This window comes from Photobacterium sp. 2_MG-2023 (assembly GCF_030547675.1).
GTDB lineage: Bacteria > Pseudomonadota > Gammaproteobacteria > Enterobacterales > Vibrionaceae > Photobacterium > Photobacterium arenosum.
The window spans coordinates 1-57,671 of sequence record NZ_JAUOQQ010000019.1 but is presented as its reverse complement, the minus strand read 5'-3'; the positions used below and the strand labels follow the sequence as shown (position 1 = coordinate 57,671).

The following is a 57,671-nucleotide window of genomic DNA, read 5'->3' as shown; positions in this document are numbered from 1 at the left end:
AATTTGTAGCTTAGTTACAGCCTGGGATTATGCATCTACGGGCTTATGGGCTTGCATCGGGAAAGTGTGGCTGGGTGAGCGTCAGGGGTGGACAGGGGAAGGGCCATCAAAAAGGGCTATGCGTGCGCATAACCCTGTAAAATCAGCGTCATCTGAACTGATGATCAGTTCATGCCGTATTTTTTCAGTTTCTTACGCAGGGTACCGCGGTTGATGCCCATCATAGTTGCCGCGCGGGTCTGGTTGCCGCGGGTGTACTGCATGATGGTGTCCAGCAGGGGTTGCTCGACTTCAGCCAGTACAAGCTCGTACAGATCATCGACGTCCTGACCGTTCAGCTGGGCGAGATAGTTCTTAAGCGAGGCTTTGACGGAGTCACGCAGTGGTTTCTGAGTGATTTGGTCTTGAGAAGTGACAGTAGTCACTGTAAGTGCTTCGGAAGTCAGATTTTGTTCGAACATATTCTGTAAGCTCTTCTGGTATTTATGCAACGTTGTCGAAGTAGCCTTGCAGCGCATCGATTTGCTCTTGAGCATTTTCGAGTGCGTTGAAGGTCCGGCGGAAATCACCCGCAGAAGCCTGTTCTTTGAGGTACCACGACACGTGTTTACGTGCGATGCGTAACCCCTGGTACTCCCCATAGAAAGCGTGGAGTGCCTGTACATGCTCCAGCAAGATACTGCTGACTTCTTCAAAAGAAGGCGCTGGCAGGTGTTCACCGGTTGTTAAATAATGCTGGATTTCCCGAAAAATCCACGGCCGTCCCTGCGCTGGGCGACCAATCATCAAGGCATCGGCCCCGGTATAATCCAGGACGAAGCGTGCTTTTTCCGGTGAGTCGATATCACCGTTCGCAATCACAGGAATCGACACCGCCTGTTTCACTGCCTTGATGTAATCGTATTCCGCTTCCCCTTTGTACATACAGGCCTTGGTTCTGCCGTGCAGGGCCAGTGCCTGAATGCCACAGTGTTCAGCGAGCTGTGCGATCTCGACACAGTTTCGGTTCTCTGTATCCCAGCCGGTCCGTGTTTTCAGCGTCACAGGGACGTTCACGGCGCTTACCACGGCCTTGAGGATATCCTCGACAAGATCCGGGTATTGCAGCAGGGCAGAGCCAGCCAGGCGCTTGTTCACTTTCTTGGCCGGGCAACCCATGTTGATATCAATGATCTGGGCACCGTGCTCCACACTGAAGCGGGCGGCGTCGGCCATCTGGCGGGGATCTGCCCCGGCAATCTGTACCGAACGAAGTCCAGACTCACCTTCATGCACCATGCGGTTGAGCGACTTGGCCGTTTTCCAAACGTCTGGGTTGGCAGACATCATTTCGCTGACCGCCATACCTGCGCCGTGGCGCAGGCACAACTCACGAAACGGACGATCGGTCACACCTGCCATTGGCGCGACAATTAACGGGTTGTCTAATTGATATGGACCGATCTTCAATGTCTGTTCCTGACTATGCCAGTAAGGGCGCGCATTTTACGCATTTTTTGCTGTGCTGAAAAGGCCAATATTTGAGCATCCTGATTTTGGATTGCAAAAGGTCATGGAATTCAGTGTATTGCTCACAAAATGCACAATGGATAAATTTGTCAGGATTAGGCTTTTTGACCTGAAATCCGGCACCATTCTTCACGGGCGGCGATAGGATCCAGTGCCAGTTCGTCGCTGTAATGGCTGGCCACATCTTCCGCCTGAGATTCCAGTACCCCGGAAATCGCCAGCAGGCCATTGTCCCTGACCAGGCTCTTGATAACCGGTGACAGCTCACGCAGCGGGCCGGCCAGAATGTTGGCAACTACCACATCGGCTTGCAGATTTTCCGGCTGATCTTTTGGCAGATACAAGTCCAGGTTGTCAGACACACCATTGCGTTCAGCGTTGTCACGCGAGGCCAGAATTGCCTGCGGATCGATATCAATCCCGATCACTTTGGCGGCGCCCAGCTTGAGTGCAGCGATAGCCAGAATGCCGGAGCCGCAGCCGAAATCGATCACGGTTTTGCCAGTCAGATTCTGGCCGTCCAGCCATTCCAGGCACAGAGAGGTGGTTGGGTGCGTCCCGGTGCCGAATGCCAGGCCCGGATCGAGCAGCACGTTGACGGCTCCCGGCTCAGGCGCTTCACGCCAGCTCGGGCAGATCCACAGACGCTGACCGAATTTCATCGGGTGGAAGTTATCCATCCACTCGCGCTCCCAGTCTTTGTCTTCCAGCTGCTCAACCTTGTAGGCAAAATCGTCAGCCAGCAACGGACTGTTTTTCAGCAGCGAGAGCACCATGTCCATGTCACTTTCCGCATCGTACAGGCCAATGACGTCGGTATCGCCCCACAGGCGGGTTTCGCCCGGCAGCGGTTCGAAAACAGGGGTGTCCTGTGCGTCGAGAAAAGTGACCGACAGAGCGCCGGTTTCATCCATCAGCAAGTCGCCAATGGCTTCTGCATTGGCCGCAGTGGCATTCAGTTTCAGTTGAATCCAAGGCATGAGTAAATTCGCTATCAAAGAGACTTTGGCATAAGGCCGCGGAGTTTAGCACGAAAAGTAGTCAGCTCGCATTAGCTTCCTAGCGCGCACGGCAGAGGATACTGACGGTAGAGTAAAAAATAGCACCCCATGGTGCTATTTTGTCAGTTTGCAGTGAATTCCGCCTTTGCGTTCTGGCAATGTGCCCGGTTGGGCCAGAGGTAGCTGGCGGCGATAAAGCTGATCAGCCCGACCAGCAGGGTTGGAACAATCGCATGCACACCATGCATATCCGGTTTGAAAAGCGATAGTGTGATGTAACATCCCAGCCCGCTCAGCATGGAGGCAAATGCCCCGGCGGCCGAGGCTTTTTGCCAGTACAACCCCAGCACCAGTGGCCAGAGAAAGACGGCCTGCATCCCGCCAAAGGCCAGCAGGTTAAGCCAGATAATCATATCCGGCGGGTGGGTTGCCGCGATAAAAACCAGCACCGAGAAAATGCCGGTCACCCACAGCGATAACTTTGGCAACCGACTTTCGATATCAGGCTGTTCCGTTGCTTTGGGGTTGATGTAATTCAGGTACAAATCTTTCAATAGTGTCGCGGAAGCCTGAATCAGCTGGGAATCAATGGTCGACATAATGGCCGCCATCGGGCCGGCGAGAAAAATGCCAGCCACGACAGGTGGCAGTACGCCCATCATCAAAGTCGGCATGATCTGATCCGGCGTGGCAATATCCGGGAAAATCGCCCGCCCCAGTGCGCCAGCCAGGTGCATCCCCAGCATCAGAAAAGCGACCATGGCGGTACTGATCACCATGCCGCGATGCAGGGATTGACTGTCTTTGTAGGACATACAACGCACGGCGGCATGGGGCAGACCAATGACGCCGAAGCAGACCAATATCCAGAAGCTGAGCATAAAGGGCTGTGACATAAAGTTGTCTGGACCGTACGGCGAAATCAGCGCCGGATCGATTTGGTGCAGCGTGGTGACCAGCTCACCTAGGCTACCGCCTGCGTGAATAATGCCAGCCAGCAGGGCCAGCGTGCCGATGATCATCATGATGCCTTGTAAGGTGTCGGTCATGACCACGGCCCGGAATCCGCCAATCGTGGTGTACAGCCCGACGGTGGCGGCAAAAATCATCAGCCCCTGAGAGTAAGACAGACCGGTGACGGTTTGCAGCAACCGGGCCCCGCCGACAAACTGCACCACCATGGTACCGAAAAACGCCAGCAGCAGTGCCAGGGAAGCAAAGACTACCACGCCCCGGTGCTGATAGCGGGCATAGAGCATGTCATTGAGGGTCAGCGCGTTATGTTTGCGGGCTTCAATCGCAAATTTTTTCCCCAGTACCCCGAGTGTCAGCCAGGCGGCCGGGAGCTGGATCATCGCCAGCAATACCCAGCCCAACCCCATCTTGTAAGCCGCACCGGGGCCGCCAATGAAGGAACTGGCACTGGCATAGGTGGCCGCCAGCGTCATCGCCAGCACGAAGCCGCCCATACTGCGGTTACCCAGCAGATACTCGTTTAAAAACCCGCTGCCTTGCTGAGCGCGGCGCCGGGTAAACAGGGCCAGGGCAAACACGGCTGCCAGATACAGCACGAGCGGGATCAGTAATTGATTAGGCATCGTCATCCTCCGCATCCGCTGACAGCGGCATATCCTGATAAATACATTTCACCATCAGGGCGCACAGCAGCGTAAAGAGTACCGGGCCGACGATACAGGCGAGCAGAAACCAAAGCGGTAATCCCCAGTAAAGCGCAGGAAGGCTGCTCTGTATGGGGTCAGGGGCAAAGAAATAGGCAGAGCAGTACCACCACAGAAAATAGGCGACAGCCAGTCCCAGCGCCCATCTGGCTTCTCTGTGCGCCTGACGGTATCGGGTGGAAAGTGTCTTCATACTGAATTTCCGGTCAGTCAGTGTAAAACGTCGAACGACGTCGAAATCTGTTCGAAATCGTTCCGAAAAAGAAGAAAAAGAAAGGTATTTTGACAAATGACATTCGTATGCACCAGCGGCAGACCATTGATTCGGAAAATAAAAAGGCTGCCTTGCGGCAGCCTTGGTTCAGTTCTGAAAGCGAGGTGTCTGTTATTGCAGACCCAGCTTCTTCTCCAGATAGTGGATGTTAGCGCCACCGTGCTGGAAGTTCTCGTCTGCCATGATGTCTTTCTGCAGCGGAACGTTGGTCTTGATGCCGTCGATGATCATCTCGTTGAGGGCGTTACGCATGCGCGAAATCGCCACGTCACGGTTTTCACCGTAGGCAATCAGTTTGCCGATCATTGAATCGTAGTGCGGCGGAACCGTGTAGCCGCTGTAGATGTGGGATTCCCAACGGATACCCATACCACCTGGCGCATGGAAACGCTCGATCTTGCCCGGAGAAGGCAGGAAACGCACCGGATCTTCAGCATTGATACGGCACTCAATCGCGTGACCACGCAGGTGAATGTCGCTCTGGCTGAATGACAGCGGCTGACCGGCAGCGATACGCAGCTGCTCTTTGATCAGATCAACGCCAGTGACCATTTCGGTAACTGGGTGTTCAACCTGGATACGGGTGTTCATTTCAATGAAATAGAACTCGCCGTTTTCATACAGGAACTCGAACGTACCGGCACCGCGGTAGTTGATTTCGATACAGGCACGGGTACAGCGCTCACCGATGTACTTACGCATTTCTTCGGTGATGCCCGGTGCCGGTGCTTCTTCAACCACTTTCTGGTGACGGCGCTGCATGGAGCAGTCACGCTCGCCCAGATGGATAGCACCGCCCTGACCGTCAGCCAGCACCTGTACTTCGATGTGGCGCGGGTTTTCCAGGAATTTTTCCATGTACACCATATCGTTGCTGAACGCCGCTTTGGCTTCTGCACGTGTCATGGCGATCGACTGGATCAGATCCGCTTCTTTGCGTACCACACGCATACCACGGCCACCACCGCCACCGGAGGCTTTGATGATTACCGGATAACCGATACGCTTGGCGATAGACTTGTTTTTGGCTTCATCATCGCCCAGCGGGCCGTCAGAACCCGGCACACAAGGCACGCCCGCTTTTTTCATGGCGTTGATGGCTGACACTTTGTCACCCATCAGACGGATAGTGTCCGCTTTAGGGCCCACGAAGATGAAACCTGAACGTTCAACCTGCTCGGCAAAATCCGCATTTTCAGACAGGAAGCCGTAACCCGGGTGGATGGCGACTGCCCCGGTCACTTCTGCCGCACTGATGATGCGGGGAATGTTAAGGTAGCTGTCTGTGCCTCGTGCCGGACCGATACAGATAGACTCATCTGCCAGAAGAACGTGTTTCAGATCGCGGTCAGCTGTGGAGTGCACAGCGACCGTTTTGATCCCCAGCTCTTTACAGGCACGCAGGATACGAAGGGCGATTTCGCCGCGGTTTGCTATGACTACTTTATCTAACATATGCGCCTCAGTTACTCGATGATAACCAGAGGTTGATCGAATTCAATCGGATCACCGTTTTCGGCCAGGATAGCCACAACGGTACCGGCTTTATCGGCTTCGATCTGGTTCATCATCTTCATGGCTTCAACGATGCACAGGGTATCGCCAACGTTTACGCTTTGACCGACTTCCACAAAGGATTTTGCTTCCGGGCTAGGCGCGCGGTAGAAAGTACCGACCATAGGAGACAGTACCTGGTGACCGGCAGGCGCAGCAGGAGCAGCTGGTGCCGCCGCTTCAGCAGGTGCGGCAACCGGTGCCGCAGGAGCGGCTGGTGCAGGCGCTGCGTACATTTGCGCAGGTGCAGCAACCGGTGCTGCTGTGGTACGGCTGATGCGTACCGATTCTTCGCCTTCAGAGATTTCCAGCTCGGAGATGCCTGATTCTTCTACCAGTTCGATAAGTTTCTTGATCTTGCGAATATCCATGTATCTTTACTCTTAATGTTGTTCATTGAGCGTTCTGAAGGCGGCGGACAGCTGCCTCCAGGGCGAATTCATAACCATCCGGGCCCAGGCCGCAGATCACTCCGACTGCCTTGTCAGACAGGTAGGAATGGTGGCGGAAGGGCTCGCGGGCATGCACGTTTGACAAATGTATTTCAATAAACGGGATAGCCACGCCCAACAGCGCATCGCGAATGGCGACGCTGGTATGGGTGTAGGCTGCCGGGTTGATGAGGATAAAATCCACGTTACCGTGCGCCTGGTGGATGGCCTCAATCAGTTCGTGTTCTGCATTGGACTGTAGGTGATCCAGTGTCACGCCCAGACTGGCGGCTTTGGCACTCAGGTTTGCTACAATCTGATCCAGTGTCTGCTGGCCATAGTGTCCCGGCTCGCGCAGGCCCAGCAAATTCAGATTGGGTCCATTAAGCAGTAAAATGCGGTAATTAGTCGACATATTCTGTTATCTATACCTGTTCTTGCTAATTCAAGCGACAAAGCACAAAAAAACTGTGACTTTGCTTCCTTTCATGCAAACCATCACGGCTGAAAACCTGTTAGTTGCTCAATTATAGAGAATTCAGCGCAATTCGCAGCAAAATACTGGTCTAATCACCACTTTTTTGACCTTACAACTGTACGCAATTGGCGTAAGCAGCCGCCTACAGCCCCCATTTTTCAGTAAGATAGCGGATCGATTAACCTCACTTACAAGATAAGCGGCCAATCACCTTGAATCTTAATCAGTTTTGCTGAAATTCACCGCACAATGCAGCAGGTTCAAACAATGATGCTGTGGCGGTGAATAAGACAAATCAGACAATGGGAGGTGGCCGGGAGTTCCTGCAATACGGATCTGCTGTGTATTCGCGGGCACTGGAGCCAGTTGGGAGGACAAAGAAGAAAGCCGCCTGGCGGCGGCTTGGATTGAATGTAGGTTTTGTCGGTTAGACGACTTTTTCTTTTTCGGCGATCAGTTTGTCGACCACACTGGGATCGGCCAGGGTGGAGGTATCCCCCAGCGAGCCGGTATCACCGGTGGCAATCTTACGCAGAATCCGGCGCATGATCTTGCCTGAACGGGTTTTCGGCAGAGCGTCAGTCCAGTGCAGGAAGTCCGGTGTGGCTATCGGGCCGATTTCCTTACGTACCCAGTCTTTGACTTCTTTATGCAGTTCAGCCGTTGGTATCACGCCGTCGTTCAGGGTGATATAGGCATAGATCGCCTGGCCTTTGATGTCGTGCGGTACGCCGACGATAGCGGCTTCTGCAATCTTATCGAAGGCCACCAGCGCCGATTCAATTTCCGCTGTCCCCATGCGGTGACCTGAAATGTTCAGTACGTCATCGACACGGCCGGTGATCCAGTAGTAACCGTCTTCATCGCGGCGGGCACCGTCACCGGTAAAATACATGCCTTTAAAGGTCGAGAAGTAAGTCTGTTCGAAGCGCTCATGGTCACCCCACAGTGTACGCATCTGACCCGGCCAGCTGTCCAGCATCACCAGGTTGCCTTCAGTTGCACCAGGGAGAATGTTGCCCATGTTATCGACCAGAGCCGGCTGAACGCCAAAGAACGGACGGGTGGCCGAGCCGGGTTTCAGCGCGGTCGCGCCAGGCAGCGGGGTGATCAGGATGCCGCCGGTTTCGGTTTGCCACCAGGTATCGACAATAGGGCAGCGGCTGTCACCGATAGTGCGGTGATACCATTCCCAGGCTTCCGGATTAATCGGCTCGCCGACAGAACCCATGATACGCAGTGATGAACGCTGGGTACCGGCAATGGCCTCATCGCCTTTGGCCATCAGGGCGCGAATGGCGGTCGGGGCGGTATACAGAATGTTGACCTGATGCTTGTCGACCACTTCACTCATGCGGGCGGTGGACGGATAATTAGGAACGCCTTCAAACAGCAGAGTGGTGGCACCGTTTGCCAGTGGCCCGTACACCAGGTAGCTGTGGCCCGTGATCCAGCCTACATCGGCGGTACACCAGTACACTTCACCTTCCTGATAGTCGAAGACGTATTTAAAGGTCATGGTCGCGTATACCAGATAGCCGCCTGTGGTGTGCAGTACGCCTTTCGGCTTACCGGTCGAACCCGAGGTATAGAGGATAAACAGCGGATCTTCGGCGTTCATAGGTTCCGGGTCGCAATGATCCGGCACGGCTGCGGTTGCGTCATGCCACCAGACGTCACGTTGATGGTCCCACTCTACCGGATTGCCGGTACGCTGGAACACCACCACTTTCTCGATGCTGGTGACCTCAGGATGTTTCAGGGCATCGTCGACGTTTTTCTTCAGTGGTACAGCACGGCCGCCGCGGACACCTTCATCGGCAGTTACAACGACTTTGGCTTTTGAATCTATGATACGGCCTGCGAGTGCTTCCGGTGAGAAGCCACCGAATACGATAGTGTGTACCGCACCGACACGGGTACAGGCCAGCATGGCCACCGCGGCTTCAGCAACCATAGGCATGTAAAGGCAAACCACGTCGCCTTTTTTGACCCCTTGTGCTTTGAGGGCGTTGGCGAACTGGCAGACCTGCTGGTGCAGTTGGTTATAAGTCAGGGTAGCGTCATCGGCCGGGTCGTCGCCTTCCCAGATGATGGCAGGCTGATCGCCGCGGGTTGCCAGGTGACGGTCGAGACAGTTGGCGGAGACGTTCAGTGTGCCGTCTTCAAACCATTTGATATTGACATGGCCGGTATCGAAAGAGGTTTGTTTAATTTTGTTGTACGGGGTGATCCAGTCAACAATCTTACCATGCTCACGCCAGAAGGCTTCCGGGTCGCTGACAGATTGCTGGTACATGTCGCTGTATTGCTCTTCCGTGATATGAGCCCGCTCAGCAATCTGCTGGTTGACAGGGTAAACATGAACCTCACTCATCTCATTCTCCTTGTGTTTCCGTCTTCGTCCTGCGCGGACCGGATCATTGATCATTATAGTTGTGTTAACTTGAGCCAGATTCGGAACAGGCTCAATTAGACTTTAGGATGAGTGTGCGCTGTCATGGCTTTTTCTGTGTATTTGCATTGGCTTACATTATTTTCCGCCAGGCTGGTTGGAGGAGTGGCGAGCAAAAAACTCATAAGGGCGAGGTCAGAGCGGGCAGATCCCCGTGCTTGAGCCGGACATAGATCAGGGCGGCAGTAATACTGTCCTGCAAGGCATCGTGCCGCTCGGGGTGCGGCAGTCCCAAATGACGGCTGATGGCTTCAAGGCTCAGATCGTAACAGGTATTGGGCAACTGGCGCTCAAGCTGCTCATGGTACAGGTGGCTGACTTCTACCAGTTTATTGGGCAGGGCAAAGCCGAACAGACGCTTGAAATAGCGGTCGAGAATCGCCTTGTCATAACGGATGTGGTAGCCGACCAGGGGCCGGTTGCCGATGAACTCAAGCAGCAGGGTCAGGGCCTCTCTGGGCGCCAGGCCGTGACTGAGATCCTGATGGCGCAGCTTGTGGATGGTGACCGAGGCCGCACTCAGGCTATCGGGTGGACTCAGGGTCAGATACAGTGACTCACTGGTCAGAATCCGATTAGCTTTGATGCGGGTGGCCGCGATAGTCACCAGCTCCGCGCTGGCGGGATCCAGGCTGGTGGTTTCACAGTCAACCGACACCAGCTCATCGCCGCTATAGCGCTGAAACAGGGCGTGTATCGGGTGATGGCGGAATTTGTACTGATACCACCAACGACGCAGAATATTCATTTCATCTCACCATTCCTTAGTATCAGTCTCTGAGCTGGTAGTGATAGCCGAGCCATTCTTTAAATTTTTTCACCACATGCAGGCTGTGTCGCAAGAGATCACGTTCCGCCCGGCTGAGTGTGGCTAGATCCAGCAGATGATGCTGTCCGGCTGAGGCCGAGCCCGGTGGCAGGCTGAGCTGCTGGCGCAGCCTGAGACGGATGAAAAGTTTCAGTGCTTCGCTCAGATTGGACGCCGTACTCGGCTCCAGCACCTGGTGCTGTTCCAGCACGGCCAGGCGGCGAAAGGTGTTGGTGTCTGTCACGTCGTGTTCGAGTGCCAGGGTTCTGATGCCGTGAACAATCGGGAAAATACCGCCACGTTTGATGTCCGGTCCGCTTTTACCGCGTTTGATCTGGCCGAACAGGGTCAGGGGGACGCTGAACTTGAGCGCCGGGCGGGCAAAGGTTGCCAGCAGTAATTCCTGACTGCTGAGTCTTTGATGCAGGCGGTTTTTGACCGGTGCCAGCAGTTGCCTGTTACCGGCAACGGCCTGAGCATCCGCCAGGATCGCCAGCGTCATCATGGCGGTTTCATCCCCTTTATCGCAGCATGTTTGCAGGGTGTGTTGCCAGCCGGAGACACTCTGTACCCAGTCCGGATTATTGACCATGACTTTTCCGGGGCAGGGCGGGTAGCCGAGCTGACACAGGGTGTCGCTCAGTTGCGCCATTACAGTCCGGCACTCGGGCCAGTCGACGCCATCAGCGAGGATCAGGGCGTTATCCTGATCGGTTTTCAGAATTTGCTCACCGCGGCCTTCTGAGCCCAGCACCAACAGGCAACAGAGCGGCTGCCATTGCTCAGGCACCACCAGCTGAAACGCTTTTTCAATAATCTGTTCATTAATACTGGCAATCAGTTCCATCAAAAACCGGGTATGAATGCCGTTGTTGAACAGTGTCTCTACCAGGGCCTGCTGGCTGGCTGCTGCCAGTGCCAGTTCCTCTATGCGGGTGGCGCGGGCAATACGCAGCGCCAGTACATGGGAATGGGTGGAAAACAGGCTCAGTACCTGAGTCATATCCAGCATACCGGCGATATCATTGCCCTGTGTGACCAGCACGCGTTTGACCTTGTGCCGGGTCATGGTAATCATGGCCTTGAACAGATATGCACCCAGTTCAATGCTGATCACCGGTGAGGAAGCTATCTGGCCGACCGCTGTGTCGGCAGTCCGATTATCCAGCATCACGGCGTGCAGCAGATCGGTGCGGGTGACAATGCCAAACCTGTGTTCGGCCTGCTCAGTCGTGTCATCCACTAGGGTAAAAGCCGCGTCACAGTTGCGCTGGCGCATGTGTTCGGTGGCAGTACGCAGATCTGTGCCGGCTGGCAGGATCAGACAGGGCTGAATGTTGTCCTGGCGGACACGGGTCAGAATAAATTCTGCCAGATTCTGTTGCTGATGGGCCTGTTCAAGCAGTTGCTGCCGGGTGGCCAGATCGCTGTTGAAATAAGCCGCAAATGCCGGATTCTGCTGGCACAGCGCGGTAAAATGGGCCTGAGGGAGCAGGTAGCACAGCGTATCTTCTGTGGCCCGGTACTGATGGCGGCTGTGGCCGCTGAACTGGGCACGCACATCAAAAAGGTCATCTGTGGTGTAGTGGGCATAGTGCTCTTGCCGGTCAGCCGAGGTTTCTTCCACGCTGCCTTTGATTATGATGTGCAGCGACTGGCAGGGATCGCCGGCCCGGATGATTACCCCACCGCTGCGAAAATATGCCACATCCAGCGCTTTGAGCAGTGCGTCCTGCTGGCTGCCATCCAGCCGGTCAAAAGGGATCAGTGACGTATTAAAGGTATCCGGCATTACTCTCTCACTTTGTGGTGCTAGCGCGGGTGGCGCGGGTGTGCACAGTGGTGATGGTGACTCCTCTGCTAAGCAGTGTCGCCCAGTGCCCGCTTTTGCTCCAGCCGACTTTAGTCTAGGGGACGACCAAATCGCTGTTGTGCGGTTAAAGGCGGGATAATGTACGGCTTCAGGGCCAATAACTTTGCTGCCGCCTTTCCTGCCATGTGCTGGACAGGCATAATGGCGACCATTTTCATGCAGCAGGGTTTTGGGATGTTAAGAAGTAGCCCGTTTGGCTGGACAGCGCAGTATATGTTCGGCTTTTACTTTAACTATGGCGTGTATCTGCCGTTTTGGGCCGTCTGGCTGAATTCTCTGGGCATACCAGCCGGTGATATCGGCGTGTTGCTGGGCCTGGGCCTGGGGGTGCGCTGCTTTGCCAATATGGTGCTGACGCCCAGGGTGCACCAGGTGGAGCATCTGTTGCCGGCGTTGCGCTGGCTGGCGGTACTCAGTTTGATCTGCTGCGTGTCATTTGTGATGGTCAGCGGCAATTTGATCGCACTGACAGCCGTGATTGTGCTGTTTAATATTCTCGTCGGGCCGGTGATCCCGCTGACAGACAGTTTGGCTAATTATTACGCCAAACACGGGCATTTAGACTATGGTCGAACCCGGCTGTGGGGATCGATCGCTTTTATTGTCGGTTCGACCATAGCCGGTATGGCGGCTGCCGAGTTTGGCGCGGCGGTGATCCCCTGGGTGGCGGTTGGCGGGCTGGCTGCCGCCCTGTTATTGTCGTTGCGCCAACCAACTGTGTTGCCAAGCGAAGCCACCACAGTACGTCAGCCCCGGCCTCCGTTACTGGGGATTCTGCGCGATAAACGGGTGATGCGTTTTCTGATCATTGTGGCCCTGCTGCAGGGAAGCCACGCCGCGTATTACAGCTTCAGCGCCATGTACTGGAAAACGATCGGTTACAGCGAAGCGGTGAGTGGTTATTTGTGGAGTTTCAGTGTGATCGCTGAGGTTGCGGTGTTTGCACTCAGCAAGCGGTTGTTTGCCGGCTGGAGTGTGGCAGCCATGTTCCGGCTGGCGGCGGCGGGTGTCTTGTTGCGTTGGGGACTGACCGCGACCATGACAGAACTGCCGATGCTGGTGCTGACGCAGGCGCTGCATGGGGTGACCTTTGCGGCGGCGCATCTGGCGGCGATTCGTTATATCCAGCATGCGCAAAGCCACCAGATGGTTGCCCTGCAGGCGCTGTACAATGCCTTGCCGCTGGGCGCGGTAATGGCGGCGCTGACCACCCTGAGCGGCTGGGGATACGGCTGGTGGGGAGCCGATGTGTTCTGGCTGATGGCCGTGATGGGGCTGCCGGTATTGCTGATGAAAATTGATGAGTCGCCTCAGGCGGAACGGGCAGCGGCGCGCGAAGTGCATTAAGTCATACAGCCTGGCCGGTGAGATGTGACCTGCCGGACGGATACTCACCCGAGAGTGAGGTACACTCGGCCCCAGGCACGGGGCCGAATCAGGGAACATTTTTCAGGGAGATCCTATGGAGCAGGGATGGATAGTCGTGCCGGTATCACTGGCCTATCTTGGGCTATTGTTTCTTATTGCCTGGTACGGCGATAAACATGCCGGATGGATGTCCCGCTGGCGCCCCTGGATATACAGTCTGTCGATTGCGGTCTACTGTACCTCCTGGACGTTTTACGGCACCGTCGGTCAGGCCAGCCGGGATCTGTGGTCGTTTCTGCCGATATATCTGGCGCCCATTCTGGTCTTCACCTTTGGCTGGCGTATTTTTGCCCGCCTGATTCTGATCGCCAAGCGCGAGCATATTACCTCGATTGCCGATTTTATCGCCGCCCGCTATGGCAAGTCTCAGGGGCTGGCGGTACTGGTCACCCTGATTGCCACTGCCGGTATTCTGCCTTATATCGCCCTGCAGTTGCGGGGGATCACCATGGGGCTGGCCCAGGTTGCCCCGGATCTGACCCGCAACAGTATGCTCAATGACGGTGATATCGCCTGGCTGGTGACACTGGCGCTGGCCGCATTTACTGTGCTGTTCGGCACCCGTCATCTCGATACCACTGAGCACCATCGCGGCATGATGATGGCGGTGGCGTTTGAATCTTTGATCAAACTGGCGGCCTTTCTGGTGGTGGGGCTGTTTGTCATGCTGTTGTGGTGGGACATACCGGCACTGGAACTGAGCCAGATGGACGTGTCTGTGCTGCCGTCCATGGATATCAATGCCGGCAGCTTCATCATTCATACCTTGCTGACCATGACGGCGATCATCTGTCTGCCGCGCCAGTTCCATACGACTGTGGTGGAAAATACCCACGCCCCGGATCTGCACCTCGCCCGCCGGGTATTCCCTGTGTATCTGTTACTGATGGGAATATTTGTGATTCCGCTGGCACTGGCCGGAAAAGTGCTGCTGCCGGATGTAGCAGCCGATACCTATGTGATCAACCTGCCTTTGCTGCAAGGGGCTGACACCATCGCCTTGCTGGCTTTTCTGGGCGGCACCTCAGCGGCCAGCGGCATGGTGATTGTCTCGACCATAGCACTGGCTATTATGGCATCCAACGATCTGGTGCTGCCGTTGTTGCTGCGCCGGCTGCGAGTGTCGAGCCGTAACCATGCGGCATTTTCCGGACTGCTGCTCAATATCCGCCGCGGCCTGATTCTGCTGCTGCTGCTGGCGGCCTGGGGCTTCCATGAAGTGCTGGATGAAATCGAATCGCTGTCGGCGATCGGGTTGTTATCCTTTGCGGCGATTGCCCAGTTCGCACCGGCGTTGCTGGGGGGAATTTACTGGCGCGAAGGCAACCGCAACGGTGTCTATGCCGGTATGCTGGGCGGCACCGCGCTGTGGGTGATCACCCTGATGAGCCAGACGGGTATGCTGGCCGGCAGTGCCGACACTAACCTGTTGCTGTGGTTGCTGACACCCCCGGCTCTGCCGGTACTGAGCGAGTTGACCACAGTGGACTGGGGCATGCTGATCAGTCTGACGACCAACCTGCTGCTATACGTTCTGGTGTCTATGGTGACCCGCTCATCACTGACAGAGCGCCTGCAGGCGGCCACTTTTGTCGGCGCCCCCATGCCGGAGGCCGATGACGCCCGTCTGTACCAGGCCAGAGTGACAGTGTCTGAGCTTGAACTCCTGGCGGCGCGGTTTGTCGGCCGCAAGCGGATGCGTCAGGCCTTCACTCACTTTGCCCAGCAACACCAGTTTAATTTTCAGCCCCAGCAGCAGGCGCCGGCCAGCCTGATTCGCCATACCGAACGGGTACTGGCGGGGGTTTTTGGCGCCTCTTCGGCCCGCCTAGTGCTGACCTCTGCGTTGCAGGGGCGCAACATGCAGCTGGAAGAAGTGGCCACCATAGTCGATGAAGCTTCTGAATTGTTTGATTTCAGCCGCGGACTGCTGCAAGGCGCCATTGAGCACATCAGTCAGGGGATTGCCGTAGTGGATAAACAGCTGCGGCTGGTGGCCTGGAACCAGCGTTACCTGGAACTGTTTTCTTTCCCGCCCGGTTTGATTCAGGTCGGGCGGCCGATTGCGGATGTGATCCGCCATAACGCACGTCTGGGTTTGTGCGGACCGGGGGATCCTGAAGTCCATGTCGCCAAGCGGGTAAAGCACCTGCAGCACGGCACGGCACATACCTCTTCCCGGATCCGGCCGGACGGGCGGGTGATTGAAGTGCAGGGTAATCCGATGCCGGGCGGCGGCTTCGTCATGAGCTTTACCGATATCACGGCATTTCGTCAGGCAGAGGAAGCGCTCAAAGAAGCCAATGAAAATCTGGAGGCCAGGGTGCGGCAGCGAACGCAAGAGCTGGAACAGCTGAACCGCCGGCTGGTCTCGGCTACTCAGCATGCCGAGCAGCAGGCACACTCGAAAAGCCGCTTTCTGGCCGCGGTCAGCCACGATCTGATGCAGCCGCTCAATGCGGCCCGTCTGTTTTCATCGTCGCTGTCTGAGGTGGCCAAGGATGAAGAAAGCACAAAACTGGCACACCATATCGAAAGTGCCCTGGGGGCTGCGGAAGATTTGATTGGTGATTTGCTCGATGTATCGCGTCTGGAGGCCGGAAAACTGCAGGTCAATGTCCACGTTTTCCCGCTCAGTGATGTGTTCAATAATCTTAATGCCGAGTTCAGTGCGCTGGCAAAACAGCAGGGTATAGATTTTTCCGTGGTAGACAGCAAGGCGCTGGTGCATTCCGATCCTAAGCTGCTGCGCCGGGCGCTGCAAAACTTCCTGACTAATGCTTTTCGCTATAACCCTGGCGGTAAAGTGCTGCTGGGTGTTAGGCGGGTTGGCAGCCAGCTCAGGATAGAAGTCTGGGATAACGGCCCCGGAATACCGCAAGAGAAACAGGCCAGTATTTTTGATGAGTTCACCCGTATAGACCGCGGACGCGGTGATCACGGTCTTGGTCTCGGGCTGGCAATCGCCCGGGGGATCAGCCGGGTGATGGATCATCCGTTGTCATTGCGGTCCTGGCTGGGCGAGGGGACAGTGTTCGCACTGTCTGTGCGCCGGGGGCAGGCGATGCATCTGCCGAAAGAAAAACCGCAGGCAGCGCCGGAACAGCCGTTGCCACTGTACGGCACCCGAGTGCTCTGTGTCGACAATGAGAAAGACATACTGACAGGTATGGAAAGTCTGCTGAACCGCTGGGGATGTGACATCCGGCTGGCGGAATCTGTGTCGGCCGCGCTGGAGCAATGTAATGATGGCTGGATACCAGATGTCATTTTCAGTGACTATCACCTGACTGAACTGGAAACGGGGCTGGATGTACTGATCCAGTGTGAAGCCAAGCTGGGAGAGGTGTTTAAAGGTGTGATCATCAGTGCCGACCGACTGCCGGAAAACCAGCAAACGATCCGCAGTAAAGGCTTTGCCTTTATCAGTAAGCCGGTGAAACCGCTGAAACTGCGCTCTTTGCTGAACCAGTACGCGCAGGCCAGGATCAGTTGAAGCCGTTTGCTATCTTTTCTGTATCCATCCAGTGGATCTTTGCTTTCGCGGGATGAGGGAAGGGGTTTCACTCAGTGGCTTAACTGTCATTCTGCGCACAAAAAAACGGAGCCATCATGGCTCCGTCAGCGAGCGGGGTTTCCCCCATTTGTTGCTACTGAGTGTTGTTATTATGTCGTGTTGTTTAGTGGCTGTGAGCTTCACCAGACCCTTTCGGATAACGGATAGATTCCACCAGCTCCTGTACATCTTCCGGGACTTCTGCCGTGAACTTGTTCACGACAATTGATACCACAAAGTTCACACACATACCCAGTGTACCAATTCCTTCAGGACTGATGCCGAACCACCAGTTGTCCGGGGTGCTGGCTGCAGGGTTGATGAACTTGAAGTAAATGATGTAAGCCGCGGTGAACAGGATACCGCTCAGCATACCGGCGATAGCGCCTTCTTTATTCATCTTCTTGTAGAAGATGCCCATGATAATCGCCGGGAAGAAGGACGATGCCGCCAGACCGAAGGCGAAGGCTACCACCTGTGCCACAAAGCCTGGTGGGTTAATCCCCAGATAGCCAGCACCGATAATGGCCAGCGCTGCCCCTATCCGGGCCGCCCTCAGCTCCTGTTTATCCGTCATATTGGGTTTGAAGCCTTTCTTGAGCAAGTCATGCGCCACCGAAGTGGAAATCACCAGCAGCAAACCGGCCGCCGTCGACAGTGCCGCGGCCAGACCACCCGCTGCCAGCAGGGCAACAACCCAGTTTGGCAGTTTGGCCAGCTCAGGACTTGCCAGTACTATGATGTCACGGTTGATGTTCATCTCGTTACGCTCATCGCCAGAGTAGAACATTTTGCCGTCGCCATTCTTGTCTTCCCAGGCTACCAGACCGGTTTTCTCCCAGTTGGTTACCCAGCTTGGTGCTTGTTCTGCCGCGACACCCTGCATGTCCGGACCATTTAAGGTTTCAAACATATTGATACGGGCAAACGCTGCCACAGCTGGCGCCGTGGTGTACAGGAAGGCAATGAACAGCAGTGCCCAACCAGCAGAAATACGGGCATCTTTTACGCGAGGCACGGTGAAGAAACGGATGATCACGTGCGGCAGACCCGCCGTACCTACCATCAGAGCCGCGGTGATGAAGAACACATCTACCATGCTCTTGGATCCGTCGATGTAGGAGGTGAAGCCCAGTTCGGTACTCAGCCCTTCCAGCTTGTCCATCAGGTAGACATCCGTCCCACTGATGGTCGAACCGAAGCCGATTTGCGGAATCGCAGAGCCGGTGACCATGATAGAGGTGAAGATGGCAGGAACCATGAAGGCAAAGATCAGCACGCAGTACTGTGCAACCTGGGTATAGGTAATGCCTTTCATGCCGCCCATGACCGCATAGAAGAACACGATAGCCATACCAATAATGATACCGACGTTAATGTCGACTTCCAGGAAGCGGGCAAAAACCACGCCCACGCCACGCATTTGTCCTGCTACATAGGTGAAAGAAACAAAGATGGCACAGAACACAGCTACCATACGGGCAGTGCGGGAGTAATAACGGTCGCCGATGAAGTCTGGCACTGTGAACTTGCCGAATTTACGCAGGTAAGGGGCAAGGCACAGTGCCAGCAGCACATAACCGCCGGTCCAGCCCATCAGGTACACACCGCCGTCATAGCCGGCGAACGAAATGATACCTGCCATAGAAATGAACGAAGCGGCAGACATCCAGTCAGCAGCAGTCGCCATGCCGTTAGCAACAGGGTGGACACCACCGCCGGCCACGTAGAACTCGCTGGTAGATCCGGCGCGGGACCAGATTGCGATCCCGATATAGAGTGCGAAAGACAGACCAACCAGTATGAAGGTCCAGGTTTGAATATCCATGAGTGACTACTCCCTTAATCCTCGTGAACGTTGAATTTGCGGTCCAGCGCATTCATCTTGTAGACATAGACAAATATCAATGCGACAAAGATGTAAATGGAACCTTGTTGTGAAAACCAGAAACCGAGCTTAAAGCCGCCCAGCTGAAACTGGTTCAGGACATCCACAAACAACACACCGGCCCCGTATGACACGAGGAACCAGATGGCAAGCAAAGAACCCATAATCGTCAGGTTCTCCTTCCAGTAGGCTTGCGCTTGCTCCTTGGATTCAAACGCCATGGTTATCTCCTTACTATGGTCAGTCATTTTTCAGTTATAAAAATGTTACGTGATGACAATAGCAAGCTTATTGAAGACGCACAGTGCAACTTTAGTCGGGCAAAAAACCATCAAATGTCAGCTAAATTTAGAAAGTTAGTGATATGACTCAAGAAAAATGGGATGTTAAATTGCTGTTAAGTTAGCCGAAAGTATAAGGCGGTCAGCAGATAAAGATCAGGCGATTACCATGACTCCGTTCCGAATATTCGCGGGCGAAACAGTGTTTGGTAAGCGTTAAATACTGGCAATATCGGGGAATTGTTTACATATAGTTTTCTTAATGTCGCTGTATATTAGGGCAAAATACAGGAGCAACCGGTTTGTTAGCAGGTTGCTGAATTAATAATAATCTTTGGAGGATGAGTGGACGCGATTACCATTAACGGTTTTTTTCTGGTTGGCGCTTTACTGATTGCGTTAAGTGTTCTCCTGAGCCCGGTATCATCCAAATTAGGCATTCCAATTCTGCTGGTGTTTCTGATCGTCGGCATGATGGCCGGTGAAGACGGCCCGGGCGGTATCTTGTTTGATGATTATTCTGTGGCGTATCTGGTCAGTAACCTGGCGCTGGCGATTATTCTGCTTGATGGCGGCATGCGGACCCGGGTGGCCAGTTTCCGGGTCGCCTTATGGCCCTCCGTGGCGCTGGCCATCTTAGGGGTAGCGATCACTACCGCGCTGACCGGCCTGATGGCAACCTGGTTGTTTGATCTGGAGCCGCTGCAGGGCATTCTGGTTGGCGCGATTGTCGGCTCAACCGATGCCGCGGCGGTGTTTTCCCTGCTCAAAGGGCGCAGCCTGAATGAGCGGGTAGGCTCGACCCTGGAGATTGAATCGGGCACCAATGATCCCATGGCGGTGTTTCTGACCGTGACCCTGATTGCGGTGCTCAGCAGTCAGGGAACTGAGTTCAGCGCCGGTTTTCTGGCCCTGAGTTTCGTCAAGCAGTTTGGCATAGGTGCCATCGCCGGACTGGCGGGAGGCTGGCTGTTGTGGCGCCTGATTAATCGTAATCATCTGCCAGAGGGGCTGTACTCAATTCTGGCGGTCAGCGGCGGATTGATGATCTTTGCCATTTCAAACACCTTGGGCGGCAGCGGTATTTTATCCATCTATCTGGTGGGGTTGCTGCTGGGTAATCGTCCGACCCGCTGCCGTCATTCTATTCTCAATGTGCTGGATGGCATGACCTGGCTCAGCCAGATTTGTATGTTCCTGGTGCTAGGGCTGCTGGTCACCCCGTCAAATCTGATTGCGATTGCACTGCCCGGACTGGCATTGGCGTTCGGGATGATTGTCTTTGCCCGTCCGATATCGGTCTGGATTAGCCTGCTGCCGTTTCGCAGCTTCACGGCACGGGAAAAATGGTTTATTTCCTGGGTGGGCCTGCGCGGCGCCGTGCCCATTATCCTGGCGGTTTTTCCTATGATGGCCGGACTGCCCAATGCTCAGTTGTATTTCAATCTGGCTTTTTTCGTGGTCATGGTATCGCTGATCCTGCAGGGGGGAACCCTCACCAAAGCCATGTCGCTGGCCAAAGTCGAGCTGCCGCCTCGTCCCGAACCTGTGTTCCGCACCGGGGTGGAAGTGTTTCCAACCAGTGAGTGGGAGCTGTTTGTCTACAAAATGAAAGCCGATAAGTGGTGTATCGGTGAGCCTTTACGTAACTTGTCACTCCCGCTGGGCACCCGGATTGCGGCTGTGTTCCGCGAGCAGCAATTGCTGCACCCATCGGGCAGTACCCGGCTGGAAGAGGGGGATACCTTGTGTGTGCTGGCGCAGGAGAAAGATCTGGAAGCCCTGAGTCAGCTGTTCAGTGAAGCCCCAGAGAAAGCCGAGTTGGCGCGTTTCTTTGGTGACTTTTTTCTGGATGCCGAAGCCCGGCTGGTTGATGTCGCCATCGCTTATGGTCTGGAGTTAGGGGAAGTCAATCCAGCCATGACACTGAAAGATCTGGTTATTCAGCATCTGGGGACCAATCAGGTACTGGGGGATAACTTTGAGTGGAATGGCTTGCATTGGGTGGTGGCAGATATCGCCGACTGGCAGGTCACTAAGGTCGGCTTACGCCTGCCAGAAGAAGAGGCGGAACAAGGTGATAACGGTGAGTGATTACTTACTCGTCACTGAGCTCATTTAACAGGATAACCGCTTGAGTGCGGTTTTTTACCCCGAGCTTACGGAAAATGGCCGTCATGTGCGCCTTGATGGTGGCTTCAGAGACATTGAGTTCGTAGGCGATCTGCTTGTTGAGCAGGCCATCGGACAGCATGCACAGGACCTTGTACTGTTGCGGAGTCAGGGTGGCGATGCGGGCCGCCAGTGCATCCAGCTCGGGGTTGTCTTCATCTTCACCGATACCCGGCGGAAAATAAGGCTCTCCGTCCAGCACCTGATTCAGTGCGCTGATAAGTTCACGCATATCGCTGGATTTGGGAATAAAGCCAAAAGCACCGTGATGACGGACCTGGCGGATGACGGAAGCTTCTTCATTGGCAGACACCACCACGACCGGCAGTTCCGGGTGCTGGGCGCGAAGCTGGATCAGACCGGACATGCCGTTGGCACCCGGCATTTTTAAATCCAGCAGCAAAAGATCAACATCCGGTTCTTTATCAAGCAGCTGTAACAGTGTATCGAGAGAATCTGCTTCCAGCAGATTGGCCTTGCTGACCGCCATGTGTACTGACTGAAACAGGGCGTTTCGAAACAGCGGGTGGTCATCGGCAATGACTATAGTGTACTGAGCGTCCATGACATTAAGCTTCTTGTTTTTCCTAACGCTAGCATTGCTGAAATGCCAGATCAATTTGTTCCCCCCAAGATACGAACTGGATCCGTTCCCGTGTGTATTTGGGGGGTGTTTTATGCCTTAAGAGAATACTTTTCTGCTTACTGGCCTATCAGCTGGTTGGCTTTCAGGTGATCGAGAAAGGGCTCAGCTTCAACGAAACCGGTCAGGCGGGCTTTCGGAGCCTGTTCACCATCAGCATGCCAGAAATCCAGCGTCGGCAGACCCAGCACATTCATCTTTTGCAGCAGCTTGATGTCGTCCGGATTCGTGTCGGTGACGTCGGCCTGCAACAGGACGAAACGCTGTAATTCTGGCGCCACGCTGGCATCGTGGAAAGTGTACTTATCGAACTCTTTGCAGGCGACACACCAGTCAGCGTAAAAATCCAGCATCACAGGTTTACCTTCGGCTTTGGCCTGAGCCAGCGCTGAATTGAGTTCATCCATACTGGCCACGCGCTGGAAGCTGATCTCTGGCGCGTTCTGCTGCACGGTTTGTGGCTGAGTGCCTGTCAGTCCCTGATAGACGGGCTGCAGGGAAACGAGCAGACCAATAATGGCGATGACACCCACCAGACTGCTGCGCCAGGAATGGGCCATACCTTGTTTCACATGGTACAACCAACCGAAGGCACCCAGTCCGAATGCGGCCCATAAATACGGCATCAGGTTTGCGGGCAGAATGCGTTCCAGCAGGAACAGCGGCACAGCCAGCAGCACCAGGCCGAAGAATATTTTAACGCTGTCCATCCAGGCGCCTGCTTTCGGCAGCAGGCGGTTACCGAACATGGCGACCAGCATCAGCGGGATCCCCATCCCCATCGCCAGAGCGTACAGTGCGACCGCGCCAGTCAGTAAGTCGCCGCTTTGGGCAACGTAAATCAAGGCGCCGGACAAGGGCGCTGTGGTGCACGGCGAGCAAACCAGGCCGGAAATGGCGCCCATCGCAAATACGCCGCCGAGCTGGCCGCCTTTCTGCTGATTGCTCAGCTGATTGAGCCAGGTCTGCACACTGGAAGGGAGTTGCAGGTTGTAGACGCCGAACATAGACAATGCCAATACGACAAAGAGAATGCTCAGGCCAATCAGGACATAAGGATGTTGCAAGGCCGCCTGAAACTGCATGCCCGCCGAAGCGACCACTAACCCCAGTAAGGTGTATGTCAGTGCCATACCCTGGACATAGGTGAAAGCCAGAGTGAACGTGCGTCCGCTGCTGAGCTGGCCACGGCCCAATACGATACCGGTCAGGATCGGGTACATAGGCAGCACACAGGGCGTGAACGCCAGCCCTATGCCCAGCGCCAGAAACAGCAGCGGCGTCCACCACTGCTGCGCCAGATCGCTGGCCAGTTGATCCTGCTGGCTCAGTGGCGCACTGTCGCTGAGCGGTTGGGCTGATGCCACTTTTGCTGTTTGATTGTCAGTGCTTACTATCAGCTTGGCTTTGACCGGCTCCTGGCCAGACAACGGCGTACCCGCGGCGGAGGCGGTAGCAAACAGAGGCACCTCGCGTGTTTCGGGGGGATAACAGAAACCGGCCTTGGCACAGCCCTGATAACGGACGGTCAGGGTCGCGTTGTCACTGGCCTGTACAATGGGCACTGTGAGTGCCAGAGATTCAGGGTATATCTGTACCTCGCCGAAAAACTCATCTTTGTAGGGTGTGCCTGCCGGCAAACGGATATCGCCTATGGTTGCCCCGTTTGCCACCACAGAAAACTGATGCTGATACAGGTAGTAACCCGGTTTGACCTGCCAGTCGAGCACCAGTTGATCGGTGTTCTGCGAAAAGTTAAAGGCAAAGGCCTGATCAACAGGGACAAAACTGTTCTGACTCGATGAACCTGTCAGCCCCGGCAGAGAAAATTCCGCCCGCAGCGGCAGGCTGAGTATCAGCAGGCAGAAGACAAATAAACGCGTAATGGGCAAGTGTCGCAGTATAGTCATCGGATTCGGGCTCGTTCAGTCTCGGGTCATAGGCTTGAAGATGGCGCCTTCATGTCGCCAATATACCCCATATGGGGACTATGTGTCAGACCCGAGAAATCAGGCAGAGTTTCATTGTCTGTGTTCTCAGGCAATTATAGCTCCCGGCAGGCTTGGCGAAGTGCACTAACCGCTGTTGGTTTCGGAGCCTCAGCCGAGTCAGCGGCAAAAAATCGATGCAGAAAAGGTGATCCAGCTAAAAGCCTCTGCTGCTATGGTTGAAAATCAGGGCAATCTCGCCATCATAGTCGGCATCTTTACGCAATGCGGCTGCAGCTCAACTGTGGACAGCCGTTTCCTCAATAATCGCCAGCCTTTATAAGGGGTGTTTGTGTTTCCGGTACTTTTGTTTTTATTCATTCTGGTTCCCATCATAGAGATCGCCCTGTTTGTACAGGTTGGCGGTGTCATTGGTCTGTGGCCGACCCTGTTGCTTGTACTGCTGACGGCCGTGGTCGGCGCTTCACTGGTTCGCAGCCAGGGTATTGCGACCCTGATGTCGGTGCAGGACAGGCTAAATAAGGGGGAATTGCCCGCCCAGCAAATTGTGGAAGGTGTGATGCTGGCGGTAGCCGGTGTGCTGCTGCTGACACCGGGCTTTATGACTGACGCTATGGGGCTGGTGGTGTTACTGCCCGGGCCTCGTGCCGCGCTGGCGAAGTTTCTGATGACTAAAGTGAAAGTGCAGAGCATGCATCAGAGCGGCTTTGGCGGTGGCTTTGGTCCGCAAGGGCCGTTTTCAGACCGCGACCCATTCCACCGCGATCAAAACGGTGATGTATTTGACGGCGAATATGAGCGCAAAGACAAAGACAAAGACAAAGACAAAGACGAGAAAGAGAAGAAAGACAAATCAGATGACGATGATCAGCATCGGCTGCACTGAGTGATTTGTTAGGTTGTTGATTTAAATGAAATAAATGTCATTCCCGCGTAGGCGGGAATCCATTAAACGCGCAACTGTCAGCGGCAGCTATCGCGAGCGTGAAGACGAGCCTGCGTCATGTTGGTGCCCTGAACTGACATGTTGCCGGTGCAGCCTGCGTACATACCCCAGTGCCGCCAGACCGCACAGCAGATTGGCTACGGCGATCCCGGTAAATAATCCTTCAGTACCATTTAACCGGCTGCCAACCCAGGCTGCCGGCAGCAACAAACCGAACAGACGGATAAGATTCCACAACAGTGCCTGAAAGGACAGATGCATGGCATTCAGGGCATTGATCAATTGCATGCACACGGCCAGCAATCCGTAGCTGGCCGGTACCAGTATCAGGTAATGCCAAAGCTGGGTCTGCACCGCTTCATCCTGGCTGAACATGAGCGATATGGGCCAGCTCAGCGGCACCATCATCACAAACACCAGCAACTGAAAGCCCAACGCGAATTTCATGGCCGTGAACAGGGCATCAAAGGCCCGTCTGGGCTGTTTTGCGCCGAAATTCTGCGCCATGAAAGGCATCAGGGCTGAGCTCAGGGCGAACATGACCAGCATCAGCAACGATTCCACCCGTATAGCCGCGCCATAGGCTGCGACAGAGGCGGTGCCCTGGCTGGCCAGCAAGACCATCACCAGGGCATTGGATAAAGGTGCCAGGGCGTTGGATAGCCCGGCTGGGGTCCCTATGTGCAGTATCTGTCGCCAGTCGGCAACGATCAGCCGGAGATCCGGTATCGCCAGCAGCTTTTCGCGCACAATCAATATCCGTAACGACCAGACTAATGCAAACGCCCAGCTAACGCCGCTTGAAATGGCCGCGCCGCGCACACCCAGTTCCGGAAAAGGGCCGTAGCCAAAAATCAGCAGGGGATCGAGCACGCCGTTGATCACTCCGGCCAGCATCATGATTTTTGCCGGCGATTTCGCATCGCCTGTAGCCCGGATAGCACTGTTACCGGCCATGGGAATGACCAGCAGCGGGATCGCCAGATACCAGACTTCCATATAGTCATGAATAATCGGCAGCAGGCTGTCTTCCGCGCCCAGCAGGCGGAACAGCGGATTGATGGTCAGCAGTCCGGCGATCACAGCGAGGATCACCAACAGCAATGCCAGTAACAAACCATGGCTGGAGACTCTGGCCGCCGCCTGGCTGCTACCGCTGCCCAGCAGGCGGCCAATGCAGGCTGATAACCCGACGCCCACGCCCATGGTGATGGAGTTGATGGCAAACGTGACCGGAAAGGTGAAACTGACCGCCGCCAGAGCCTGGGTACCCAGCAAAGCAATGAAAAAGGTATCGACCAGATTAAACATCAGGATAGCGACCATGCCAAACACCATAGGGATGGTCAGGCGTCGCAGGACTTCCGGGATAGGATCGGACAGTAAACCGTGTTTATCAGGTCGTACAGTTTGGGTCATAAGGCTCTCAGGTCTGTCTTTGCCTGCACACCCTAATGCAAAGAATGTGATCGGGCAAAAAATCTGGCACAAAAAGTAAAAAAAAATCATCGTCAGGACTTGGGTTCCAGAAAAACGACCCAACATGTCTAAGTATCAGTTTTGGCGGGATGGAATCAAACACCGTCCTGCTTTCTAACAACCCATAAATATTACCAAAATCAGGAGAGACGACCCGATGAATATTCGTCCTTTACATGACCGAGTGATCGTTGAGCGCCAGGAAGTTGAATCAAAATCTGCTGGTGGCATCGTTCTGACTGGTTCTGCTGCAGAAAAATCGACCCGCGGTACAGTTTTAGCTGTAGGCAAGGGCCGCATTCTGGAGAATGGTTCTGTGCAGCCATTGGACGTTAAGGTTGGCGACAGCGTTATTTTCGCTGAAGGTTATGCCACCAAGTCTGAGAAGATCGACGGTAAAGAAGTTCTCATCATGTCTGAAAATGACATCTTGGCAATCGTTGAATAATCCATTCACTTTGAATTAAGAATTAAGAAAGGAAGATAAACATGGCTGCTAAAGACGTAAAATTCGGTAACGATGCTCGCGTAAAAATGCTGGAAGGTGTCAACGTTCTGGCCGATGCCGTAAAAGTCACCCTGGGTCCTAAAGGCCGTAACGTCGTACTGGACAAATCATTCGGTGCGCCGGTTATCACTAAAGATGGCGTTTCTGTTGCGCGTGAAATTGAACTGGAAGATAAATTCCAGAACATGGGCGCACAAATGGTGAAAGAAGTGGCGTCTCAGGCCAATGACGCGGCGGGTGACGGTACAACAACAGCCACTGTACTGGCTCAGGCGATCATCACCGAAGGTTTGAAAGCGGTCGCAGCGGGCATGAACCCGATGGATCTGAAGCGCGGTATCGATAAAGCCGTGATTGCGGCGGTAGAAGAACTGAAAGCGCTGTCTTCTCCTTGTGCAGACAGCAAAGCGATCGCGCAGGTAGGTACTATCTCTGCCAACTCCGATTCTACCGTGGGTAACATCATCGCCGAAGCGATGGAAAAAGTCGGCCGTGACGGCGTTATCACTGTTGAAGAAGGCCAGGCTCTGCATGACGAGCTGGACGTGGTTGAAGGTATGCAGTTCGACCGTGGCTACCTGTCTCCTTACTTCATCAACAACCAGGAAGCAGGCAGTGTCGAGCTGGAAAGCCCGTTCATCCTGCTGGTAGATAAGAAAATCTCTAACATCCGTGAGCTGCTGCCAACACTGGAAGCGGTGGCGAAAGCCTCTCGTCCTCTGCTGATTATCGCAGAAGATGTTGAAGGCGAAGCACTGGCTACCCTGGTGGTGAACAACATGCGCGGCATTGTGAAAGTGGCGGCGGTGAAAGCACCAGGCTTTGGCGATCGCCGTAAAGCTATGTTGCAGGACATCGCGGTGCTGACTGCCGGTACTGTGATTTCTGAAGAAATCGGCATGGAACTGGATAAAGTGACGCTGGAAGATCTGGGTCAGGCCAAGCGCATCTCTATCACTAAAGAAAACACCACCATCATTGATGGTCATGGTGAAGAAGTGGCGATTCAGGGCCGTGTGACTCAGATCCGTCAGCAAATCGAAGACGCTACCTCTGACTACGACAAAGAGAAACTGCAAGAGCGCGTAGCCAAACTGGCTGGCGGTGTTGCTGTGATCAAAGTCGGTGCGGCGACTGAAGTTGAAATGAAAGAGAAAAAAGACCGCGTCGAAGATGCCCTGCACGCAACCCGTGCTGCGGTTGAAGAAGGCGTGGTTGCCGGTGGTGGTGTTGCTCTGGTTCGTGCAGCCTCTAAAGTGACTAATCTGACTGGCGACAATGAAGAGCAAACTGTCGGTATCCGTGTAGCGCTGCGCGCCATGGAAGCACCACTGCGTCAAATTGTGCGTAACGCGGGCGATGAAGAGTCTGTCGTGGCGAACGAAGTGAAGCGTGGCGAAGGTAACTACGGTTACAACGCGGCCACTGGCGAGTACGGCGACATGCTGGAAATGGGTATCCTGGATCCAACTAAAGTGACGCGTTCTGCACTGCAGTTCGCCGCTTCTGTAGCAGGTCTGATGATCACCACCGAAGCCATGGTCACTGAGCTGCCTAAAGCTGACGCGCCGGACATGAGCGCTGCCATGGGCGGCATGGGTGGTATGGGCGGCATGATGTAATCAGCCCCGTCACCTGCTGAAAAAGATAAAAGAACCCGCCGTATGGCGGGTTCTTTGTTTCTGGCAGGCGAGGTTTCCTCTATCTATTACAGCACATGCGTTCTCTGTCACGGTGACCGATGAGTGGCTGGCTAGGCCATCAGTGACAGCTAGGGCGCCAGTCTGTAACCATGCTGACTATCAGTACAGTTTTGTTATTAGCTTTATTGCATATTTACTACTCTGCCATATCTTTGTGCTTGAGCTTGCTTTAAGACTCTGTGTTTTCAACGGTATTTCAGAGAGAGCACTATGTTTAAACACACTTTGGCGTTGTTAATGGCCGGCTGCGTTCTTGGCACCACGAGTAGTCATGCCGGTGATGCAGAGCAAAGCTTTATTGATCAATATCATATGGATGCTCAGATCCATCAGATCCCGGGCGATCAGATGTTGTCTGACGAGCGTCTCAGTGACATGTTCCGGGCGCAGTCGAGAAGAATGACCATTTGCCGGGGCGACTTCATTCCTGACGGCTATGTCATCACCAGTACTACAGTTAATTTCGATTGCGGCAGCTGGCAGCACAGCGACAATGCCTACATTCTGACTGTAGCGCCGAAGGACGGTTCACGGTTTAACACTTGCGCCGGATATCACAGCCGGGTGTACGATGGTTTTGTGATTATCGCCAACATCTACAATCCGGCCTGTAATTTTGGATCTGGTAACTCAGTCAACGGCAGCACGCAGGTGTATGCCGATAAGTACAGATCCAGTTTCACTGTGTGTGCCAACTCGCCGATTCCTGCCAACTACACCCGCAGCAGACACCATTTTTCTACAAGTTGCCGGGTCGGCATTGGCATGGGGAATAATGCCTATGTAATCACCCGCCAGTAGCGGTTACGGCTTATTCGGTTTTTCAGGCCCGGCCTTCTGGCTCGGGCTTTTTTGATGCTGTGTCAGGGTGCTACATCGTTATGGGTGCGCCACGAGTCAGGTTTCTGCTCTGCGTTTTTTATTTCTCTTATCTTGCTCATCTCTTTTTAGCTGCACGTCATCGCTTGCAGTTTGCTGCCTTGCACATTGCTGTCATCATTGCTCTATCTCTGTAAAGTATAGTTTTTATGCGGTTCATCAATAAGCAGAAACTGTCTTAATTGTTAATAATTTCATTTTTTGGTTTATTGCTAGTACATTTTTGATGAGTGGTTTGTTAATTTATTTATCTTCGTCATTTGTATTACCTTTAAATATAGTTGTTATTGGGTGCTTTTAATCTTTTTCTTGGTTTTTTTACTTTTGTTTTGTTCTTTTTATGACGTAGTTTTGTTTTTAATGTGTTGATTTTATTGTTTTTTATTTCTTGATTTGTTTATCTTTTAATTTTTTGGTTAATAGCTTTATATTTTTTTCAATTTTATTTTTACCTGCCTTGTCTATTATGAATTCCAACAAGCAATGAGACATTTATTAATCAGTCAATTTACTTAAATTAAGGAATGAAAAAATGAGCAAGGCAATCAAAGTCGGTATTAATCGCATTGAATTCAGCACCACAGAGAATTATCTCACGCTGGAAAAACTGGCTGAGGCCCATCAGATTGATCCTGCCAAATACCTTCATGGTATAGGTCAGTCAAAAATGGCTGTACCGACGCCGGATGAAGATACCATCTCGATTGCGGCCAATGCGGCGCAGGATGTGCTGAATACTATGACACCGGAAGAAGTGAACACCATTTCGACACTCATTTTTGCCACTGAAACGGGTGTTGACCAGTCCAAGTCGGGTGCGGCTTATCTGATGGGACTGATTGACATTCACCCCAACTGCCGGGCTTTTGAAGTGAAGCAGGCCTGTTACGGCGGTACGGCCGGATTACAGATGGCTTGCGATATGGTGCGTGCCCGTCCGGATGAGTCAGTGCTGGTTGTGGCCTGCGACATTGCCCGTTATCAGCAAAACACCCCGGGTGAATGCACACAAGGTGCCGGTGCGGTAGCCATGCTGATTACCGCTGACCCGGACATCATTGAGATTGATGCTGAACGCGGCTGCTACAGTGCCGACATCATGGATTTCTGGCGCCCGAACCAGTTCAAACATGCCCTGGTGGACGGCGAGTTGTCGAAAGATGCCTACCTCAATGTGATGACAAGCAGCTATCAAGGCTATCTGGTCAACGGCGGTAAGCCACTGGATCAGCTCGAATGGCTCTGCTTCCATCAGCCTTTCACTAAGATGGCCAAAAAAGCCTTTGAGCACCTCAGCGCCCAGTATCCTGAGCAGATGGCGGATAAAACCGATGCCGCTTACAGCATCAGCCAGCAATACGGACGTGAAATTGGCAATACCTATACCGCCAGCCTCTACATTGGCCTGCTGTCTCTGCTTGATAACGCTGAGCAGGATTTGACGGGACAGACAATCGGCTTCTTCAGCTATGGCTCAGGCGCGGTGGGTGAATTCTTCTCGGGCACTGTGAATAAGAATTACCGCCACGCCATTAATACCCTGGCGAATCAGCAAAAGCTGGCTGCACGAACCGCGCTCAGCTACGACACTTATTGTCAGTATATGTACCAGCTGCGCGACTACGATCAGGCCAACATTCGCTATAACCCGACTTCCGGCTCGAACTTCAGGCTGGCCGCGATTCACGACAACAAGCGTGTCTATGAACGTGTGCTCGAGCCAATGAGCAAAGCGGCTTAAAGCCAGACATCGCCACTTTTAACATCCAATCAATACCACTATTTGTTTAATAAGGAAGAGTAACATGTGCGGCTTTGTAACGGTTTATAGTGCGAATCCTCTTAATCAGATCAAACCTGCTCAGATTGAGCAGGGTCTTAAATCCATCATTCACCGCGGCCCCGATGAAGGACGGGTCTGGCAGTCTAATGACCAGCGTATGATTATGGGCCATACCCGGTTGAGTATTATCGGCCTGGATAACGGTATTCAACCGATCCACAGCACGGATGGTGCATTGCATATTGTGGTGAATGGCGAATTTTATGACTTTGAGAAAATCCGCTATGAGCTGACTCGTCAGGGCTGCAAGTTCGTGACTCAGTCGGACAGCGAGATCGCGCTGCACCTTTATCAGCTGTACGGCACCAAAGGGCTGGAAAAACTGCGGGGCGAATTCTCTCTGGTGCTGTTTGACCAGCGTCAAAACCTGGTGATTGCAATGCGTGACAGGGCCGGGGTGAAGCCCTTATTCGTGGCCGAAGATCAGGGCCGCTATTACTTTGCTTCTGAAATCAAAGCCATTATTGATTCTGGCGTCCGCGCTGTCTGGGATGAGGCGTCCTACAACACCCGCGCGTTTTACCTCAAGAATAATACCCTGTTCCAAAATGTGCAGTCCGTACCGGCGGGGCACATGATGACCCTGACGCCTTCCGGTGTGACCCAGCAGTGTTACTGGGATATCGACTACCCGGATGCGGAAACGCTCAATGCCAGTACCCTGTCTGATGCTGATGCCATTCAGCAGGTGCACGATGCCATTGAAGAGTCAGTGAAGCTGCGCCTGAGAGCGGACGTACCGATTGGGGTATACCTGAGCGGGGGCGTGGATTCCTCGGCTATTCTGGGGATGGCCACTCAGCTGGCGGGCAAGCCGTTTGATGCCTATAACCTGTCCTTTGGTGAAATGGAAGATTACGACGAAAACCGTTTTGCCCGTCTGGCGGCGGAGAAGAACGGTGCCCGTTTCCATACTGTGCCTGTGACGCAAAAAGATCTGGCCGATAATTTTGAAAAAGCCGTCTGGCATAACGAGACCCCGTTTTTTAATGCTCATGGCGTGGCGAAATATATTCTCAGCGGCATAGTACAGGATGCCGGTAACAAAGTGGTGCTGACCGGGGAAGGGGCGGACGAAGTTTTTGGCGGCTACCCGCACTTTAAGCGCGACATGGCGCTGTTTAATACCCAGGGCCAGAACCCGGACGATGTTCAGGCCATCTTACAGAAGATGAAGGCTAATCAGGCGGGTTATACCCAGCAAGGTATGCCGGCGGACGTTGAGTGGCTGACGCAGCAGCTGGGGCACGGGGTATCCTGGCTCGACAATCAGGCGGGCTGGTTCAAAGAGCTGCAAAACGTCTATGCCGACAGCCAGATCGACAGATTTGGTGATGTCGAACCCTACCGTATCTTCTTCAATCAGCTCGATCACCGCAAGCTGGCAGGGATCGACCCGGTACACCGCTCTATGTATCTGTGGGCCAAGTCTTTTCTGCCGAACTTTGTGCTGACCACTTTGGGTGATCGCATGGAAATGGCCCACAGCGTAGAAGGTCGCGTGCCTCTGCTGGACCACCGCGTGATGGAGCTGGCGGCGACATTGCCTGTGCACCTGAAAGTGCGCGGTAATACTGAAAAATTTGTGTTCCGTGAAGCCATGAAGCCTTACCTGCCTGAAGAGCTGTATAAGCGTAAAAAACATTACTTCCGCGCCCCGCCTTCCACGCTGATGCAGCAGGGCCCGCTGTTTGAACTGGTTAACGACACCCTGAACTCGTCCAGCCTGGATGCACTGCCTTTCTTCGACAGCAAGAAAGTACGCCGCCTGCTGGCAGAGATGCCGAAAATGTCACCGCAGCGTCTGGCACTGCTCGACCCTATGCTGATGGAGCTGACCAGCCTGTGCATCTTGCAGCGTAAGTTCAACCTGGCATCGACACCGTCTGTGTATAAGGAAGCGGCATAATGAAAATCGGTATTGTTGGCGCGGGATTAAACGGACTGGCCTGCGCACTGCTGCTGAAAAAGTTCGGGCATGAGGTCACTGTGTTCGAGCGCAGCGAGCAACCGCGGGATTCAGGCACAGGGATCTACGTCTGGCCGCAAGGAGTACAGATCCTGCGCTTCATTCTCAATGACAACAGCTTCCTTAACGAAGGGCAGCCGATAGATTCGCTGGTGACGTTGGATCGCCACGGTAAAGAAGTGCACCGCCAGCTGGTTCAAATGCCGGGGCATGATTTTCCGGCACCGGCTGTGATGTTTGAGCGTCAGCGTTTGTTCAATCTGCTCAAACAGGAGCTGGGCCCGGATGACATCCGCTACGGCGCAGCCTGTACCAAGGTGATCAATACCCGCGAAGAGGCAAAAATTGAAATCAACCACAGTGACTATGAATCTTTTGATCTGGTTGTCGGCACCGACGGTATCTCATCCAAGGTCAGGGAATATGTCTGCGACAGTCAGCCGCACTACACCGGGGTGATCGCTTCCCGGGGCGTGACCTGCTTTGACTGCGACATTCTGGAAGAGAATGCGTGCCAGATTTTCGCCCATGATCAGGCCCGGCTGGTGACTTATCCGCTCGATAACAGCACCCGTTTCCGTTACTGGTTCGTGGCGTACCAGCATGACCTGGACCAGCCCACCCTGAACAGAAACGAGATGGCGCAGCGCCTGGAAGGGCTGCCGGCACCGCTGCTGGAGATGATCGAAAATACGCGGGAAGACAACATATTGACCCTGCCGCTCAACGCCATCACCCCGGGTCATCAATGGTACAACGGCCGTTGTGTGCTACTGGGTGACAGTATTCACGGCATGCTACCTACGCTGGGTTACGGGCTGACCCTGGGACTGGAAAACTGCTTCATGCTGGCTCAGGCACTGAACGGCAGCTGTTTTGATGACATTCAACCGGCACTCAAGCGCTACCAGACCCGGGTGGCACAGCGTTCCTGCCAGTTAATCGAGGTGATGGAGCAACTGACAGACTTGTTTTATTTCCAGAAAGAAACCGTGCAAAAACAACAGCGTCTCGGCGAGGTGATGGGACGCTTTCACGAACTGGCCCGAACAACGGCATTTTAACATGATGATGAACCAATCTTTTGTAACAGAACTCAACCGCTTTGCGGACCACTACATCAAGCCGTATATCGTGCAATGGGAAGCGGCGGGCGAGTACCCGCAGGAGCTGCACAGTATGGCGGGCAGCGAAGGGATATTGCGGTTAGGCCATAGCGACAAAGACAGCCTCTTTCGCGATACCGACAGTGCCGTGGCGCTGGTGGAAACCCTGACCGCCGGCGGCAGCCAGGGTCTGGCCATGGGGCTGGCGTCTTACCTGGTCAGCTTAAGTGCGCTGCACCAGCATAACGATGGCCGGTTTGATGCCGTGATTGAACAGGTACTCGATGGCGACGCCACCATTTCGCTGGCGATCACTGAACCTCAGGCCGGGTCGGATATCGCTGCGATCACTACTCAGGCGGTGCCGTCGGCGCAACATGATGAGTTCCTGATTACGGGAGAGAAAAGCTATATCTGTGGCGGTTTGCATGCGAACTATTTTGTGGTGCTGGCGAAGTACGGCGATCGGGCAACAGGCCAGCAAGAGATGGGGCTGTTTCTGGTCGAGCGGGAGCCGGGTACTGTGTCCGGAGAGCGAATTCCCACCCTGGGCTGGCAATGTCTGGACGTGTCGAGCGTCAGGCTGGAGATGGCCAGAGGCCGTCTGATTGCCGGCAGTCAGGCCTGCTTCGGCACACTGAAGATGATGCTGAAAAAGGAGAGGATCAATCTGGCCGTTATGGCAAACAGCGACGCCAGAAGCCTGCTGGACGACAGTCTGATTTTTGCCCACAAGCGCCAGGTTCACGGTGCGCCGCTGCACAATAAACAGGCCATATTGCACCATCTGGCTGAGATGCAATTGCAGATTTCAGCCACCAGCGCCCTGGTCGCACAAAGTGTGGCCGCGCTGAGAGAAGAGCGCCTGACGGATGAGGCCGCTTGTGTCACTAAGGTCAATGCCACCCGTGCCCTGGATCTGGTATCCAGCCTTGGGGTACAGATTTTCGGCGCCCGGGGCTGTGAAAGGGGGTATTTGCCGGAACGGGTCTTTCGCGACGCCAAAATCCTCTCATTAGGCGGCGGCACCACGGAAGTGTTACAGAACATCATAGGTAAATCACTGATCCATTCTCTGACCAAATAGGAAGAACCATGACTTATTCTGCACAATCGGCGCCATTAAGTGCCTATTCTCAGCTGTTGTCTGAGGCATTAATTAACCACAACTACCAGCAGTTTTGCGGCATTGAGGTGGTAACACAGACCCCTGAGTACTGCAAAACGCGGCTGACGGTCACTGAGCAGATTGATAACCTGAGCCAAACCCTGCACGGCGGGGTGATCTACTCCATGATGGATGTCACCAGCATGCTGGCGACCATCGCTACCCTGGATGACGGGGAGTACGCCATCACCAATAATTTTTCCGCCAATATCATGTCAGCGACCAAGCGCGGCGAGACGGTAGAATTTGAAGCCCGCATTACCCGCAATGGCCGTAACCTGCTGTTCAGCCATTGTGAGGCTTACAAAATTAATGCATCCGGCGCTCGCAGCCTGATAGCGACGGCTCAGCTCAGCAAGTTCAAGCGCCGTCAGGCTTTGACCACAACAGCAGAGGTGGCGGCATGAAGCAAAAGATGCTCTCTTTGGGCACACTGGCCGGCGCTCTGGCGGTTACTCTCAGCGCCAGCGTCGCCACAGCCCAGGCAGCACCGCTGAAATCGCCCTCCATTGGCGTGATTCAGCTTGTCGACCCGCTGGACAGACCAAAAGACGGCTTTTGCCTGGATGTAATTGGCTACAGCCCTTATGAGCGGCTGGATCTGCCTTTAATCGCCCATAACTGCAAAAACGGTTTATACAGAGATCAGGCCATGTCGTTACTGAAAAGCGGGGAAATCTTTCTGCCGGCCTATAAAAAGTGCCTCACCGCCATTGCGCCGCATACTCAGGCCCTGCCGGGTGCCGCACTGATGGCGCGAGATTGCGGTGAACATTCCGACTTTCTACAGGCGCAGCCGCTGCAGAAATTTCAGTGGAGCGACGACGGGGAAGTCCGGCTGACAGGCTCTGAGTTGTGCCTTGCGGTGGGAGAGCAATCCGATCAGACCTCATCCCCGCTGCATCGCTGGCGGCCCCTGTCGCTGCAGTCCTGTCAGATCAAAGACACCCGGCTGGCCCGCTGGCAGTTTATTGACAAGTCATGATGCGGGTTCCGTTGTGGTGGCTTGTCTGGTGTTCCGTTTTTTACTATCCCTCCGGGCTGGGCCGCAGTCAGTAACAGCGCCAGCCCGAAAGCTTTTTTGTCCGATATATCCTGTCGCCCCTTTTCCGTTCTGAACAGCTGTCCGTCTGTTCGATTATCCGCTTTGGCTGTCTGCCTGCTTGTTCCCCCTGTGCGTTTGTTCACTTGGGTTGTCTGTACTCTCCATTTCCCTTTTCGCTGTCTGCCGGGAAAGCGCAGGCAACGGAGCTGAATCGGTATAGTTTTCTGGCTATTGAGCACTGCTTTTTTCAGCCCGTAAGCAAGGTTAGCGCTTTTTTTTCATTCATTTTTTGCTTTCATTACTGTCAGTGGATTGCTTTTAAATTATTTAAAATCAGTTACTTATTTGGTTGTTTGAAATAATTCGATATCAATGCGCCACTCTTTTCAATTTTTTTATCAGGCGGGGGCTCCTAATATCAGTTTCGAGCTTAACGAACAGCAAGCAATGCCTGGCCAGGCTTTAGAGAACAGTTAGCAAGATAACTCAAAGGAAACGAAGCTATGTCTAAAGTAACGATTGAATTTTTTCACGATGCAGTCTGTGGCTGGTGTTATGTCCTGAGCCCACGGCTGCGCAAGCTGGTTGAACGTGCCGATGTCGAAGTCAAACAACGCTGCTTTGTCCTGCAACGTAATGATGAGGAAATGGTGCAGCGCTTTGGCTCTCTGGCGGCGGCCAAATCTGAAATCCTCAACCACTGGGTTGCCTGCCAGCAAAGAGCGGATGATCCGACCCGCTTTAATATTGAAGGCATGCGTGCTCAGCCATTTTCGTACCCGAGCGGTTATCTGGCGGCACTGGGCGCCAAAGCGGCTGAGTTGCTTGGCGATTCTGACACCCACTGGGATTACTTCGATGAAATCCAGCGCCTGCACCTGAAAGTGAACGATAACATTGGCGACCGTGAAGTCATTATCGCCGCGGCGAGCAACATCGGCCTGGATACGGCGGCCTTTACCAAAGCGCTGGACAGCGATGAAGTTCGCCAGGCGGTAGAAGCCGATCTCAATCGAGCCAGAGAGTTTAACCTGCGCAGTATTCCAAGCCTGATTGTCAACGGCGAGCATGTGGTGACTGACACCCTGACCAACGAACAAATCGATCAGCTGTTTTTGCAATAACACCAGAGATAGTCCGGATAACCGGAAAACCTGACAGATTTCTAATTACATTTAAGTGAGATAGCACAATGACGACAAAAGTACTGGTTCTATATTATTCAAGCTATGGACATGTTGAAACAATGGCGCACGCAGTGGCAGAAGGGGCCAAGAGTGTCAGTGATGTACAGGTCGACGTTAAGCGCGTGCCTGAACTGGTGCCGGAAGAGATTGCCCGTCAATCCGGTATTCAGCTGGATCAGCTGGCCCCGATTGCCGAGCCTGGCGAGCTGGCGAATTACGATGCCATTATCTTTGGTACGCCGACCCGCTTCGGTAACATGGCGGCTCAGATGCGTAATTTCCTCGACCAGACCGGTGGGTTATGGTTTGAGAAGAAACTGGTTGGCAAAGTCGGCAGCGTGTTTACCTCAACCGGTACCGGCGGCGGCAATGAAACCACCTTGCAGTCATTCCATACCACTTTGTTTCACCATGGCATGGTAGTGGTGGGTCTGCCTTACACGGCCTCTGAGCTGACTGATCTGTCGGAAGTCAAAGGCGGTTCTCCGCTGGGCGCGGCCTGTATCGCAGGCGGTGACGGCTCGCGTCAGCCTTCGTCCAAGGAACTGTCGATGGCCCAATTCCAAGGCCAGCATGTGGCTAAGCTGGCCAAGAAACTCAGCCAGTAATCTTAACTGACCCAGGATGGCGGCCGCTTGTCAAAAAAGGCGGCCAGCCCCTCCTGCCCTTCCTCAGAGACGCGGATATCGGCAATGCGCTGCGCAGTCTCAGCAATCAGTTCTGCATCAATCGGTCGGCCGGAAACATCGGAAATTAACTGTTTGGCCGCTATCAATGCCTGAGGTGAATTCTTCAGGATCTGCGTCAGCAACTGCTCCGCCACCTGTTCCGGTTCATCGCTGATTTGGTGAACCAGCCCCAGACGCAGGGCATCTTCAGCATCAAACACTTCAGCGGTCAGAAAATAGCGACGGGCCTGAGATTCCCCCATCGCCCTGATCACATAGGGGCTGATCACCGCCGGAATAAGGCCCAGCTTCACTTCGCTGAGGCAGAAAGCGGCATTACGGGCTGCTATCACAATGTCGCTGCAGGCGATCAGTCCCAGTGCGCCGCCGTAGGCTGCCCCCTGAACCACAGTGATCACCGGCATTCGGGCGCTATTGAGTGTGCTCATCAGGGCCGCGAGCTGCGCGGAGTCCGCCAGATTGGCTTCCCGCGAGTTGTTGGCCATCGATTTCATCCAGGCGAGATCGGCACCGGCTGAAAAATGTTTGCCGCGGCCGGATAACAAAATAGCTTTCGCCTGTTCCTGATGGGCCCGGTCGATCATGGCGATCAGGCCGGCGATCACTTGTTCGTTCAGCGCATTATGCACCTGCTCGCGGCTAAGCTGGATGTGGGCACAGCCACGGTGGTCAAGGTAATACTCAATAGTCATGTTTTCTCCCTTCCGTGATGTTGTTTTTCTATGGCAGGCCGACAGCAGATGCCGTAGCTGCATAGATCGAGTTCACAATTTCATTTTTACTCATTGTGTTGCTAATCGTTAAGTTGCACTATAACTTTGTTTTCAGTCAATGTTCAGCAAATGTTCAGCAAATAAAAAAACATAACGAGAGTGAGTGGGTTAGAGGGATATCAATCATGTCAGCGCGCGTAACCTTAGAAATGTGGCGGGCTTTTATTGCGATTGCCGAGCAGGGCAGCGCAATGAAGGCGGCCCAGAAATTGAATAAAAGCCAGTCGGCTGTGTGTCACAGCATCAAGAAAATGGAGTCCTTACTGGGGCATTCACTGTTTATCGTCGAAGGCAGAAAATCTACCTTAACGGATCTGGGACACAGTCTGTTACCGCGGGCACAAAGTTTACATAACAATGCAACCCAGATTGAAGCGCTGGCCTCGAAATACCAGGGGCAGCTGATGACAGAAATCAATGTGGCTGTGGATGTTCTGCTGCCGTTCGATTTTATTCAGAGCGTGTTTGAGCGCTTTTATCAGGCCTATCCAATGGTTTCGATACGGGTATTTGAAACCTCGTTATCCGGTGCCGGGCAGTTGATGGAGTCGGGCAGCGTGTCGCTGGCAATTGCCGGCCGTCTTCCCAAAGAAACCGTGCTGGAACCCCTGGCTGAGATCGAACTGCTTTGTGTCTGCGCCCCTTCTTTTCCGCTGGCAACAGAAACTCAGGTATTTCAGCCGGAGCTCAAACGTTATCGCCAGGTGGTGATCCGTGATTCAGGCAATCAGAATGTGGACAGTGGCTGGCTGGGATCCCACCAGCGACTGACGGTCAGCAGCCTGACGGCAGCGATGGCGTCGGTCGAGCAGGGACTGGGGTTCGGCTGGTTACCCGCGCACAGTATTGCCGATAAGCTGGAGGACGGTGATTTGGTACCGGTTGATCTGACCAAAGGGAAAAGCCGGGTTGTCAGGTTGCAACTGGGGATGAGCCCGGATCAGGCGCATGTGGGGGAAGTGAATACCCTGTTCGAGTTGTTCAGCAACCTGACAACTATGATTGAATCCTCTCCGAGTCCCGCCTTGGTGTGAGAAATCAGAATGTGAGTATGTCAGGCTGACGTGTCAACGTCGGCCTTTTTATTGTCTTAACAGTCAGGAACGCATAGAAATCAGCCAGCAAGTTATGCACTATGGGGGGATGAGTGACAAAGGGAAGTCGTTATGTATATTCAGGATTTAAAACATCACACCGAGTCGGCATCACTGTATATCGCAAACTGGCACATTGAACCGGGCCAGCACTGGGGGATATTTTCCACCCACAGTCATGCCGCTTCGCTGCTGGTCAGAATGTTCAGTGGCGAACTGACGCTGCAACAAGGCCAGATCCATGGTCTGCCGCAATCTGTTGCCTGTATTTCATTGCATGAACAGCAAAGGCTGCTTGATCTGGAATTGGACAAAGACGAGACCGATTTTTCCGACAGCATTGATTACGGCACCACGGTCGAAGCTCTGGTGCTGGAAGCCGGGTGCAGCTCAGCGGAGCTGGAAGCGCTGCTGGCAAAGACAGATCTCACCCGGCTCAGGCAGCGAGGATTTCGTCAGCTATCTACCGGTGAGACCCGCAGGGTGATGCTGGCACGCGCGCTGGCAACCAAGCCAGCATTGCTGATTTTAGATGAGCCCTATGCCGGTCTGGATGTGCAGCACCGTCAGGCTTTGTCGCAGTTGCTCGATGAGCTGTCGCAACAGATGCAACTACTGATAGTGACTTCGCGGGAAGATGAGTTGCCGCCGTTTATCAGCCATGTTGCGTTGTTTGACGAGAAGCAGCTGTCGCAGGTGCTCAGCCGTGATGCCTGGCTGTCGCACCCTGTGATGGCGCAGATGAAAGCCTTGTCCGGGCAAAAAAGTGACGCCATGCTGGCCTTGTTACAAGCCCATCAGGCGGCGCATGATTACCCCAACCCCCTGGTCTCAATGCGGGATGCCAGAGTGGAATACGTAGGCGCCAGGATTTTTTCCGGGGTGAACTGGCAGATCGAGCAAGGCCAGCACTGGCAGGTTCGTGGCCCGAACGGGTGCGGGAAAAGTACGTTACTGGGACTGGTGCTGGGGGATCATCCGCAGTGCTACAGCAACGATGTGACCGTGCTGGGCATGAAGCGCGGCAGTGGCGAGACTATCTGGGACGTGAAAAAACATATTGGTGTGGTCTCTTCGGCCTTGCACCTGCAATACCGCGTCGGTTGTCCGGCGCTGGATGTACTGCTGTCAGGGTTTTACGACTCCATCGGCTTGTATCAGCAGCCGAGCAAGCGCGAAGTGCTGCTGGCTCGTGAATGGCTGGGGCTGCTTGAAATGGCGGAGTTTGAAAAAGTCAGTTTCCGTGAGCTGGATTATGGTCAGCAAAGATTGCTGCTGATTGGTCGTGCCCTGATCAAACAACCTGCTTTACTGATATTGGATGAGCCGTATCAGGGGCTGGATTATCTCAATCGCAAGCTGGTGTATCAGGCCTTAAATCGTATAGCCTCAGCGAAGATCAGCCAGTTGCTCTACGTGACGCACCATGAAGAAGATGCTTTAGAGGCGATTAAGCATTTTGTTGATTTTATCGACGATCCTGAGGGGGGCTACCGGGTGAACATTTATTCCTCTGCATAAAAGTGAAATGCTGAACCCTGAAATGCCGGTACAAGGTTCAGCTGAAAAATTGCCTGAAAAGCTGTACGTGTTTTTTGTCGTTTAAAATCATTGCTTTAAAATGATTTTTTAACTTTTCCATTTAAGATGTGATTTTGAGCAGTAAAATGCTGACTGTGAGGCAAAAAGCCGTACCAGAGGGTTGTTGTGTGATTTTTGTTAGCCATGGGCCATCGTTAACCGTGACTGGGTTCACCAGGGAAAAAGCCGGAAAAGCTGTACGCTTAACGATCTCATTTAAAATCAATTAGTTAAGTTTATTTAATGTTGTCTTAATTAGTAAGTTCTGATTAAGTGCATAAAAAAGCTGTTCTAAAAGGTAAAAGCTGTTTCATCATAACGGTCTTGTCTTAATGGCTTTGCTAAACTCTGTCCGCCACTGAAAAAGACGGCATCAGCGTCATCTGGAAAATAACTGAAAAAGCTGTACGAAATTTAAAATTGTTTATTATCAGTATCTTATCTGTATTTTCAGGCGGGCATTTCAGAGAGGACTAACAGCGGTCAGCTTATTGGTGTTTTTGTCGAAAAAGTCTGTACTGGCTGCCCCTGGGTGTCAGAGGCAGCTAATCGCGATACGTAGGCTTATTGCTGCTGATGACGGCGTTTTTTAGCCGCGTGTTTTTCTATGTACTCGATGATCATACCGGCAATGTCTTTGCCGGTGGCATGCTCAATACCTTCCAGGCCCGGGGAAGAGTTCACTTCCATGATCAGCGGCCCGCGGTTGGAGCGCAGCAAGTCAACACCCGCCACATTCAGTCCCATGGCTTTTGCCGCCGCCACCGCGGTGCGGCGCTCTTCCGGAGTAATACGCACTAAGGAAGCACTGCCGCCGCGATGCAGGTTGGAGCGGAATTCTCCCTCGGCGGCCTGGCGCTTCATTGACGCGATCACTTTGTCACCCAGTACGAAGCAGCGGATATCGGCACCGCCGGCTTCTGCAATGTATTCCTGAATCATGATGTTGGCTTTCAGGCCCATGAAAGCTTCAATCACACTTTCCGCGGCTTTCTGGGTTTCTGCCAGCACCACACCTATACCTTGTGTGCCTTCCAGCAGTTTGATCACCACAGGTGTACCGCCGACCATTTTGATCAGATCTTTGACATCGTCAGGTTTGCTGGCAAAACCGGTGATCGGCATGCCGACGCCTTTGCGGCTCAGCAACTGCAGGGAGCGCAGTTTGTCTCTGGAGCGTGAAATCGCAATCGACTGATTGATGGAAAAGACATTCATCATTTCAAACTGACGCAGAACAGAACAGCCGTAAAAAGTAATATCGGCCCCGATGCGCGGAATGATGGCATCAATGCCGACCACATCATGACCTTCAAAATGAATAGAAGGTTGCACAGAATTGATATTCATGTAGCAGCGCAGGGCGTTAATGACCACGGCTTCATGGCCCCGTTGTTCGCAGGCTTCGCGCAGGCGTCGGGTGGAATACAGGTTTGCGTTCTGGGACAAAATGCCAATTTTCATCGTGTTCTCGTCAAAAAGCTGGAGGGATCCGAGCGGAGGGGCTGGCAACCTTAGAATTTCTGCTCGGTAAAACGGACGCAGAATATGCCCTGAAAGTGACCAAGAATCGAGAGGTTGGACCATGATCTCTTTTAATGGTGACGAGAAGAAAATTTACTCAACAAGGGAAGGCAGAAGATAAGCGGGCTGGAAAGCTCCCCTGAGACCAAAGGGGGAAAGGTCTCAGGGGAGAGTTTAATTATTTCAGCACTTTCGGGTTGGACGTGCCCCACAGGGTATAGATTTCAGACAGGATCCGGCCTGAATGGTCTTCCGTTTCGCCAATGGTGATTTCGTCGCGGCCCTGACGGCCGAACAGCACCACTTCATCGCCAGGCTTCACGCCTTTGATATCTGTGATGTCGACCATAGTGGTGTTCATGGACGTTGAACCCAGCACTTTGGCACGCTGACCGTTGATCAGCACTTCACCGACACGGCTCATTGAGCGAGGGAATGCATCAGAGTAACCGATCGGCAGGTTGGCCAGCACAGAATTGCGTTCCAGCGTTTCCGTCTTGCTGTAACCTATGGTTGAGCCTTTTGGCAGGCGGTGGATGGATGCGACCTGGGTCTTGAACGACACAATGCGCTTGTACTCAGGGAACGCCGGTGTGGTGTCACCGTACAGGGCGCCGCCGGTACGAACCATGTCCAGCTGAGCTTCAGGCACCATCAGAGTGGTGAAAGAGTTGGCTACGTGCAGCAGGACATCATCACGTTCCAGATCCGTGTGCTTGATGATCCACTGGCTGTCTTGCTTGAACTGGTGCAGACCGTCACGGATTTCATTCAGATCTTCGGTCGGGAAGTGGGTCATGATGCCCACTATCTGCAGATGTCGGGTATTGACAATCTTTCTGGCTTCTTTCTTCCCGTGTTTGGTGCGCATTTCCAGACCGTTACGGCCCATGCTGGCAGAGTTCAGTGCCAGATGTACCGGGATCACAGTGCCGTGCTGGCGCGCAATGCGGGCAATAATTTTTGCCTGCTGCTTGGTGCCGATCAGCTCTTCCAGTCCCAGATCAACAGCGGTTTCAATCTCAGAAGGGGTCGCCGCACGCAGGCGCATCAGGCGGCCGTTAAAGCCCATCTCACGGACCAGTCGGGCTTCCGCGTTGCTGGTGATCCCTACACAAGGAATGCCGCTTTGCATCACAGAAGGCAGCAGATTGGCAATGCCGTTCCCGTACGCATCGGCCTTCATGACGGCACAGATGTCGGTGTTGCTGCCAACATGGTTTTGCAGATGCGCAATGTTTGACTCAAACGCCGCCTTGTCAACTTCCACCCAGGCATTGGCTGTCTGAACGTCTTCCATGGTGTGTGCCTGCTCAATGCTTGGCAGCATTGGCGCAGCAGTCGCATGCATTGAAGCGGAAGTGGTCCCCATCATGGCGAGGGCAATCAGTGAGAATTTAAAGTTTTTCATTATAAGTCTCTGTTGTTATTACAGGTTACAGGGTGAATTGACTGACGATCTGATGCAGCGCATTGGCGCGGCGTTTCAGTTCATCAACCCCCTGCTGGGCTTCCAGGGTGGACAGGCGGTTTTCTTCCGCGCTGTCACTCAGGGAAGCGACATTGCGAGACAGATGATCTGAGGCGTGAGCCTGCTCCTTGACCGAACCGGCGATTTCTTCCATGCCGGAACTGACCGCTGAGATTTCCTGGTTAAAGGAACTGAGGGATGCGTTGGCTTGATCGGCATGCTGCACACTGTTGTCGACCCGATCGACGGCGTGCTGCATGGTTTGCGTGGTATCGCTGGTGTCGGTCTGAATCGAGCGGATCATAGTACTGATCTCTACCGTCGCTTTGGCGGTACGCTCTGACAACTGACGGACTTCATCGGCGACAACGGCAAAGCCGCGGCCCTGCGCACCGGCACGTGCGGCTTCAATGGCCGCATTGAGTGCCAGCAGGTTGGTTTGATCGGCGATATCTTTAATGACTTCGACAATGGAGTTGATTTCACTGGCTCGGTTGTCGAGTTGCTGCAGTTTGTCAGCCACAGTATTGGTTTCCAGCTGGACAGACTGCATACCACGTACTGCGTTATCAATGGCTTCAACGGTATTTTGGGTCAGCAGTTCGAACTGGCCCATTTGCTGGTTAGCATTATCAACAATCTCAGTGATGCTCTGTGCGCTGGCCGCCAGCTCTTCAATGGCGGTGGCACTGCTGCCGACATGTTCTGACTGGGTCATTGAGCGATCTGTCACGGCGCGGATCAGGGTGTCGAGCTGGGCGCTGGTGGCTGCCACACTGTCGGACGATTGCTGCACTTCCAGCATCCGCTGGCGCAAGGCGGCCATAAAGATATTGAAGGAATCGGACATTTCGCCGATTTCATCCTGGCTGCGGACGGTCACACGCTGGTTCAGATCCCAGTTGCCGTTTGCCAGTGAACGCAGCACCTGATTGAGGCCATTGACCGGGGTGACGATCAGGTTGGCAATCATGCGTGCCGCTATCACTGTCAGTACCAGGAACACGGCCGCTATTATAAAGGTTTTCTTCAGCGCTTCGGTTTTGACTTCTTCGATGTCTGTCAGTTTGACATCTATGCCGATGACATGGAGATCACCTTTATCGCCGCGAAAAGGCACAAAGATAGAGCGGTACATGCCGTATTCGCCCTGATAACTCTGATATTGGGTTTGCTCGGTACGGAAGGCTTCGTACAGCATTTCCGGCACTTTCAGGTATTGCTCCAGGTACCAGTTCTTATAGCGGCCGCTTTTCCACTCATTCTCATCCCGGTTGATATAGGTGTAGTACACCTGGCCGCCGCGACGCACGGTTGAGTAGGCCCATTCCAGCTTAGCGCCTTGGGTAAAGTGGGTCAGATGGGCTGAAATGTCGTCATACAGGGCATCATCACGGCCGGCTTCCTCATTGGGCAGATCGCCGATGAGCTGTTCCACGGCCTGAGCAGCAGTGTTCAGTTCTGTATCAATACTGCTCATCGCTGAATTGACCAGGGTGTGATAAGAAATCGCAGACAGAGCCGCGATGATAATAAGCGCGATGGCTGTGAACAGCATCGAAAGCTTGGTTTTAAGATTCCAATTGGCAGTCATGACTTTTTCCGAATGCTAGTGAGTGATATGAATCACAAAAATATGCAATACGAGAGTATTCGGCGGCCAGTCTAATGACATTATTAACACTTTCAAACGCTAATAAGTGATTAATTTTATTTGTTTTTGTTTTGTATGATTAATATTTTTCAGTTGTATGTGCTATTGATCGTGATGTGAAGAAAAGGTTGTACTTTTTCGGCGGGGTGCGTCCCTGGCTAAGCAGGGACTTGTGGGTCATCACCGGTGAAGACTGACGGGGAGCCGGATGGCACCACATCACAAAGCCGGTATCGGGCGTTATTCCAAATGCAGATCCAGCGGAGTTTTGCTGGTACGTCCGCCAATCTCTCGGGTCAGTTTGGGGACTAAATAACCGGACACCTTTGCTATCAGCCCGGCTATTAACACCCGGGCTTCATCATCGCTTACCATGAAATGAGCAGCGCCCTGTACTTTATCCAGCACGTGCAGGTAATAAGGCAGGATCCCGGCATCAAACAAGGCTTCGCTCAGGTTGACCAGGGCGTCAACCGAGTCGTTGACCCCCCGCAATAACACGCCCTGATTGAGCAAAGTGACGCCGGCGTCGCGCAGCGGTGCCAGTGCCGCTCTCAGCTCGTGGTTAATTTCATTGCCGTGGTTGATATGGGTGACCAGAACGACCTGGAGCCGGGTTTGTTGCAGTAACAGGCGCAACTCGGGTGTTATCCGGGCCGGGATCACCACAGGCAGGCGGGTATGGATCCGCAGCCGTTTGATATGCCCGATGGCGGCAATGCCTTCCACTAACCAGCGCAGTTCACTGTCTTTAGCCATCAGCGGATCGCCGCCCGACAGAATCACTTCATTCAGCTCAGGGTGAGCGGCAATGTAATCGAGTGCCTGCTGCCACTGGCGTTTGCTGCCCGGATTGTCCTGATAGGGGAAATGGCGGCGAAAGCAGTAGCGGCAGTTAATGGCACAGCCGCCTTTGACGATCAGCAGTACCCGGTTGCGGTATTTGTGCAGCAGGCCGGGCAGGGTATTATTCTGTTCTTCCAGCGGATCGTGCGAAAAGCCCTCGTGGACCTCAAATTCTTCGGCCAGCGGCAAAACCTGGCGTAATAAGGGGTCATGCGGGTTGCCCATTTCCATTCTGTCAACAAAGCTTCTTGGTACACGCTGCGCAAACAGCTTTCTGGCTGCTAGCCCGTTTTGCCAGGGGGCAGGGTCGATATCCAGCCGGTGAAGCAGTTCAAGCGGATCCGAGATCGCATCAGCTAATTGTTCGAGCCAGTTTTGCTCAACAGTAGCGACGTTTCGGGTTATGATGTGCGGCATGAAAAATAACTCGAAGATGTTAAGAGGAAAAAAATGGCGTCTTTCAGCACTAATGAATTCCGCGGCGGAATGAAAATTATGCTCGATAATGAACCCTGTGTCATTATCGAAAACGAATTTGTGAAGCCTGGTAAAGGCCAGGCGTTTAACCGGGTTAAAATCCGCAAACTGCTATCTGGCAAGGTACTGGAAAAAACCTTCAAATCGGGTGATTCTGTAGAAGCTGCAGACGTTGTCGATATTGAACTGGATTACCTGTACAACGACGGTGAATTCTATCACTTCATGAACAATGAAACCTTTGAGCAAATCGCTGCTGATGTGAAGGCTGTGGGCGATAATGCGAAATGGCTGGTAGAAAACAACACCTGTACGCTGACACTGTGGAACGGTAACCCGATTGCCGTCACGCCACCTAACTTTGTGGAATTGGAAGTGGTTGAGACGGATCCGGGCCTGAAAGGCGATACTCAGGGTACAGGCGGCAAACCTGCTACTCTGTCTACCGGTGCTGTGGTTCGCGTGCCGCTGTTCATTCAGATCGGTGAAGTGCTCAAAGTTGACACCCGCTCTGCGGAATACGTCAGCCGCGTGAAGTAATTTCTTCGTGTGAGCAGACAAGGGCCGCATTATGCGGCCTTTGTTGTTTTCATGCCCCGTTTTGTCTTCACCACTTTCGACTCAGATGAAAAAGACTCTCCTATGACAATGCAATGGCAACCCACAGCTGATCTGGCGAACCTGCGCCAGCGGGCCGCAATTCTGGCGTCTGTGCGTGAATTTTTCGCACATCGCGGTGTAATGGAGGTGGATACCCCGGCCATGAGCCAGGCCACAGTCACCGACATTCACCTGCATACCTTTCAGACGGAATTTGTCGGTCCCGGTTTTGCCCACGGCCAGACGCTCTATCTGATGACCAGCCCTGAATTTCACATGAAGCGATTGTTATCGGCGGGCAGCGGGCCTATCTACCAAATCTGTAAGGCTTTTCGCAACGAAGAATCCGGCCGTTACCATAACCCGGAATTTACTATGCTGGAGTGGTACCGCCCCGGGTTTGACCACCATGTGCTGATGGATGAAATGGATGCCCTGCTGCAACTTGTGCTGCAGTGTACTGCTGCCGAGCGCATGAGCTATCAGCAGGCTTTTTTACAGGTGTTGAATGTCTGTCCCCTCAGCGCCTCAATGGACGAGCTGAAACGTGCGGCTCTGGTGCTGAATCTCGGTGATGTGGCGGCTGATGAAACCGACAGAGACACCCTGTTGCAACTGATGTTCAGCATGGGCGTGGAGCCGGTGATCGGCCAGCAGGTGCCGGCCTTTGTGTATGATTTTCCAGCCTCGCAAGCAGCACTGGCGCGGATCAGCCCGTCTGATAGCCGTGTTGCTGAACGTTTTGAGGTGTACTTTAAAGGCATTGAGCTGGCCAACGGCTTTCACGAGCTGTCCGACGGCGATGAGCAGTTATCCCGTTTTGAAGCCGATAACGCCAAGCGGCTGACAATGGGTCTGCCGGCGCAGCCGATCGATCAGCACCTGGTTGCCGCGCTCAAGGCCGGCTTTCCCGATTGTGCCGGCGTGGCGCTGGGGATTGATCGCCTGGTGATGCTGGCACTGGGGCAGGCGCACATAGCGGCAGTGACCGCTTTTCCGGTCACTATCGCCTGAGAAAGAGGACTGTGCGCATGTCGTCAGTCACTGAGTATCAAACCGGTGCCGATCACCGCCAGCAGTGCGCCCAGCCAGGCGGCGCCGGGCGGTCGGTGCCGGGTGTAGATCCACAGCAGCGGCAAAATCATGATAGGGGTGGTGGAAGATAACAGCGCCACCATACCCACATCACCGTGCTGCAGGGCAAACAGAATCAGCGTCATCCCGACGGCCATGGCCAGAAAACCATTGAGGGCAACCATACCTAGGATCGGCAGATTGATCGGCTGCAGGGGTTTGGCAATGCTGGCGCCACTGAGGCGCAGCACACTGTGGGCAGCCAATGCCGTTGCCATGCGCATCGCCGAAGCGGCCACTGGGTCCAGCGTGGTCTGCATTGCGGGTTTAGCGATAATCGCGCCCAGCGACTGACACAGTGCCGCCGTCAAGCCCAGCACCACCGCGATAGCTAAACTGCCGGTGATGGCTTCTATCTGATGCTTCTGGCTTTTCTGGCCGAATAGAATGGCCGTCACCACACCGGCAAACACCAACAGCGCCCCGGCCAGCTTCCAGCCCAGTAGGGTCTCATCGAACAGCCAGATGCCGAGCAGTGCAGAGAAGACGGCATGGCAGGAAAACAGCAGGCCGCCCCGGCGCGGACCAATCCGGTTGAAGCAGGCAAACAGCGCGGTATCACCGATAAAAATACCAATCAGCCCTGACAGTGCCATCACCAACGCCAGATCCAGAGTCATACTGGCCCAGCCACCATTAACGAGCGCCATGGCGGACAGCATCACAGTAACGCAAGCCATGCGCCAGCGGCTGTAGGCAAAGGCGCCGAGATGGCGCGAAGGTGTGACGGAGATTAAACTGCTGATGGCCCACAACAAAGCGGCGGCCAGCGCCAGCCATTCGTAACCCATGGATATCCTTATTCGAAAACACTGCAAGGCAGTTTGTTATGCGGAGTGGTCGCATATCATGCAGCAAAGCGGCGGAAAATGGTATCGGCGGATGATGGCAACGGCGAGCACGGCCAGCCGGACCGGGCTGACCGTGCGGGGATGAGCGGGGTTAAATCTTAAAGCGTGAGACGTCGTCGCGCATTGCTTTGGCCGCCTGATTCATACCCTGAGCGCTTTGGCTGACGTCTTGCGTCTGGGTAGCCAGGTGATCCGACACATCGCGAATCGCTTGAGTATTGCGGCTGATATCTTCACTTACCGCACGCTGCTCCTCTGCCGCGCTGGCAATTTGGGTGGCCATATCAGAAATCTCTGCGATGGACTGGGTGATCTGGCTCAGGCTGTCACTGGCGGCCTGGGCGTAATCGACACTTTGCCCCGCCAGCTCTGTACTGGCGCCCATGCTGTCGACTGCCTGGCGGGTATTGCCTTGCAGCGTGTCTATCATGGCCCGGATCTCTTCGGTCGAGTCATGGGTGCGCTGACTCAGCACGCGCACTTCGTCGGCCACCACGGCAAAACCACGGCCCTGTTCACCGGCACGGGCGGCTTCAATCGCGGCATTCAGTGCCAGCAGGTTGGTTTGTTCTGCAATGCCCTGAATGGTTGCCAGAATATGATTGATGTCCTGCGCATTGGCTTCCAGAGTCTGAATCACCCGGGCTGCATCCTGCACCTGATTGGCCAGCGAAACAATGGCCTCGCGGTTTTGACTGATGACACTTTGTCCCTGCGTGCAAGCGCCGGTGGAAGACTGGGCCGCGGAGGCAGTCAGCTCGGCATGGCTTGCCACTTCGGCAGCAGTGGCCGACATTTCATGGATGGCCGTGGCGATCTGGTTGATCTCATTCTGCTGGCCGTTGACCCGTTCCGAGGCCTGACGAGCCTGGTGAAACGACTGTTCGGCCTGTTCGCCCAGAGTGTGTGAGCGGGAGACTATGCCTTTGATCATCTGTTGCAGCTGGCTGAGGAACAGATTCATGTTCTCTGCCAGCTCGCCGACTTCATCCATGCGCTGGATGGCAATGCGCTGGGTCAGATCGCCGTTGCCTTGGGTCAGCGCATGCACCGAGCGATTAAGATCACTGAGCGGGCGCAGCAGGCTGTTAATGATCCAGCCAGCCAGCAGGGCAATGACAAGATACAAGAGCACTGAGGCCATCAGGGTGAAGGACAGAGTTTTCCCTATGGCTGCATACGCCAGATCTTTATCCTCGATGATTCCCACCGACCAGCCAGTACCGGCAATCGGCGAGACAAAGATCAGTTTGTCTTTCCCTTCTTGATCAAAATGAAACTCTGCGACCTGCTGGCTGCCGGTAACATTGCGGATAAAGCCAGAGGAGAGATCATTATCTAGTTGGGTTAATGGCTTACGACTCAGCGAAGTATCCTGATATGCGACCAGCGTATTGTTGCCGTCAATCAGAAAAGCGCTGCCTGCGTTGTCCAGCGTCAGGCTGAGGATTTTGTCGACAATGTGGGTGACGGTGAGATCTGCGGCCAGTACACCGCGACGTTCGCCGCTGAATGAACGTGCGAAGCTGACCACCAGGCTGCCATCAAAATCCTGATAGGGTTCGGTCAGAATCAGCTGGCTGGACTTACTCGCGTCCTGGTACCAGGGGCGGGTACGGGGATCATAGTCAGCGGGCCAGTCTTCCGTTTTATCGCCATAGGCAATGCTGCCGTCGCTGAAACCGGCATAGACAGACAAAAAATCCCCGGCGCGTTTGGTCAGCAGCAGCTCTCTGTCGATATTGTTATCGGCTGCAATCAGCGGCAGGTTGGCTAATAGCATATCGCGGCGGGCACCCAGCCAGTCGGCAATGTAATCGCTGGTGGCCCCGCCGGCGGCACGCATCTGGGCATTGACTTCGTTGGTGGTTTCGGTGCGAAGCTGGGTGACTGAAATGCCAGCCTGGATAGCACTGACTGTGGCTATGATGGCTGCAATGGCCACCTGGATTTTCATTTTTATCGTGAATTTCATACTGCAATCCCGAGTTCGTTCCCTGACTTTCTTTTGCTGTTAAAAGCGTGGGCAGAAGTAAATAGTGAGTCACTCGGAATTATCAGCGAATCTTATGTTTGCTTAATGCTTAATTGCGCAGTCCATTGTTAGGATGTGATCATGGTGCCAAAATTATGCTTCCATCGGATCGAGTTACATTGATAAAGCCATTAATGCTGCCAGATACAGTACCGACAGGCCGCTGAGACCGACCAGTACCCCCACTTTCATCATATCGCGACTATCAATCAGGCCTGTGGAGTAGGCCAGTGAATTGGGCGGGGTTGAAACGGGAAGCACCATGCCTAACGAAGCAGAGAAGGCCAGCATGATCAGCATGGCAGTCAATCCTCCCGCCCCGGCCAGGGCGGGGACCGAAGTGGCAATCGCGGCCCCGATGGGCATCAGCAGGTTGGCAGTCGCCGTATTGGACATAAAATTGGCCATCAGCCAGCACAATACCGAGAGCAGGATCAGAATCAGCAGGGTCGGCAGGCTGGCGTAGTCAATTGCGTGGGCCAGCTGTCCGGCCAGTCCGGTCTGGTCGAGTGCCATGCCAATGGCTATCCCGCCGGCTACCAGCCACAGCACATCCCAGTTAAAGAGTTTCAGCTCTTCTTTGCCGATAATGCCTGTCAGCGCGAACACTGTCAGGGGGAGCAGGGCGACAACATAGGCATTCATTCCGTGCCAGGCCGTTGTCAGCCAGAGCACAATGGTCAGCCCGAACGTCAGGTAGACCACCCAGGCCTGCCAGCAGCGCTGAAACTGCCCTTCAAGCCGTAAATCCAGCGTGTGATGCCGGGTAGGAAAAAGCCGCTGCAGCAGCCACCATGCCAGCGCAAGCTGTACTAAAACAAACGGCAGACCAAACGCCATCCAGCCGAGAAAACTGATGCTGTGATCATCGCTCAGGTACTGTAAGGCAATGGCATTGGGCGGCGTGCCAATTGGGGTGGCAATACCGCCTGTGTTGGCGGCAACCGGTATCGCCAGTACCAGTGCTTTAATACTGCTGTCTTCTTTGGGGACTGCTGCCAGGATAGGGACCAGCAACGCCAGCATCATGACAGTGGTGGCAGTATTGGACATAAACATAGAAAAGACTGCAGTGATAAGCATCAGCCCCAGCATGATGTAGCGTGGCTGCGAGCCAAAGGGTTTTAACAGCACACGCGCCAGATTGGTGTCCAGCCGGTACTTGGCGGCGGCAATCGCCAGGGCAAAGCCACCGAGAAACAGCATGATGATAGGCGAAGCAAAAGCGTGGAAAATGTCGGTATAGGCAATGACAGCGCCCAGCGGGGTGGTGTCTGCCGGCTGACGGAAAACCAGCAGGCTCTGATCGGAGAGCATGACAAGTTGCAGCACTATGATCAGCAGGGACGTCGCATAGACAGGCACCGGCTCTAATACCCAGAGCAATGCGGCCATCACGAAAATGGCCAGTAACCTGTGCTGCATCAGCGTCAGCTCACCCAGCGGTAGTGAGGGTGTCGGGATCTGCAGCAGGGCAAAGGGCAGGCCGAAGGCAATCAGTAATTTCAGCAGTAGCGATATTTCCCGCATGTCCGGTGCTCTGTATCAAAAAGGGCACGGACAGCATAGCACTCTCAATGAGATGCATATGGCGGGTGAGATCAAAATACGCATCAAAAAAGGGACGAATTCGTCCCTTTTCTGTCAATCGCGTTAGCGGTGCGGTTAAGTGTCGCTGTTGTCTGCCATCGGCTCTGTTACTGGCTGTGCAGTCAGTCGGGCGTAGGCCTCACCCATACGGGTAGCCACATTCGGCGCCAGGTTGTCGGCAAAGGTCACCATCTCTTTCGGGAACAGGTTGATGACGGTTGACCCCAGTTTGAAACGGCCCATTTCCTGGCCTTTTTTCAGGGTGACAGCCTGCTCGCCGTCGGCCGGGTAATCCCAGCGACGGACAACGGGGCCGCGCGGCGGTGTAATAGTGCCAGACCATACAGTTTCGATGCTGCCAACGATTGTGGCCCCCACCAGTACTTGAGCAACCGGGCCGAATTCTGTATCAAAGATACAGACCACGCGCTCATTACGGGCAAACAGGTTTGGCACATTTTCAGCGGTCAGCGGGTTGACCGAGAACAGATCGCCCGGAACATAAATCATCTGACGCAGGGTGCCGTCACATGGCATGTGTACGCGGTGATAATCTCGCGGAGACAGATACAGAGTGGCGAAACTCCCGTCAGCAAATTCTTCTGCCAGCGCCTGGTCGCCGCCCAGCAGTTCAACTGCGTCGTAGTAATGACCCTTGGCCTGAATCAGCTGGCCTTTTTCAATCGGCCCCAACTGACTGACACAGGCATCTGCCGGGTGACAGAACACCTCTGCCTCGTCGTTCAGCGGACGGGCATCGTCTTTGAGTTCGCGCACGAAGAAATCGTTGAAAGTGGCGTAAGACGCGGGATCTTCGTTACGGGCTTCTGCCATATCCACTTTGTAGCGGTTGATAAACCAACGGATCACCGCCGTGGTGACAAAGCCACCTTTCAGGTCGGCAAGTTTGCCGGCCAGGCGGGTCAGGGCATGTTTGGGCGCGCAGTATTGCAGGCCAATTTTCAGATTATCGCTCACAATAAGATTCCGATTGTTCTATAAATCAATAACTTGGTTCTTCGCCATCAATAGCGCTGACCCGGGTCGCGGATTCTACCTGATTTCAGATATGAAGTCAGGTGAGCGCACACGAAGAGGGAGCCAGTTCGCAGTTGATGACGCAGGCCCGCTTAATTTTGCTTATTTCGGGAAAACTGACGGTTAGCCACGTTTTCCGACATGCTTTCAATGATCTTGTGGTAACTGTCGAAACGCGCCTGGCTGATTTTGCCCTCGTCGAGTGCTTGCCGCAGCAGGCAGCCCGGATCGTCTTTGTGCTTACAGTCGCGGAATTTACAGCCGCCCAGGTAACGTCGAAACTCGACAAAAGCGTTAGTCACTTGCTCCGGTTCCAGGTGCCACAGTCCGAACTCCCGAACACCGGGAGAATCTATCAGATCGCCGCCTTCAGCAAAGTGGTACAGACGTGCAGCTGTGGTGGTGTGCTGGCCCAGTCCCGAGTTCTCCGACACATCGCCGATCTCTGCATCCACTTCCGGCATCAGGGCATTGACCAGGCTGGATTTCCCCACCCCGGACTGACCGGCAAAGATGTTGACGTGATCTTTCAGATCCGCTTTCAGTGCCGCTAACCCTTCCCCTGTCATGGTGCTGACGTAACGCACCTCATAGCCGATCGCTTTGTACAGCGACAGGGTGCGCTCGACCTGCTGACGGGTGCCGTCATCGAGCAAATCGACTTTGTTCAGTACAATGAGTGGCTCGATTTCAACTGTCTCGGCAGCTACCAGATAGCGGTCGATAATGTTCAGTGACAGCTCAGGCAGTACGGAAGAGACGATGATGATGCGGTTAACATTCGCTGCCACCGGCTTAACCCCATCGTAGTAATCCGGGCGGGTCAGCATCGATGTTCGCTCATGGACCGCTTCTACTACACCGGCGATGCCCTGCAGGGCTTCAACTCCGGGCCGCCAGACAACGCGATCTCCGGACACCAGGCTCTGAATACTGCGACGCAGGTTACAGCGGTGAATGGTCCCTGTTTCCGGATCTTCAATATCGGCATGCTGGCCGAATCGGGTGATCACCAAGCCTTCACGGGCATTCTCCAGCAGGGCTTCATCCCACTGGATATCTTCCATGCCCTTAGTCAGGCGCTTATTTTGGTTAGAGCGGACACGTCGGCTCTGACCTTTAGTTAACTTTTTCTTTTTTGCCACAAGAATATCGTTCTGTTTGGTTGGCTTTCATTTCAGGCTAAGTATGATACATGCTTTAGTCATCAAATAGGCAAATTCCAATGACAATCAGCGATCAGAACCTGATTTGGATCGATCTGGAAATGACAGGTCTGGATCCCGATACACACAAAATCATTGAAATTGCGACCATAGTGACCGATGCCCAGCTCAACATTCTGGCAGAGGGACCGGTACTGGCAATTCATCAACCCCAAGCCGAACTGGACAAGATGGATGACTGGTGTACCAATACACATACCCACAGTGGCCTGGTCGCCCGGGTGCAGCAAAGCCAGGTTAATGAACAGGAAGCGGTTCGTCAGACCATCGCATTTCTCGAACAATGGGTGCCCAAGGGCGCATCGCCTATTTGTGGTAACAGCATAGGTCAGGATCGCCGTTTCCTTTATAGGCACATGCCGGAATTAGAACAATACTTTCATTACAGGTACCTGGATGTCAGTACTCTGAAGGAGCTGACCCGTCGCTGGAAGCCTGAGCTGCTGAATGACTTCCATAAGCAGGGCAGTCACCTGGCGCTGGATGATATTCGCGAATCCATAGCTGAACTGCGTTTCTATCGTGAGCATATTTTTAAAATTTGATGCTTTAATGAACGGTTGAGCAGGGCGGCGGAGATTTTTACTCAGAACTATTGCATCCGCCTGTTTTCCTCGTATAATGCGCAGCCTCGAAAGGCAATAATGTTTCAGTTTGCTTTTCAGTGTTTTCGGACGCGGGGTGGAGCAGCTTGGTAGCTCGTCGGGCTCATAACCCGAAGGTCGTTGGTTCAAATCCAGCCCCCGCAACCAAAATTTAAAGATGGTTTGGTTAATGCCAGATTATCGAAATGCGACACTAGCTCAGTTGGTAGAGCGCAACCTTGCCAAGGTTGAGGTCACGAGTTCGAACCTCGTGTGTCGCTCCAGCTTTCTTTGCTTGAAGAAAAGCGGTTGTCATCGTACCTGACGGTGAAACAATACGGACGCGGGGTGGAGCAGCTTGGTAGCTCGTCGGGCTCATAACCCGAAGGTCGTTGGTTCAAATCCAGCCCCCGCAACCAAAAATTTAAAGATGGTTTGGTTAATACCAGATTATCGAAATGCGACACTAGCTCAGTTGGTAGAGCGCAACCTTGCCAAGGTTGAGGTCACGAGTTCGAACCTCGTGTGTCGCTCCAGCTTTCTTTGCTTGAAGAAAAGCGGTTGTCATCGTACCTGACGGTGAAACAATACGGACGCGGGGTGGAGCAGCTTGGTAGCTCGTCGGGCTCATAACCCGAAGGTCGTTGGTTCAAATCCAGCCCCCGCAACCAAAAATTTAAAGATGGTTTGGT

47 protein-coding genes and 5 tRNA genes are annotated in these 57,671 nt (G+C 53.9%); 26 read left to right on the top strand and 26 right to left on the bottom strand.

Annotated features, from left to right (window positions below; genetic code table 11):
• Window positions 1-164 precede the first annotated feature (164 nt).
• The 11 genes from fis to Q4491_RS15195 all read right to left on the bottom strand — a co-directional run bounded on the left by fis (window position 165) and on the right by Q4491_RS15195 (window position 11,981).
• Entirely contained in the window at window positions 165-461 is a 297-nt protein-coding gene (fis, locus tag Q4491_RS15245; RefSeq protein WP_027254108.1) for a DNA-binding transcriptional regulator Fis, read from the bottom strand.
• A 22-nt stretch (window positions 462-483) separates the two neighbouring features.
• Window positions 484-1,449, bottom strand: coding sequence for a tRNA dihydrouridine synthase DusB (dusB, locus tag Q4491_RS15240; RefSeq protein ID WP_303458597.1), 966 nt, complete (start codon window positions 1,447-1,449; stop codon window positions 484-486).
• A gap of 155 nt (window positions 1,450-1,604) precedes the next feature.
• A complete protein-coding gene (gene prmA / locus Q4491_RS15235; RefSeq protein WP_303458596.1) occupies window positions 1,605-2,489 on the bottom strand; it encodes a 50S ribosomal protein L11 methyltransferase in 885 nt (294 codons plus the stop codon).
• Between the two features lie 143 nt (window positions 2,490-2,632).
• Entirely contained in the window at window positions 2,633-4,108 is a 1,476-nt protein-coding gene (gene panF, locus Q4491_RS15230; RefSeq protein ID WP_237796085.1) for a sodium/pantothenate symporter, read from the bottom strand.
• Window positions 4,101-4,382, bottom strand: coding sequence for a YhdT family protein (locus Q4491_RS15225; RefSeq protein WP_192017309.1), 282 nt, complete (start codon window positions 4,380-4,382; stop codon window positions 4,101-4,103). The genes panF and Q4491_RS15225 overlap by 8 nt, the downstream gene beginning before the upstream one ends.
• Before the next feature lie 192 nt (window positions 4,383-4,574).
• On the bottom strand, window positions 4,575-5,918 hold the full coding sequence (gene accC / locus Q4491_RS15220; protein ID WP_120513540.1) for an acetyl-CoA carboxylase biotin carboxylase subunit: 1,344 nt from the start codon (window positions 5,916-5,918) through the stop codon (window positions 4,575-4,577).
• 11 nt (window positions 5,919-5,929) lie between these two features.
• Window positions 5,930-6,388, bottom strand: a complete 459-nt coding sequence (gene accB, locus Q4491_RS15215) for an acetyl-CoA carboxylase biotin carboxyl carrier protein (protein WP_192017310.1) — start codon at window positions 6,386-6,388, stop codon at window positions 5,930-5,932.
• Between the two features lie 22 nt (window positions 6,389-6,410).
• Window positions 6,411-6,863 carry a type II 3-dehydroquinate dehydratase gene (gene aroQ, locus Q4491_RS15210; RefSeq protein WP_161446882.1) on the bottom strand — a complete coding sequence of 151 codons (453 nt, stop codon included), beginning with the start codon at window positions 6,861-6,863 and terminating at the stop codon, window positions 6,411-6,413.
• 490 nt (window positions 6,864-7,353) lie between these two features.
• Window positions 7,354-9,303 carry an acetate--CoA ligase gene (gene acs, locus Q4491_RS15205; RefSeq protein WP_303458590.1) on the bottom strand — a complete coding sequence of 650 codons (1,950 nt, stop codon included), beginning with the start codon at window positions 9,301-9,303 and terminating at the stop codon, window positions 7,354-7,356.
• Between the two features lie 199 nt (window positions 9,304-9,502).
• Complete coding sequence (locus tag Q4491_RS15200; RefSeq protein ID WP_303458589.1) at window positions 9,503-10,129, bottom strand: 3'-5' exonuclease; 627 nt, start codon at window positions 10,127-10,129, stop codon at window positions 9,503-9,505.
• Between the two features lie 22 nt (window positions 10,130-10,151).
• Window positions 10,152-11,981 (bottom strand): DUF294 nucleotidyltransferase-like domain-containing protein, encoded by a 1,830-nt coding sequence (locus tag Q4491_RS15195; protein WP_303458587.1) that lies wholly within the window; start codon window positions 11,979-11,981, stop codon window positions 10,152-10,154.
• Between the two features lie 255 nt (window positions 11,982-12,236).
• Here Q4491_RS15195 and Q4491_RS15190 point away from each other — a divergent pair, with 255 nt between their 5' ends.
• A complete protein-coding gene (locus Q4491_RS15190) occupies window positions 12,237-13,409 on the top strand; it encodes a 3-phenylpropionate MFS transporter (RefSeq protein ID WP_192017373.1) in 1,173 nt (390 codons plus the stop codon).
• Between the two features lie 115 nt (window positions 13,410-13,524).
• Complete coding sequence (locus Q4491_RS15185) at window positions 13,525-16,986, top strand: PAS domain-containing hybrid sensor histidine kinase/response regulator (RefSeq protein ID WP_303458585.1); 3,462 nt, start codon at window positions 13,525-13,527, stop codon at window positions 16,984-16,986.
• Window positions 16,987-17,170: 184 nt separating this feature from the next.
• Here Q4491_RS15185 and Q4491_RS15180 read toward each other — a convergent pair whose 3' ends face one another.
• Together Q4491_RS15180 and Q4491_RS15175 are read right to left on the bottom strand one after the other, a co-directional pair.
• Window positions 17,171-18,874, bottom strand: coding sequence for a sodium:solute symporter family protein (locus Q4491_RS15180; RefSeq protein WP_192017315.1), 1,704 nt, complete (start codon window positions 18,872-18,874; stop codon window positions 17,171-17,173).
• A 14-nt stretch (window positions 18,875-18,888) separates the two neighbouring features.
• On the bottom strand, window positions 18,889-19,155 hold the full coding sequence (locus Q4491_RS15175) for a DUF4212 domain-containing protein (protein ID WP_192017316.1): 267 nt from the start codon (window positions 19,153-19,155) through the stop codon (window positions 18,889-18,891).
• Window positions 19,156-19,560: 405 nt separating this feature from the next.
• Here Q4491_RS15175 and Q4491_RS15170 point away from each other — a divergent pair, with 405 nt between their 5' ends.
• On the top strand, window positions 19,561-21,309 hold the full coding sequence (locus Q4491_RS15170) for a potassium/proton antiporter (protein WP_303458580.1): 1,749 nt from the start codon (window positions 19,561-19,563) through the stop codon (window positions 21,307-21,309).
• A 4-nt stretch (window positions 21,310-21,313) separates the two neighbouring features.
• Here Q4491_RS15170 and Q4491_RS15165 read toward each other — a convergent pair whose 3' ends face one another.
• Window positions 21,314-21,952, bottom strand: coding sequence for a response regulator transcription factor (locus Q4491_RS15165; protein ID WP_192017318.1), 639 nt, complete (start codon window positions 21,950-21,952; stop codon window positions 21,314-21,316).
• Between the two features lie 137 nt (window positions 21,953-22,089).
• Window positions 22,090-23,940 (bottom strand): protein-disulfide reductase DsbD, encoded by a 1,851-nt coding sequence (locus tag Q4491_RS15160; RefSeq protein WP_303458577.1) that lies wholly within the window; start codon window positions 23,938-23,940, stop codon window positions 22,090-22,092.
• Between the two features lie 226 nt (window positions 23,941-24,166).
• Here Q4491_RS15160 and Q4491_RS15155 point away from each other — a divergent pair, with 226 nt between their 5' ends.
• Window positions 24,167-24,301 carry a hypothetical protein gene (locus tag Q4491_RS15155; RefSeq protein ID WP_272872739.1) on the top strand — a complete coding sequence of 45 codons (135 nt, stop codon included), beginning with the start codon at window positions 24,167-24,169 and terminating at the stop codon, window positions 24,299-24,301.
• 9 nt (window positions 24,302-24,310) lie between these two features.
• Window positions 24,311-24,865: an FxsA family protein gene (locus Q4491_RS15150; RefSeq protein WP_192017320.1), complete on the top strand. Its 555-nt coding sequence runs from the start codon at window positions 24,311-24,313 to the stop codon at window positions 24,863-24,865.
• Between the two features lie 87 nt (window positions 24,866-24,952).
• On the opposite strand, the gene Q4491_RS15145 is transcribed toward Q4491_RS15150, so the two are convergent.
• Window positions 24,953-26,344, bottom strand: a complete 1,392-nt coding sequence (locus tag Q4491_RS15145) for an MATE family efflux transporter (RefSeq protein WP_218386546.1) — start codon at window positions 26,342-26,344, stop codon at window positions 24,953-24,955.
• Window positions 26,345-26,561: 217 nt separating this feature from the next.
• Here Q4491_RS15145 and Q4491_RS15140 point away from each other — a divergent pair, with 217 nt between their 5' ends.
• The 11 genes from Q4491_RS15140 to wrbA all read left to right on the top strand — a co-directional run bounded on the left by Q4491_RS15140 (window position 26,562) and on the right by wrbA (window position 38,420).
• Window positions 26,562-26,852, top strand: coding sequence for a co-chaperone GroES (locus Q4491_RS15140; protein WP_027254091.1), 291 nt, complete (start codon window positions 26,562-26,564; stop codon window positions 26,850-26,852).
• A gap of 41 nt (window positions 26,853-26,893) precedes the next feature.
• On the top strand, window positions 26,894-28,534 hold the full coding sequence (gene groL, locus Q4491_RS15135; protein WP_192017322.1) for a chaperonin GroEL: 1,641 nt from the start codon (window positions 26,894-26,896) through the stop codon (window positions 28,532-28,534).
• A 291-nt stretch (window positions 28,535-28,825) separates the two neighbouring features.
• Entirely contained in the window at window positions 28,826-29,416 is a 591-nt protein-coding gene (locus tag Q4491_RS15130; RefSeq protein ID WP_303458573.1) for a hypothetical protein, read from the top strand.
• Between the two features lie 610 nt (window positions 29,417-30,026).
• Window positions 30,027-31,235 carry a hydroxymethylglutaryl-CoA synthase gene (locus Q4491_RS15125; protein WP_303458571.1) on the top strand — a complete coding sequence of 403 codons (1,209 nt, stop codon included), beginning with the start codon at window positions 30,027-30,029 and terminating at the stop codon, window positions 31,233-31,235.
• A gap of 64 nt (window positions 31,236-31,299) precedes the next feature.
• The gene (gene asnB, locus Q4491_RS15120) at window positions 31,300-33,246 is read left to right on the top strand and encodes an asparagine synthase (glutamine-hydrolyzing) (protein WP_192017325.1); all 1,947 of its coding nucleotides are present in this window, start codon (window positions 31,300-31,302) and stop codon (window positions 33,244-33,246) included.
• A complete protein-coding gene (locus tag Q4491_RS15115; protein ID WP_192017326.1) occupies window positions 33,246-34,370 on the top strand; it encodes an NAD(P)/FAD-dependent oxidoreductase in 1,125 nt (374 codons plus the stop codon). The genes asnB and Q4491_RS15115 overlap by 1 nt, the downstream gene beginning before the upstream one ends.
• A 1-nt stretch (window position 34,371) precedes the next feature.
• Window positions 34,372-35,499, top strand: coding sequence for an acyl-CoA dehydrogenase family protein (locus Q4491_RS15110; RefSeq protein WP_303458567.1), 1,128 nt, complete (start codon window positions 34,372-34,374; stop codon window positions 35,497-35,499).
• An 8-nt stretch (window positions 35,500-35,507) separates the two neighbouring features.
• The gene (locus tag Q4491_RS15105; protein WP_192017328.1) at window positions 35,508-35,987 is read left to right on the top strand and encodes a PaaI family thioesterase; all 480 of its coding nucleotides are present in this window, start codon (window positions 35,508-35,510) and stop codon (window positions 35,985-35,987) included.
• Window positions 35,984-36,565, top strand: a complete 582-nt coding sequence (locus Q4491_RS15100; protein ID WP_303458564.1) for an RICIN domain-containing protein — start codon at window positions 35,984-35,986, stop codon at window positions 36,563-36,565. The genes Q4491_RS15105 and Q4491_RS15100 overlap by 4 nt, the downstream gene beginning before the upstream one ends.
• Before the next feature lie 563 nt (window positions 36,566-37,128).
• Entirely contained in the window at window positions 37,129-37,749 is a 621-nt protein-coding gene (locus Q4491_RS15095) for a DsbA family protein (protein WP_303458562.1), read from the top strand.
• A 68-nt stretch (window positions 37,750-37,817) separates the two neighbouring features.
• Window positions 37,818-38,420, top strand: coding sequence for an NAD(P)H:quinone oxidoreductase (gene wrbA / locus Q4491_RS15090; protein ID WP_192017331.1), 603 nt, complete (start codon window positions 37,818-37,820; stop codon window positions 38,418-38,420).
• Window positions 38,421-38,422: 2 nt separating this feature from the next.
• On the opposite strand, the gene Q4491_RS15085 is transcribed toward wrbA, so the two are convergent.
• Window positions 38,423-39,193: an enoyl-CoA hydratase-related protein gene (locus Q4491_RS15085; RefSeq protein ID WP_303458560.1), complete on the bottom strand. Its 771-nt coding sequence runs from the start codon at window positions 39,191-39,193 to the stop codon at window positions 38,423-38,425.
• A gap of 206 nt (window positions 39,194-39,399) precedes the next feature.
• Here Q4491_RS15085 and Q4491_RS15080 point away from each other — a divergent pair, with 206 nt between their 5' ends.
• Entirely contained in the window at window positions 39,400-40,308 is a 909-nt protein-coding gene (locus tag Q4491_RS15080; RefSeq protein ID WP_303458558.1) for a LysR family transcriptional regulator, read from the top strand.
• 132 nt (window positions 40,309-40,440) lie between these two features.
• Window positions 40,441-41,889 carry an ATP-binding cassette domain-containing protein gene (locus Q4491_RS15075; protein ID WP_303458556.1) on the top strand — a complete coding sequence of 483 codons (1,449 nt, stop codon included), beginning with the start codon at window positions 40,441-40,443 and terminating at the stop codon, window positions 41,887-41,889.
• A gap of 624 nt (window positions 41,890-42,513) precedes the next feature.
• Here the strand turns inward: Q4491_RS15075 and rimK are convergent.
• From rimK to epmB, 4 genes are all read right to left on the bottom strand, one after another.
• On the bottom strand, window positions 42,514-43,413 hold the full coding sequence (gene rimK, locus Q4491_RS15070; protein ID WP_237796069.1) for a 30S ribosomal protein S6--L-glutamate ligase: 900 nt from the start codon (window positions 43,411-43,413) through the stop codon (window positions 42,514-42,516).
• Window positions 43,414-43,651: 238 nt separating this feature from the next.
• Window positions 43,652-44,884: an alanine racemase gene (alr, locus tag Q4491_RS15065; RefSeq protein WP_218386562.1), complete on the bottom strand. Its 1,233-nt coding sequence runs from the start codon at window positions 44,882-44,884 to the stop codon at window positions 43,652-43,654.
• Window positions 44,885-44,909: 25 nt separating this feature from the next.
• Entirely contained in the window at window positions 44,910-46,538 is a 1,629-nt protein-coding gene (locus Q4491_RS15060) for a methyl-accepting chemotaxis protein (RefSeq protein ID WP_192017336.1), read from the bottom strand.
• 300 nt (window positions 46,539-46,838) lie between these two features.
• Window positions 46,839-47,861, bottom strand: coding sequence for an EF-P beta-lysylation protein EpmB (gene epmB, locus Q4491_RS15055; RefSeq protein ID WP_192017337.1), 1,023 nt, complete (start codon window positions 47,859-47,861; stop codon window positions 46,839-46,841).
• Window positions 47,862-47,894: 33 nt separating this feature from the next.
• On the opposite strand from epmB, the gene efp reads away from it, so the two are divergent.
• Both efp and epmA read left to right on the top strand, forming a co-directional pair.
• Window positions 47,895-48,461, top strand: a complete 567-nt coding sequence (efp, locus tag Q4491_RS15050) for an elongation factor P (RefSeq protein ID WP_027254071.1) — start codon at window positions 47,895-47,897, stop codon at window positions 48,459-48,461.
• Between the two features lie 102 nt (window positions 48,462-48,563).
• Window positions 48,564-49,535, top strand: coding sequence for an elongation factor P--(R)-beta-lysine ligase (gene epmA, locus Q4491_RS15045; protein WP_218386571.1), 972 nt, complete (start codon window positions 48,564-48,566; stop codon window positions 49,533-49,535).
• Between the two features lie 23 nt (window positions 49,536-49,558).
• Here the strand turns inward: epmA and Q4491_RS15040 are convergent, their stop codons facing one another.
• The 5 genes from Q4491_RS15040 to rsgA form a co-directional block, all read right to left on the bottom strand.
• Complete coding sequence (locus Q4491_RS15040) at window positions 49,559-50,446, bottom strand: DMT family transporter (RefSeq protein WP_303458546.1); 888 nt, start codon at window positions 50,444-50,446, stop codon at window positions 49,559-49,561.
• Between the two features lie 151 nt (window positions 50,447-50,597).
• Window positions 50,598-52,481, bottom strand: coding sequence for a methyl-accepting chemotaxis protein (locus Q4491_RS15035; protein WP_192017339.1), 1,884 nt, complete (start codon window positions 52,479-52,481; stop codon window positions 50,598-50,600).
• Window positions 52,482-52,655: 174 nt separating this feature from the next.
• Complete coding sequence (locus Q4491_RS15030) at window positions 52,656-54,071, bottom strand: DASS family sodium-coupled anion symporter (RefSeq protein ID WP_303458543.1); 1,416 nt, start codon at window positions 54,069-54,071, stop codon at window positions 52,656-52,658.
• A gap of 135 nt (window positions 54,072-54,206) precedes the next feature.
• Window positions 54,207-55,109, bottom strand: a complete 903-nt coding sequence (asd, locus tag Q4491_RS15025; RefSeq protein ID WP_192017341.1) for an archaetidylserine decarboxylase — start codon at window positions 55,107-55,109, stop codon at window positions 54,207-54,209.
• A gap of 152 nt (window positions 55,110-55,261) precedes the next feature.
• Window positions 55,262-56,314 carry a small ribosomal subunit biogenesis GTPase RsgA gene (rsgA, locus tag Q4491_RS15020; protein WP_192017342.1) on the bottom strand — a complete coding sequence of 351 codons (1,053 nt, stop codon included), beginning with the start codon at window positions 56,312-56,314 and terminating at the stop codon, window positions 55,262-55,264.
• Between the two features lie 80 nt (window positions 56,315-56,394).
• Here rsgA and orn point away from each other — a divergent pair, with 80 nt between their 5' ends.
• The 6 genes from orn (at window position 56,395) to Q4491_RS14990 (ending at window position 57,650) form a co-directional block, all read left to right on the top strand.
• Window positions 56,395-56,940: an oligoribonuclease gene (orn, locus tag Q4491_RS15015; protein WP_218387438.1), complete on the top strand. Its 546-nt coding sequence runs from the start codon at window positions 56,395-56,397 to the stop codon at window positions 56,938-56,940.
• 130 nt (window positions 56,941-57,070) lie between these two features.
• Window positions 57,071-57,147: transfer RNA gene (locus Q4491_RS15010), tRNA-Met, on the top strand.
• A gap of 40 nt (window positions 57,148-57,187) precedes the next feature.
• Window positions 57,188-57,263, top strand: a tRNA-Gly gene (locus tag Q4491_RS15005).
• A 58-nt stretch (window positions 57,264-57,321) separates the two neighbouring features.
• A tRNA-Met gene (locus tag Q4491_RS15000) sits at window positions 57,322-57,398 on the top strand.
• A 41-nt stretch (window positions 57,399-57,439) separates the two neighbouring features.
• A tRNA-Gly gene (locus Q4491_RS14995) sits at window positions 57,440-57,515 on the top strand.
• Window positions 57,516-57,573: 58 nt separating this feature from the next.
• Window positions 57,574-57,650 (top strand) — tRNA-Met (locus Q4491_RS14990).
• Window positions 57,651-57,671 lie beyond the last annotated feature (21 nt).

Bases quoted from the DNA above. Each gene is read 5' to 3' on its own strand.
- Q4491_RS15190 (WP_192017373.1), top strand. From the start codon at position 12,237: ATGTTAAGAAGTAGCCCGTTTGGCTGGACAGCGCAGTATATGTTCGGC.
- Q4491_RS15075 (WP_303458556.1), top strand. From the start codon at position 40,441: ATGTATATTCAGGATTTAAAACATCACACCGAGTCGGCATCACTGTAT.
- Q4491_RS15100 (WP_303458564.1), top strand. From the start codon at position 35,984: ATGAAGCAAAAGATGCTCTCTTTGGGCACACTGGCCGGCGCTCTGGCG.
- epmB (WP_192017337.1), bottom strand. From the start codon at position 47,861: ATGCCGCACATCATAACCCGAAACGTCGCTACTGTTGAGCAAAACTGG.
- Q4491_RS15105 (WP_192017328.1), top strand. From the start codon at position 35,508: ATGACTTATTCTGCACAATCGGCGCCATTAAGTGCCTATTCTCAGCTG.
- Q4491_RS15200 (WP_303458589.1), bottom strand. From the start codon at position 10,129: ATGAATATTCTGCGTCGTTGGTGGTATCAGTACAAATTCCGCCATCAC.
- accC (WP_120513540.1), bottom strand. From the start codon at position 5,918: ATGTTAGATAAAGTAGTCATAGCAAACCGCGGCGAAATCGCCCTTCGT.
- acs (WP_303458590.1), bottom strand. From the start codon at position 9,303: ATGAGTGAGGTTCATGTTTACCCTGTCAACCAGCAGATTGCTGAGCGG.
- asnB (WP_192017325.1), top strand. From the start codon at position 31,300: ATGTGCGGCTTTGTAACGGTTTATAGTGCGAATCCTCTTAATCAGATC.
- Q4491_RS15165 (WP_192017318.1), bottom strand. From the start codon at position 21,952: ATGGACGCTCAGTACACTATAGTCATTGCCGATGACCACCCGCTGTTT.
- Q4491_RS15085 (WP_303458560.1), bottom strand. From the start codon at position 39,193: ATGACTATTGAGTATTACCTTGACCACCGTGGCTGTGCCCACATCCAG.
- Q4491_RS15115 (WP_192017326.1), top strand. From the start codon at position 33,246: ATGAAAATCGGTATTGTTGGCGCGGGATTAAACGGACTGGCCTGCGCA.
- Q4491_RS15130 (WP_303458573.1), top strand. From the start codon at position 28,826: ATGTTTAAACACACTTTGGCGTTGTTAATGGCCGGCTGCGTTCTTGGC.
- Q4491_RS15145 (WP_218386546.1), bottom strand. From the start codon at position 26,344: ATGACCCAAACTGTACGACCTGATAAACACGGTTTACTGTCCGATCCT.
- Q4491_RS15110 (WP_303458567.1), top strand. From the start codon at position 34,372: ATGATGATGAACCAATCTTTTGTAACAGAACTCAACCGCTTTGCGGAC.
- rimK (WP_237796069.1), bottom strand. From the start codon at position 43,413: ATGAAAATTGGCATTTTGTCCCAGAACGCAAACCTGTATTCCACCCGA.
- epmA (WP_218386571.1), top strand. From the start codon at position 48,564: ATGACAATGCAATGGCAACCCACAGCTGATCTGGCGAACCTGCGCCAG.
- panF (WP_237796085.1), bottom strand. From the start codon at position 4,108: ATGCCTAATCAATTACTGATCCCGCTCGTGCTGTATCTGGCAGCCGTG.
- wrbA (WP_192017331.1), top strand. From the start codon at position 37,818: ATGACGACAAAAGTACTGGTTCTATATTATTCAAGCTATGGACATGTT.
- aroQ (WP_161446882.1), bottom strand. From the start codon at position 6,863: ATGTCGACTAATTACCGCATTTTACTGCTTAATGGACCCAATCTGAAT.
- Q4491_RS15030 (WP_303458543.1), bottom strand. From the start codon at position 54,071: ATGCGGGAAATATCGCTACTGCTGAAATTACTGATTGCCTTCGGCCTG.
- Q4491_RS15175 (WP_192017316.1), bottom strand. From the start codon at position 19,155: ATGGCGTTTGAATCCAAGGAGCAAGCGCAAGCCTACTGGAAGGAGAAC.
- accB (WP_192017310.1), bottom strand. From the start codon at position 6,388: ATGGATATTCGCAAGATCAAGAAACTTATCGAACTGGTAGAAGAATCA.
- Q4491_RS15040 (WP_303458546.1), bottom strand. From the start codon at position 50,446: ATGGGTTACGAATGGCTGGCGCTGGCCGCCGCTTTGTTGTGGGCCATC.
- prmA (WP_303458596.1), bottom strand. From the start codon at position 2,489: ATGCCTTGGATTCAACTGAAACTGAATGCCACTGCGGCCAATGCAGAA.
- Q4491_RS15095 (WP_303458562.1), top strand. From the start codon at position 37,129: ATGTCTAAAGTAACGATTGAATTTTTTCACGATGCAGTCTGTGGCTGG.
- Q4491_RS15225 (WP_192017309.1), bottom strand. From the start codon at position 4,382: ATGAAGACACTTTCCACCCGATACCGTCAGGCGCACAGAGAAGCCAGA.
- Q4491_RS15080 (WP_303458558.1), top strand. From the start codon at position 39,400: ATGTCAGCGCGCGTAACCTTAGAAATGTGGCGGGCTTTTATTGCGATT.
- Q4491_RS15185 (WP_303458585.1), top strand. From the start codon at position 13,525: ATGGAGCAGGGATGGATAGTCGTGCCGGTATCACTGGCCTATCTTGGG.
- Q4491_RS15140 (WP_027254091.1), top strand. From the start codon at position 26,562: ATGAATATTCGTCCTTTACATGACCGAGTGATCGTTGAGCGCCAGGAA.
- alr (WP_218386562.1), bottom strand. From the start codon at position 44,884: ATGAAAAACTTTAAATTCTCACTGATTGCCCTCGCCATGATGGGGACC.
- Q4491_RS15195 (WP_303458587.1), bottom strand. From the start codon at position 11,981: ATGCCGGATACCTTTAATACGTCACTGATCCCTTTTGACCGGCTGGAT.
- efp (WP_027254071.1), top strand. From the start codon at position 47,895: ATGGCGTCTTTCAGCACTAATGAATTCCGCGGCGGAATGAAAATTATG.
- Q4491_RS15160 (WP_303458577.1), bottom strand. From the start codon at position 23,940: ATGACTATACTGCGACACTTGCCCATTACGCGTTTATTTGTCTTCTGC.
- Q4491_RS15125 (WP_303458571.1), top strand. From the start codon at position 30,027: ATGAGCAAGGCAATCAAAGTCGGTATTAATCGCATTGAATTCAGCACC.
- Q4491_RS15060 (WP_192017336.1), bottom strand. From the start codon at position 46,538: ATGACTGCCAATTGGAATCTTAAAACCAAGCTTTCGATGCTGTTCACA.
- groL (WP_192017322.1), top strand. From the start codon at position 26,894: ATGGCTGCTAAAGACGTAAAATTCGGTAACGATGCTCGCGTAAAAATG.
- fis (WP_027254108.1), bottom strand. From the start codon at position 461: ATGTTCGAACAAAATCTGACTTCCGAAGCACTTACAGTGACTACTGTC.
- Q4491_RS15180 (WP_192017315.1), bottom strand. From the start codon at position 18,874: ATGGATATTCAAACCTGGACCTTCATACTGGTTGGTCTGTCTTTCGCA.
- Q4491_RS15035 (WP_192017339.1), bottom strand. From the start codon at position 52,481: ATGAAATTCACGATAAAAATGAAAATCCAGGTGGCCATTGCAGCCATC.
- orn (WP_218387438.1), top strand. From the start codon at position 56,395: ATGACAATCAGCGATCAGAACCTGATTTGGATCGATCTGGAAATGACA.